At 39.2% G+C, this 57,483-nt stretch carries 60 protein-coding genes, 1 pseudogene and 1 other annotated feature (1 of these 62 cut by a window edge); of the genes and pseudogenes, 51 read left to right on the top strand and 10 right to left on the bottom strand.

The genetic code is table 11. From position 1 onward, the window contains the following. The 19 genes from hprK to ACVC7R_RS02300 all read left to right on the top strand — a co-directional run. Positions 1-544: the 3' portion of an HPr(Ser) kinase/phosphatase gene (gene hprK / locus ACVC7R_RS02390; RefSeq protein WP_447263373.1), read on the top strand. 392 nt of this gene lie to the left of the window's left edge; only the last 544 of its 936 coding nucleotides appear in the window; the start codon falls outside the window, past its left edge; it ends in the stop codon at positions 542-544. Next, the gene (lgt, locus tag ACVC7R_RS02385; protein ID WP_447263372.1) at positions 537-1,325 is read left to right on the top strand and encodes a prolipoprotein diacylglyceryl transferase; all 789 of its coding nucleotides are present in this window, start codon (positions 537-539) and stop codon (positions 1,323-1,325) included. The genes hprK and lgt overlap by 8 nt, the downstream gene beginning before the upstream one ends. Before the next feature lies 1 nt (position 1,326). Then, positions 1,327-1,710: a DUF948 domain-containing protein gene (locus tag ACVC7R_RS02380; protein WP_447263371.1), complete on the top strand. Its 384-nt coding sequence runs from the start codon at positions 1,327-1,329 to the stop codon at positions 1,708-1,710. A gap of 14 nt (positions 1,711-1,724) precedes the next feature. After that, positions 1,725-2,120, top strand: a complete 396-nt coding sequence (locus tag ACVC7R_RS02375) for a YtxH domain-containing protein (RefSeq protein WP_447263370.1) — start codon at positions 1,725-1,727, stop codon at positions 2,118-2,120. A gap of 85 nt (positions 2,121-2,205) precedes the next feature. Then, positions 2,206-3,336, top strand: a complete 1,131-nt coding sequence (gene hemW / locus ACVC7R_RS02370; RefSeq protein ID WP_447263369.1) for a radical SAM family heme chaperone HemW — start codon at positions 2,206-2,208, stop codon at positions 3,334-3,336. Between the two features lie 4 nt (positions 3,337-3,340). Next, on the top strand, positions 3,341-4,078 hold the full coding sequence (locus ACVC7R_RS02365) for an acyl-ACP thioesterase domain-containing protein (RefSeq protein WP_447263368.1): 738 nt from the start codon (positions 3,341-3,343) through the stop codon (positions 4,076-4,078). A gap of 10 nt (positions 4,079-4,088) precedes the next feature. Then, positions 4,089-4,862 carry a TIGR01457 family HAD-type hydrolase gene (locus ACVC7R_RS02360; protein ID WP_447263367.1) on the top strand — a complete coding sequence of 258 codons (774 nt, stop codon included), beginning with the start codon at positions 4,089-4,091 and terminating at the stop codon, positions 4,860-4,862. Continuing rightward, the gene (locus ACVC7R_RS02355) at positions 4,852-5,484 is read left to right on the top strand and encodes a TIGR01906 family membrane protein (protein ID WP_447263366.1); all 633 of its coding nucleotides are present in this window, start codon (positions 4,852-4,854) and stop codon (positions 5,482-5,484) included. Before ACVC7R_RS02360 ends, ACVC7R_RS02355 begins: the two co-directional genes overlap by 11 nt. A gap of 138 nt (positions 5,485-5,622) precedes the next feature. Beyond that, positions 5,623-6,024 (top strand): Spx/MgsR family RNA polymerase-binding regulatory protein, encoded by a 402-nt coding sequence (locus tag ACVC7R_RS02350; protein WP_447263365.1) that lies wholly within the window; start codon positions 5,623-5,625, stop codon positions 6,022-6,024. After that, a complete protein-coding gene (locus ACVC7R_RS02345) occupies positions 6,025-6,303 on the top strand; it encodes a UPF0223 family protein (RefSeq protein WP_447263364.1) in 279 nt (92 codons plus the stop codon). Then, positions 6,293-7,060, top strand: coding sequence for an inositol monophosphatase family protein (locus ACVC7R_RS02340; protein ID WP_447263363.1), 768 nt, complete (start codon positions 6,293-6,295; stop codon positions 7,058-7,060). Before ACVC7R_RS02345 ends, ACVC7R_RS02340 begins: the two co-directional genes overlap by 11 nt. Positions 7,061-7,066: 6 nt before the next feature. Beyond that, the gene (locus ACVC7R_RS02335; protein ID WP_447263362.1) at positions 7,067-8,380 is read left to right on the top strand and encodes an RsmF rRNA methyltransferase first C-terminal domain-containing protein; all 1,314 of its coding nucleotides are present in this window, start codon (positions 7,067-7,069) and stop codon (positions 8,378-8,380) included. Between the two features lie 109 nt (positions 8,381-8,489). Next, a complete protein-coding gene (locus tag ACVC7R_RS02330) occupies positions 8,490-9,368 on the top strand; it encodes a phosphate ABC transporter substrate-binding protein PstS family protein (protein WP_447263361.1) in 879 nt (292 codons plus the stop codon). Further along, positions 9,368-10,285 carry a phosphate ABC transporter permease subunit PstC gene (pstC, locus tag ACVC7R_RS02325; RefSeq protein WP_251937100.1) on the top strand — a complete coding sequence of 306 codons (918 nt, stop codon included), beginning with the start codon at positions 9,368-9,370 and terminating at the stop codon, positions 10,283-10,285. The genes ACVC7R_RS02330 and pstC overlap by 1 nt, the downstream gene beginning before the upstream one ends. Continuing rightward, a complete protein-coding gene (gene pstA / locus ACVC7R_RS02320; protein ID WP_447263360.1) occupies positions 10,275-11,159 on the top strand; it encodes a phosphate ABC transporter permease PstA in 885 nt (294 codons plus the stop codon). Before pstC ends, pstA begins: the two co-directional genes overlap by 11 nt. Positions 11,160-11,169: 10 nt before the next feature. Continuing rightward, entirely contained in the window at positions 11,170-11,973 is an 804-nt protein-coding gene (gene pstB, locus ACVC7R_RS02315; RefSeq protein ID WP_049495489.1) for a phosphate ABC transporter ATP-binding protein PstB, read from the top strand. A gap of 12 nt (positions 11,974-11,985) precedes the next feature. Then, positions 11,986-12,744, top strand: a complete 759-nt coding sequence (pstB, locus tag ACVC7R_RS02310) for a phosphate ABC transporter ATP-binding protein PstB (RefSeq protein WP_447263359.1) — start codon at positions 11,986-11,988, stop codon at positions 12,742-12,744. A gap of 11 nt (positions 12,745-12,755) precedes the next feature. Beyond that, complete coding sequence (gene phoU / locus ACVC7R_RS02305) at positions 12,756-13,409, top strand: phosphate signaling complex protein PhoU (RefSeq protein ID WP_447263358.1); 654 nt, start codon at positions 12,756-12,758, stop codon at positions 13,407-13,409. Positions 13,410-13,566: 157 nt separating this feature from the next. Continuing rightward, a complete protein-coding gene (locus ACVC7R_RS02300) occupies positions 13,567-14,382 on the top strand; it encodes an ABC transporter substrate-binding protein (RefSeq protein WP_447263357.1) in 816 nt (271 codons plus the stop codon). A gap of 223 nt (positions 14,383-14,605) precedes the next feature. Here the strand turns inward: ACVC7R_RS02300 and ACVC7R_RS02295 are convergent, their stop codons facing one another. Continuing rightward, positions 14,606-15,934, bottom strand: a complete 1,329-nt coding sequence (locus ACVC7R_RS02295; protein ID WP_447263356.1) for an aminotransferase-like domain-containing protein — start codon at positions 15,932-15,934, stop codon at positions 14,606-14,608. A gap of 284 nt (positions 15,935-16,218) precedes the next feature. Between ACVC7R_RS02295 and budA the strand changes: the two genes are divergently transcribed. From budA to ACVC7R_RS02225, 14 genes and pseudogenes are all read left to right on the top strand, one after another. Further along, positions 16,219-16,947, top strand: coding sequence for an acetolactate decarboxylase (gene budA, locus ACVC7R_RS02290; RefSeq protein ID WP_447263355.1), 729 nt, complete (start codon positions 16,219-16,221; stop codon positions 16,945-16,947). Positions 16,948-16,959: 12 nt separating this feature from the next. Further along, positions 16,960-17,709 carry a YhfC family intramembrane metalloprotease gene (locus ACVC7R_RS02285; protein WP_447263354.1) on the top strand — a complete coding sequence of 250 codons (750 nt, stop codon included), beginning with the start codon at positions 16,960-16,962 and terminating at the stop codon, positions 17,707-17,709. A gap of 118 nt (positions 17,710-17,827) precedes the next feature. Next, positions 17,828-18,733: a UDP-N-acetylmuramate dehydrogenase gene (gene murB / locus ACVC7R_RS02280; RefSeq protein WP_447263353.1), complete on the top strand. Its 906-nt coding sequence runs from the start codon at positions 17,828-17,830 to the stop codon at positions 18,731-18,733. A 135-nt stretch (positions 18,734-18,868) separates the two neighbouring features. Continuing rightward, positions 18,869-20,026: an ABC transporter ATP-binding protein gene (locus ACVC7R_RS02275; RefSeq protein ID WP_447263352.1), complete on the top strand. Its 1,158-nt coding sequence runs from the start codon at positions 18,869-18,871 to the stop codon at positions 20,024-20,026. After that, positions 20,007-20,813 (top strand): ABC transporter permease, encoded by an 807-nt coding sequence (locus ACVC7R_RS02270; RefSeq protein ID WP_142557681.1) that lies wholly within the window; start codon positions 20,007-20,009, stop codon positions 20,811-20,813. Before ACVC7R_RS02275 ends, ACVC7R_RS02270 begins: the two co-directional genes overlap by 20 nt. Then, the gene (locus ACVC7R_RS02265) at positions 20,810-21,583 is read left to right on the top strand and encodes an ABC transporter permease (protein ID WP_447263351.1); all 774 of its coding nucleotides are present in this window, start codon (positions 20,810-20,812) and stop codon (positions 21,581-21,583) included. The genes ACVC7R_RS02270 and ACVC7R_RS02265 overlap by 4 nt, the downstream gene beginning before the upstream one ends. Further along, the gene (locus ACVC7R_RS02260) at positions 21,580-22,650 is read left to right on the top strand and encodes an extracellular solute-binding protein (protein ID WP_441348346.1); all 1,071 of its coding nucleotides are present in this window, start codon (positions 21,580-21,582) and stop codon (positions 22,648-22,650) included. The genes ACVC7R_RS02265 and ACVC7R_RS02260 overlap by 4 nt, the downstream gene beginning before the upstream one ends. A 141-nt stretch (positions 22,651-22,791) precedes the next feature. After that, on the top strand, positions 22,792-23,043 hold the full coding sequence (locus ACVC7R_RS02255) for a hypothetical protein (RefSeq protein ID WP_447263350.1): 252 nt from the start codon (positions 22,792-22,794) through the stop codon (positions 23,041-23,043). Positions 23,044-23,332: 289 nt separating this feature from the next. Continuing rightward, positions 23,333-23,698, top strand: a complete 366-nt coding sequence (locus tag ACVC7R_RS02250; RefSeq protein WP_142557675.1) for a DUF3021 family protein — start codon at positions 23,333-23,335, stop codon at positions 23,696-23,698. Positions 23,699-23,940: 242 nt separating this feature from the next. Next, positions 23,941-24,450, top strand: coding sequence for an LURP-one-related/scramblase family protein (locus tag ACVC7R_RS02245; protein WP_447263349.1), 510 nt, complete (start codon positions 23,941-23,943; stop codon positions 24,448-24,450). Further along, positions 24,447-27,065, top strand: a complete 2,619-nt coding sequence (alaS, locus tag ACVC7R_RS02240; protein WP_447263348.1) for an alanine--tRNA ligase — start codon at positions 24,447-24,449, stop codon at positions 27,063-27,065. Before ACVC7R_RS02245 ends, alaS begins: the two co-directional genes overlap by 4 nt. A gap of 115 nt (positions 27,066-27,180) precedes the next feature. Further along, complete coding sequence (locus ACVC7R_RS02235; protein WP_447263347.1) at positions 27,181-28,566, top strand: hypothetical protein; 1,386 nt, start codon at positions 27,181-27,183, stop codon at positions 28,564-28,566. A gap of 5 nt (positions 28,567-28,571) precedes the next feature. After that, positions 28,572-29,252 (top strand): hypothetical protein, encoded by a 681-nt coding sequence (locus ACVC7R_RS02230; RefSeq protein WP_447263346.1) that lies wholly within the window; start codon positions 28,572-28,574, stop codon positions 29,250-29,252. After that, a pseudogene (locus ACVC7R_RS02225) lies at positions 29,228-29,410 on the top strand (DHHA1 domain-containing protein); the annotation flags it as partial. The gene ACVC7R_RS02230 and the pseudogene ACVC7R_RS02225, both read left to right, overlap by 25 nt. Positions 29,411-29,501: 91 nt before the next feature. On the opposite strand, the gene gdhA reads toward ACVC7R_RS02225, so the two are convergent. Further along, positions 29,502-30,848 carry an NADP-specific glutamate dehydrogenase gene (gene gdhA / locus ACVC7R_RS02220; RefSeq protein WP_447263345.1) on the bottom strand — a complete coding sequence of 449 codons (1,347 nt, stop codon included), beginning with the start codon at positions 30,846-30,848 and terminating at the stop codon, positions 29,502-29,504. A gap of 227 nt (positions 30,849-31,075) precedes the next feature. On the opposite strand from gdhA, the gene ACVC7R_RS02215 reads away from it, so the two are divergent. The 6 genes from ACVC7R_RS02215 (at position 31,076) to ACVC7R_RS02190 (ending at position 36,158) form a co-directional block, all read left to right on the top strand. Beyond that, a complete protein-coding gene (locus tag ACVC7R_RS02215) occupies positions 31,076-32,011 on the top strand; it encodes a dihydroorotate oxidase (RefSeq protein ID WP_447263344.1) in 936 nt (311 codons plus the stop codon). A gap of 32 nt (positions 32,012-32,043) precedes the next feature. Continuing rightward, positions 32,044-33,081 carry a DNA polymerase III subunit delta gene (gene holA, locus ACVC7R_RS02210; protein ID WP_447263343.1) on the top strand — a complete coding sequence of 346 codons (1,038 nt, stop codon included), beginning with the start codon at positions 32,044-32,046 and terminating at the stop codon, positions 33,079-33,081. Positions 33,082-33,150: 69 nt separating this feature from the next. Next, positions 33,151-33,756, top strand: coding sequence for a superoxide dismutase SodA (gene sodA / locus ACVC7R_RS02205; protein WP_447263342.1), 606 nt, complete (start codon positions 33,151-33,153; stop codon positions 33,754-33,756). A gap of 152 nt (positions 33,757-33,908) precedes the next feature. Beyond that, on the top strand, positions 33,909-34,817 hold the full coding sequence (locus ACVC7R_RS02200) for a LysR family transcriptional regulator (RefSeq protein WP_447263341.1): 909 nt from the start codon (positions 33,909-33,911) through the stop codon (positions 34,815-34,817). Beyond that, complete coding sequence (gene lspA, locus ACVC7R_RS02195) at positions 34,814-35,275, top strand: signal peptidase II (RefSeq protein ID WP_447263340.1); 462 nt, start codon at positions 34,814-34,816, stop codon at positions 35,273-35,275. The genes ACVC7R_RS02200 and lspA overlap by 4 nt, the downstream gene beginning before the upstream one ends. Continuing rightward, positions 35,265-36,158, top strand: a complete 894-nt coding sequence (locus ACVC7R_RS02190; RefSeq protein WP_447263339.1) for an RluA family pseudouridine synthase — start codon at positions 35,265-35,267, stop codon at positions 36,156-36,158. The genes lspA and ACVC7R_RS02190 overlap by 11 nt, the downstream gene beginning before the upstream one ends. 193 nt (positions 36,159-36,351) lie before the next feature. On the opposite strand, the gene ACVC7R_RS02185 is transcribed toward ACVC7R_RS02190, so the two are convergent. Genes ACVC7R_RS02185 through ACVC7R_RS02175 form a run of 3 tightly spaced genes read right to left on the bottom strand, consistent with a single transcriptional unit; the run spans position 36,352 to position 38,544 of the window. Continuing rightward, entirely contained in the window at positions 36,352-36,615 is a 264-nt protein-coding gene (locus ACVC7R_RS02185; RefSeq protein ID WP_414274780.1) for a SemiSWEET family transporter, read from the bottom strand. 19 nt (positions 36,616-36,634) lie between these two features. Next, positions 36,635-38,200, bottom strand: a complete 1,566-nt coding sequence (gene ffh / locus ACVC7R_RS02180; protein ID WP_447263338.1) for a signal recognition particle protein — start codon at positions 38,198-38,200, stop codon at positions 36,635-36,637. A gap of 11 nt (positions 38,201-38,211) precedes the next feature. Continuing rightward, positions 38,212-38,544 (bottom strand): putative DNA-binding protein, encoded by a 333-nt coding sequence (locus tag ACVC7R_RS02175; RefSeq protein WP_125374075.1) that lies wholly within the window; start codon positions 38,542-38,544, stop codon positions 38,212-38,214. A 153-nt stretch (positions 38,545-38,697) separates the two neighbouring features. On the opposite strand from ACVC7R_RS02175, the gene rnc reads away from it, so the two are divergent. The 7 genes from rnc to ftsY all read left to right on the top strand — a co-directional run bounded on the left by rnc (position 38,698) and on the right by ftsY (position 47,554). Then, positions 38,698-39,396: a ribonuclease III gene (gene rnc, locus ACVC7R_RS02170; RefSeq protein ID WP_447263337.1), complete on the top strand. Its 699-nt coding sequence runs from the start codon at positions 38,698-38,700 to the stop codon at positions 39,394-39,396. Next, on the top strand, positions 39,387-42,926 hold the full coding sequence (gene smc / locus ACVC7R_RS02165; RefSeq protein ID WP_447263336.1) for a chromosome segregation protein SMC: 3,540 nt from the start codon (positions 39,387-39,389) through the stop codon (positions 42,924-42,926). The genes rnc and smc overlap by 10 nt, the downstream gene beginning before the upstream one ends. Before the next feature lie 89 nt (positions 42,927-43,015). Further along, positions 43,016-43,675 (top strand): trimeric intracellular cation channel family protein, encoded by a 660-nt coding sequence (locus ACVC7R_RS02160; RefSeq protein WP_447263335.1) that lies wholly within the window; start codon positions 43,016-43,018, stop codon positions 43,673-43,675. A 171-nt stretch (positions 43,676-43,846) separates the two neighbouring features. Next, complete coding sequence (locus tag ACVC7R_RS02155) at positions 43,847-44,425, top strand: HD domain-containing protein (RefSeq protein WP_447263334.1); 579 nt, start codon at positions 43,847-43,849, stop codon at positions 44,423-44,425. A 121-nt stretch (positions 44,426-44,546) separates the two neighbouring features. Next, positions 44,547-45,338, top strand: coding sequence for a Cof-type HAD-IIB family hydrolase (locus tag ACVC7R_RS02150; protein WP_447263333.1), 792 nt, complete (start codon positions 44,547-44,549; stop codon positions 45,336-45,338). Next, positions 45,338-46,156, top strand: a complete 819-nt coding sequence (locus tag ACVC7R_RS02145) for a Cof-type HAD-IIB family hydrolase (RefSeq protein ID WP_447263332.1) — start codon at positions 45,338-45,340, stop codon at positions 46,154-46,156. Before ACVC7R_RS02150 ends, ACVC7R_RS02145 begins: the two co-directional genes overlap by 1 nt. Before the next feature lie 3 nt (positions 46,157-46,159). Continuing rightward, a complete protein-coding gene (gene ftsY, locus ACVC7R_RS02140) occupies positions 46,160-47,554 on the top strand; it encodes a signal recognition particle-docking protein FtsY (RefSeq protein WP_447263331.1) in 1,395 nt (464 codons plus the stop codon). Between the two features lie 34 nt (positions 47,555-47,588). On the opposite strand, the gene zwf is transcribed toward ftsY, so the two are convergent. The 3 genes from zwf to ACVC7R_RS02125 form a co-directional block, all read right to left on the bottom strand. Next, entirely contained in the window at positions 47,589-49,076 is a 1,488-nt protein-coding gene (gene zwf, locus ACVC7R_RS02135) for a glucose-6-phosphate dehydrogenase (protein WP_447263330.1), read from the bottom strand. A 150-nt stretch (positions 49,077-49,226) separates the two neighbouring features. Next, positions 49,227-49,967 carry an amino acid ABC transporter ATP-binding protein gene (locus ACVC7R_RS02130; RefSeq protein WP_447263329.1) on the bottom strand — a complete coding sequence of 247 codons (741 nt, stop codon included), beginning with the start codon at positions 49,965-49,967 and terminating at the stop codon, positions 49,227-49,229. Beyond that, positions 49,967-51,412, bottom strand: a complete 1,446-nt coding sequence (locus ACVC7R_RS02125; RefSeq protein ID WP_447263328.1) for an amino acid ABC transporter substrate-binding protein/permease — start codon at positions 51,410-51,412, stop codon at positions 49,967-49,969. The genes ACVC7R_RS02130 and ACVC7R_RS02125 overlap by 1 nt, the downstream gene beginning before the upstream one ends. A 179-nt stretch (positions 51,413-51,591) precedes the next feature. Between ACVC7R_RS02125 and uvrB the strand changes: the two genes are divergently transcribed. The 4 genes from uvrB to ACVC7R_RS02105 all read left to right on the top strand — a co-directional run bounded on the left by uvrB (position 51,592) and on the right by ACVC7R_RS02105 (position 55,078). Then, complete coding sequence (gene uvrB / locus ACVC7R_RS02120) at positions 51,592-53,580, top strand: excinuclease ABC subunit UvrB (RefSeq protein WP_447263327.1); 1,989 nt, start codon at positions 51,592-51,594, stop codon at positions 53,578-53,580. Positions 53,581-53,926: 346 nt separating this feature from the next. Then, positions 53,927-54,154 carry a hypothetical protein gene (locus ACVC7R_RS02115; RefSeq protein ID WP_447263326.1) on the top strand — a complete coding sequence of 76 codons (228 nt, stop codon included), beginning with the start codon at positions 53,927-53,929 and terminating at the stop codon, positions 54,152-54,154. Positions 54,155-54,156: 2 nt separating this feature from the next. Beyond that, a complete protein-coding gene (locus tag ACVC7R_RS02110) occupies positions 54,157-54,591 on the top strand; it encodes a hypothetical protein (RefSeq protein ID WP_447263325.1) in 435 nt (144 codons plus the stop codon). A gap of 19 nt (positions 54,592-54,610) precedes the next feature. Further along, on the top strand, positions 54,611-55,078 hold the full coding sequence (locus tag ACVC7R_RS02105; protein WP_447263324.1) for an NUDIX domain-containing protein: 468 nt from the start codon (positions 54,611-54,613) through the stop codon (positions 55,076-55,078). Here ACVC7R_RS02105 and ACVC7R_RS02100 read toward each other — a convergent pair. Both ACVC7R_RS02100 and ACVC7R_RS02095 read right to left on the bottom strand, forming a co-directional pair. After that, positions 55,075-55,590: a 3H domain-containing protein gene (locus tag ACVC7R_RS02100; RefSeq protein WP_447263323.1), complete on the bottom strand. Its 516-nt coding sequence runs from the start codon at positions 55,588-55,590 to the stop codon at positions 55,075-55,077. The genes ACVC7R_RS02105 and ACVC7R_RS02100 overlap by 4 nt on opposite strands. A gap of 10 nt (positions 55,591-55,600) precedes the next feature. Next, entirely contained in the window at positions 55,601-56,128 is a 528-nt protein-coding gene (locus ACVC7R_RS02095; protein ID WP_447263322.1) for an ECF transporter S component, read from the bottom strand. Between the two features lie 638 nt (positions 56,129-56,766). Further along, positions 56,767-56,902: a sequence feature (ribosomal protein L10 leader region), on the top strand. A 38-nt stretch (positions 56,903-56,940) separates the two neighbouring features. Here ACVC7R_RS02095 and rplJ point away from each other — a divergent pair. Further along, complete coding sequence (rplJ, locus tag ACVC7R_RS02090; protein WP_048691273.1) at positions 56,941-57,441, top strand: 50S ribosomal protein L10; 501 nt, start codon at positions 56,941-56,943, stop codon at positions 57,439-57,441. Positions 57,442-57,483: the final 42 nt, after the last annotated feature.

Raw genomic sequence — 57,483 nt, 5'->3', positions numbered from 1 at the left:
AGCTGAACGTACAAGTGTACATGGGGTCCTAATGGATATCTATGGTATGGGTGTTCTCATTCAAGGTGATAGTGGTATTGGTAAGAGTGAGACTGGTCTTGAGCTTGTAAAACGTGGACATCGTTTAGTCGCAGATGATCGGGTAGATATCTATTCTAAGGACGAGATGACACTTTGGGGAGAACCTGCTGAAATCTTGAAACATCTGATCGAAATTCGTGGAGTAGGGATCATCGATGTCATGAGTCTATACGGTGCCAGTGCAGTTAAGGATTCTTCACAAGTTCAGCTAGCTGTTTATTTGGAAAATTATGATACACATAAGACCTTTGATCGCTTAGGGAATAATGCTGAAGAACTAGAAGTTTCTGGAGTTACCATTCCACGTATCCGCATCCCAGTTAAAACAGGGCGCAATATTTCTGTTGTTATCGAGGCGGCAGCTATGAATTATCGTGCAAAAGACATGGGCTTTGATGCGACGCGTCTGTTTGAAGAAAGATTGACGAAATTAATTGAAAAGAACGAGGTGACTCATGATTGATCCAGTTGCTTTTCAAATTGGTCCGCTAGCTATTAGATGGTATGCACTCTGTATCGTTTCCGGCCTTATCTTAGCGGTATATCTAGCAAGTAAAGAAGCGCCTAAAAAGAATATCTTATCGGAAGATATTTTGGATTTTATTTTAATTGCCTTTCCTTTGTCAATCATCGGCGCGAGACTGTACTATGTCATTTTTAGATTTGACTATTATAGTCAACATCTAGGAGAGATATTTGCTGTCTGGAATGGTGGTCTCGCTATTTATGGTGGTTTAATTACAGGTGCTACTGTACTTTACATCTTTGCGGATCGAAAGCTGATTAATACATGGGATTTCTTGGATATTGCAGCACCAAGTGTCTTGATTGCCCAGAGTCTTGGACGTTGGGGAAATTTCTTTAACCAAGAAGCTTACGGAGCAGTTGTAGAAAACCTTGATTATTTACCTGGTTTTATTAAGAATCAGATGTATATTGATGGTTCTTATCGTCAACCAACCTTCCTGTACGAGTCCATTTGGAACCTGATTGGTTTTAGTTTAATTGTTATTTTTAGACGCCGATTAAAGGGAATTCGTCGTGGTCATATCACAGCTTTTTATCTAATTTGGTATGGATTTGGGCGTATGATTATCGAAGGCATGCGCACAGATAGTCTCATGTTCTTAGGAATTCGAGTATCTCAGTTGTTATCCGTCTTCTTAATTGGTCTTGGAATTTATATTATTGTTTATCAAAACCGGAAAAAAGCACCATTTTATAATGTAAAAAAGGAGAATTAAAATGTTAGAAGTTGCTTATATTCTTGTGGCTATCGCCTTGATTGTATTTATCGTTTATTTGATTATTACACTTCAAAAAGTTGGACGTGTAATCGATGAAACTGAAAACACTGTTAAAACCTTAACTTCAGATGTAAATGTTACTCTACATCACACAAACGAACTTCTTGCCAAGGTCAATGTTCTTGCTGATGATATCAATGTCAAAGTTGCAACCATTGATCCACTCTTTACTGCTGTTGCAGACCTTTCTGTTTCTGTTTCTGATTTAAATGAGCAGGCACGTGTGTTGGGTAAAAAAGCATCATCTGCAGGTTCAAAAACGTTAAAGACTAGTGCAGGTTTGTCTGCCATTCGTGTTGCGAGTAAATTTTTTAAAAAATAAAAAGGAGATAACTCATGGGTAAATTATCATCAATCCTTTTAGGGACTGTTTCAGGTGTGGCTGTTGCCTTGTTTCTAACAAGTGAAAAAGGGAAGCGAGTTACTAGTCAAGCACAAGACTTTATTGAAGATCTGAAAGAAGATCCTGAATATGCAAAAGAACAAGCTCTTGAAAAATTGACAGACGTCAAAGAGCAAACCAAAGAATTTGTTCTAAAGACAAAAGAACAAGTAGAATCAGGTGAAATTACCTTTGATTCAGTTCTTGAAAAATCTAAATCTTTAGCTCAACAAGCGACTGAAGCTTCAAAAGAGACCTTGAACAATCTCAAGGAGCAATTGGAAGAAAAAGTAGTTGTTGAAGACCAAGAAGACGGTCAAGAAATCGTTATCGAAATTGAAGAAGATTAAAATAGAAATCACTATTCTTGATTTTCAAAGAATCAGGAATGGTGATTTTTTTCTTGAGATAAGTCTTTGTGGTATAATAAATACTATGCAGAAGAAACCAACATCAGCTTATGTGCACATTCCCTTTTGTACACAAATCTGTTATTATTGTGACTTTTCAAAGGTCTTTATAAAAAATCAACCGGTAGATAGCTATCTAGAGCATTTACTGCAAGAGTTTAATTCTTACGATATTCAAAAGTTGCGTACTCTCTATATTGGAGGAGGGACACCGACAGCCTTATCAGCTTTACAATTAGAGACTTTGCTAGATGGTTTGACTAGAAATTTGGATTTGTCTGTTTTAGAAGAATTGACCATCGAAGCCAATCCTGGTGATTTAGATGAGGACAAGATTGCAGTTTTAAAGAATTCAGCTGTCAATCGTGTTTCACTAGGTGTTCAAACATTTGATGATAAAATGCTGAAAAAAATTGGTCGAAGCCACTTGGAAAAAGATATCTATGAAAATATAGATCGTCTCAAGTTAGCAGGGTTTGATAATATTTCCATTGATTTGATTTACGCTCTTCCTGGTCAAACTATGGAACAAGTCAAGGATAATGTTGCCAAGGCCATTGCTTTGGACATTCCCCATATGAGTCTCTATAGCTTGATTTTGGAAAATCATACGGTCTTTATGAATCGCATGAGACGTGGGAAATTACCGCTTCCTAAAGAAGAAGTAGAAGCTGAAATGTTCGAATATATCATTGCTGCATTAGAGCGTGCTGGTTTTGAGCATTACGAAATTTCAAATTTTTCAAAACCAGGTTTTGAAAGTCGTCATAACCTCATGTATTGGGATAATGCCGAGTATTATGGTATCGGTGCTGGTGCTTCTGGTTATGTCAATGGTGTTCGCTATAAAAATCATGGGCCTATCCGCCATTATTTGAAGGCAGTAGAAGAGGGAAATGCCCGAATTACAGAGGAACATTTAACTTTGCGAGAGCAGATGGAAGAAGAGATGTTTCTTGGCCTTCGTAAGAAGTCTGGTGTTTCCATGACACGATTTGAAGAAAAATTTGCTAGGTCTTTTGAAGATGTATATGGTCAAGTCGTAAGAGATTTGTGCCATCAGGGGCTTTTACAAGTAGAAGGTCAACAAATACGAATGACAAAGAAAGGTCTCTTTCTAGGAGATACAGTAGCAGAAAGATTTATATTGGAGTAGAATTATGGGCTTAACTTATCAAATGAAGATGAAAATTCCTTTTGATATGGCTGACATGAATGGTCATATCAAGCTACCAGATGTGATCTTGTTATCTTTGCAGGTATCAGGAATGCAGTCAATTGAATTGGGAGTAAGTGACAAGGATGTTTTAGAACAGTATAATCTAGTCTGGATTATCACGGACTATGATATTGATGTAGTCCGTTTGCCTCGTTTTGCTGAGGAGATTACAATCGAAACAGAAGCCTTGACTTATAACCGTCTTTTTTGCTACCGCCGTTTTACTATTTATGATGAAGCTGGTCAAGAAATTATTCACATGGTAGCTACCTTTGTCCTTATGGATCGTGAGAGTCGGAAGGTCCACCCTGTAGAACCAGAAATTGTCGCTCCTTATCAATCTGAGTTTTCTAAGAAACTCCTTCGTGGACCAAAATACGCTGAGCTGGAAGAAGCGATAAGAAAAGACTACCATGTTCGTTTTTACGACTTGGATATGAATGGCCATGTCAATAACAGCAAATACCTAGATTGGGTCTTTGAGGTCATGGGGGCAGATTTCCTAACCAATCATATCCCTAAAAAAATCAACCTCAAGTATGTCAAGGAAGTTCGACCAGGTGGTATGATTACTTCTAGTTACGAATTGAATGGGCTAGAAAGTAATCACCAAGTCACAAGTGATGGCGACATCAATGCTCAGGCAAAGATAATTTGGCAAGAAATTAACACAGATTAGAAAGTAATATATGACTTATAAAGGCTATTTAATTGATTTAGACGGTACAATTTATAAAGGAAAAGATAGAATCCCAGCGGGAGAAGCTTTTGTACATGAGTTGCAGAAAAGGGAAATTCCTTATCTTTTTGTAACAAACAACACTACTCGTACACCTGAAAGTGTTCAAGAAATGTTGGCAAATCAGTTTAATATTGACACGCCTGTATCGACAATCTATACTGCAACCTTAGCGACTATTGATTACATGAATGATTTAGGTCTTGAAAAGACTGTTTATGTAATTGGAGAAGCAGGGCTCAAGGAAGCGATCAAAGCAGCTGGTTATGTTGAAGATAAAGAAAATCCAGCCTATGTGGTTGTAGGTTTGGACTGGCAAGTTGACTATGAAAAATTTGCTACTGCAACCTTAGCTATTCATAAGGGTGCTCATTTTATTGGTACCAATCCTGATTTGAACATTCCAACCGAGCGCGGTCTTTTACCTGGTGCAGGTTCAATCATTACTTTGTTAGAAGTAGCAACAAGAGTCAAGCCTGTTTATATTGGGAAGCCAAATGCTATCATCATGGATAAGGCTGTTGAACATTTAGGACTTAAGCGTCAAGAAATTGTCATGGTCGGGGATAATTATCTGACTGATATTCGAGCTGGTATTGACAATGGGATTCCAAGCCTTTTGGTGACGACAGGATTTACAAAACCTGAAGAAGTGCCAAATCTACCAATCGCCCCAACCCATGTGCTTTCAAGTCTTGCGGAGTGGAATTTCGATGAAAACTAAGTTTACTTTTGTAGGAAGTCTGTTCTTTCTTCTTTCTCTTGCCATTTTGTTGACAATTTACCTGGCTTGGTTGGTTTACCCTCTGGAAATTTCTTGGCTAAATCTGACCAGTCGTGTTCCTTTCCAAACTCAGACTATCCAGCATAACTTCAATGTTTTGATGGATTATTTAACCAATCCATTGAGTCGAGTATTGGAAATGCCGGATTTTCCTTCGTCTGCCTCAGGGCTCCATCATTTTGTGGTTGTGAAGGGACTCTTCCATCTGACTCAAGGAGTAGCCATAGTTACTCTACCGATTTTTTATCTTTTTTGGAAGCAAGTCATTCAGAAAGGTTTTCTGTCTCTTTATCGCAGAGGTCTTTTGATTATGCTTTCTCTACCTTTGGTTCTTGGTTTAGTTGGTGTTTTCATTGGATTTGAACAGTTCTTTACTTTATTCCATCAGATACTTTTTGTAGGTGATGATAGCTGGCTGTTTGATCCTGCAAAAGATCCAGTTATTCTCATCCTACCAGAGAATTATTTCTTGCATGCCTTTCTCCTATTTTTCTGCTTGTATGAACTGCTTTTTGGCTTCATGTATCTCCTTAGTTGGAAAGAATTACCGAAAAAAGAATAAATGCATAAAATTGTTTTAAAAAATTGTAGGAAAAACCTATTTTTCTTTAAAAAGTAGGTTTTTTTATGGAAATAACTAGTCAAGCGCTTTATTTTTTTGTATAATAGAGTTAGAAAAGTATGCAAAGAAGAGAATAGCATGATTACACTATTTTTATCACCGAGTTGTACATCATGTCGTAAGGCAAAGGCCTGGCTTGATAATCATAAGGTGCCTTTCCAAGAGCACAACATTATGACCAGTCCTTTAACAAGAAAAGAATTACAACACATTCTTTCCTTGACCGAAAACGGTACCGATGACATTATTTCAACTCGTTCAAAAATTTTCCAAAAGTTAAATATCGATGTGGAAAGTATCTCGGTGACAGAGTTGCTTAATTTAATTGAGCAATATCCTAGTCTTTTGCGTCGTCCAATCATCATTGATGATAAACGTATGCAGATTGGCTTTAATGAAGATGAGATTCGTGCATTTCTTCCTCGTAGCTACCGTAAGCAAGAATTGAAAGAAGCTACCTTGAGAGCTGGTATTAATTAGATGAATAAACAGTATAGTTACCCACTAGATTTGTCGTGGAGCACTGAAGAACTTGCTTCAGTGCTTTCTTTTTTTAATGATGTTGAAGCTGCCTATGAGACACAGGTAGATGCTAAGAAACTATTAGATTCCTACAAGGTATTCAAGTCAGTCGTTCCAAGTAAGAGCGAAGAAAAGCGTTTGGGACGTGAATTTGAATCAGTTAGCGGATATTCTTTCTACCGTGCAGTCCAATTGGCTAAAGAAAAAGGAGAAGGGAAGATTGCACTTGGAAAATAAATTTACATTTGCCAAAGAAATTGTCAAGGAAGCAGGGCAATACATTCTCGAGAATATGAAGGAAGAACTCGAAGTTGAGAGAAAATCTTCGCCTACAGATTTGGTAACGAAGTTAGATAGAGAAGTTCAAGCCTTACTTATTGAGAAAATACGTTCTCGTTATCCGAATGATCTATTCTGTGCGGAAGAAGGCTGTCTGCGTGCAGCAGTAGGGAAAGGTTCTGTGTGGATTATTGATCCCATTGATGGAACGAACAACTTCGTAGCTCAAGGTGAAGACTTTGCTGTGATGCTGGCCTATTTTGAGGATGGGGTTGGTAAGTTTGCTATTATCTATGATGTTGTGAAGGGTGATTGCTACCATGGTGGAGGAGATTTCCCACCCTGTCGCAATGATGAACTTTTACCTCCATTTAAAAAGAAACCCTTGAGAGAATTTTTGGTGGCTGGTAATTCTGGAATGTTAGCGACTAACGAATGGGGCTTGGCTGACTTGGGAAATGCGGCCCTTGGTACACGAGTTTATGGCAGTGCCGCTATTAGTTTTGCAAAGGTTCTTTCCGGTCGACTTTTAACGTATATCACTTATTTACAACCTTGGGATTATGCAGCTGCAAGTATTTTAGGTGAAAGTTTGGGTTATAAGGTTCTTACAATTGCTGGTGAGAAAGTCGATTTCGAAACACGTCAAGCCGTTATGATGGTGCCAGTCGAGATGATAGATGAGATTCAATCCTATATCTATGAAAGGAAATAAAGGTAAATGCAATTTCCAGATGGATTTGTAAAAAAATACGAAAGAATCTTGGGAGATGAGGCAAGAGCTTTTCTTGCCTCTTTTGATGAAGAGCCTGTTTCTGCTTTTCGTATCAACCCTTTAAAAGAAAGCCAACTTTCTTTTTCGGATGCTATTCCAAATACACCTTGGGGCTACTATGGCAAGATTTCTGGGAAATCAGCAGAACATGTAACAGGCTTGGTTTATTCTCAAGAACCAGCTGCACAAATGGTCGCACAAGTAGCCCAGCCAAAACCAGGCATGAAGGTTTTAGATCTAGCAGCAGCACCAGGTGGGAAATCCACCCAGCTGGCAGCTTATCTAGCTGGTGAGGGTATTTTAGTTTCCAACGAAATTTCAAACAAACGAGCGAAAGTCTTGGTTGAAAATATGGAACGCTTTGGTGCGACGAATGTCGTTGTAACCAACGAATCTGCAGACCGTTTAGCAAAGGTCTTTAAGGGCTATTTTGACCTGATCGTTTTAGATGCGCCATGCTCAGGAGAAGGGATGTTTCGTAAGCAGCCAGATGCTATGGATTATTGGAGTGAGGATTATCCTAGTCAATGCGCTAGTCTACAACGTGAGATTTTAGAAGATGCTGTTACCATGTTGGCTGATGAAGGTCGACTTGTATATTCTACTTGTACTTGGGCCCCAGAAGAAAATGAGGAAATCATTCACTGGCTTTTAGATAGCTATGATTTTGAATTGATTCCAATCGAACACATCAATGGTATGGTTCCAGGTATCGATTTGCCTGAAACAGCTCGGATGTATCCACATCACTTTAAGGGTGAAGGTCAGTTTGTTGCCCATCTTCAGTTTAAGGGACAAAACAAGCCTGGGAAGTTCAAGCCTTCTAAGACGAATCTCAGTCGTGAACAGTTGAGTTTGTGGCAGGATTTTGAGAAGAAGCATTTAAAAGAAAAACTGCTGGGAGTCCTACAAGTTTTTGGGGACCAACTTTATCTCTTACCAGAAGTCCTACCAGACATTGGTAAACTTAAGATAGCTCGTAATGGTCTTCATCTTGGGACTTTTAAGAAAAAACGCTTTGAGCCAAGTTTTGCTCTAGGATTAGCTTTGAAACCGAGTCAAGTCAAGCAAACGATTGAAATTCCTCAAGAAGACTTCGTTAAATACGTAGCAGGTGAAACGGTTCAATTAAAGCAAGCTTTTAGTAATGGTTGGTACCAAGTTTTGGTTGGTGGAAATGGTCTAGGATTTGCAAAAGTAACCGGAAATACCTTGAAGAACTACTTTCCTAAAGGCTTGAGATTTCAGGTGAAAAACTAGTCAAAATCGGTATTCTATGTTATAGTGGAAGTATGGATTTATTGTGAAAATATTAGAAATTAAGGACGTAAATCCAAGCTATTCATCATTATTTTCAAGGAGACAAATAGTGAAAAAATTAAAAAAACTCACCCTCTCTCTTGCAACCCTTTTACTTGCTGGTTTGCTAGCCGGGTGTGCAAGTTGGATTGATCGCGGGGAGTCTATGACTGCCGTTGGGTCAACTGCCCTCCAACCTTTAGTCGAGGCGGCAGCAGATGAGTTTGCATCTGCCAACATTGGAAAAACAGTTAATGTCCAAGGTGGAGGCTCTGGTACAGGTCTGTCTCAAGTCCAGTCAGGAGCAGTAGACGTTGGCAACTCTGATGTTTTTGCGGAAGAGAAAGATGGTATTGATGCAACAGCCTTAGTTGACCACAAGGTAGCTGTTGCGGGGATAGCTGTTATCATCAACAAAGAAGTAGATGTTGATAATCTTACGACAGAACAACTTCGCAAAATTTTTACAGGTGAAATTACCAACTGGAAAGAAGTTGGTGGTAAGGATTTAGCAATTTCTATTATCAACCGAGCTGCTAGCTCAGGTTCTCGTGCTACCTTTGACAGTGTGATTATGAATGGTCAGTCAGCGATTCAAAGTCAGGAACAAGATTCTAACGGAATGGTTAAATCTATTGTTTCTCAAACACCTGGTGCCATTTCCTACCTAGCCTTTGCCTATGTTGATGACTCAGTAGCGACGATTAAACTTAATGGTTATGAGCCAATATCGGAGAATGTTACCACTAATAATTGGCCATTGTGGTCTTATGAACACATGTATACTCTTGGTGAGCCAAATGAATTAGTTGCAGAATTCTTAAACTTTGTCCTTTCAGATGAAGCTCAGAATGGAATCGTAAAAGGAATGGGCTATATTTCTGTCAAGGAAATGAAAGTTGAAAAAGATGCTGCAGGTACTGTGACAGCAATAGAAGGGAGACAATAATGAATCAAGAAGAATTATCTAAAAAATTGCTCTCTCCGTCAAAGAACTCTCGTCTTGAGAAATTAGGAAAAGGGTTAACTTTTGCCTGCCTTTCTTTGATTGTCATCATCGTTGCTATGATTTTGATCTTTGTAGCTCAGAAAGGCTTATCGACCTTCTTTGTCAATGGAGTCAACATTTTTGATTTTCTATTTGGACAGACTTGGAATCCTTCTGGGAAACAATTTGGTGCCCTACCAATGATTTTGGGCTCCTTTATCGTTACCATCTTATCAGCTCTGATCGCGACACCATTTGCCATTGGTGCAGCAGTCTTTATGACAGAGGTGTCTCCAAAAGGAGCTAAGATTTTGCAACCTGCTATTGAACTCTTAGTTGGGATTCCTTCAGTAGTATATGGATTTATAGGTTTGCAGGTCGTGGTACCATTTGTACGTACTGTCTTTGGTGGAACAGGTTTCGGTATTTTATCAGGAATTTTCGTTCTCTTTGTTATGATTTTGCCGACTGTAACCTTCATGACCACAGATAGCTTACGTGCGGTGCCTCGTCACTACCGTGAAGCCAGTTTAGCTATGGGTGCAACACGCTGGCAAACCATCTGGCGCGTAACCTTGAAGGCGGCCCGCTCAGGTATTTTTACGGCAGTAGTTTTCGGGATGGCGCGTGCTTTTGGTGAGGCCCTTGCGATTCAGATGGTGGTTGGTAACTCAGCAGTTATCCCAACTTCATTGACGACACCAGCAGCGACTTTGACTTCTGTATTGACCATGGGAATCGGAAATACTGTCATGGGAACTGTTGATAATAACGTTCTTTGGTCACTGGCCTTGGTATTGCTCTTGATGAGTTTGGCCTTTAACAGTGTCATTAAATTGATTACAAAAGAGAGAGGAAAGAAAAACTATGCACGCTAAGAAATTAGATAAACTTGCTACAGCTGTCCTCTACACCATCGCAGGAATCATTGTGACCATTCTAGCTTCCTTGATTCTTTATATCTTGGTTCGAGGCTTGCCACATGTTTCTTGGTCATTCTTGACAGGAAAATCATCTTCTTATAAAGCAGGTGGTGGTATTGGGATTCAGCTTTATAATTCCTTTTTCCTTTTAGTGATTACCTTATTTATCTCTGTGCCTCTATCAATGGGTGCTGGAATTTTCCTAGCAGAGTATGCTAAAAAAGGCCGTATTACAAATTTTGTCCGTACCTGTATTGAAATCTTGTCTTCTCTACCATCCGTAGTTGTGGGACTCTTTGGTTACCTCATCTTTGTAGTCCAGTTTGAGTATGGATTTTCTATTATTTCTGGTGCCTTGGCTCTAACAGTCTTCAATCTTCCACAGATGACTCGTAACGTTGAAGACAGTTTGAAACACGTTCACCATACGCAACGTGAAGCTGGTTTGGCACTTGGACTCTCTCGTTGGGAAACAGTTCTTCATGTCGTGATTCCTGAAGCTCTTCCCGGCATTGTGACTGGAATTGTGCTTGCATCAGGTCGTATCTTTGGTGAAGCTGCTGCTCTTATCTATACAGCAGGTCAATCTGCACCAGCTCTTGATTGGTCTAACTGGAATGTTCTCAGCGTAACCAGTCCAATCTCAATCTTCCGTCAAGCAGAAACCTTGGCTGTCCATATCTGGAAAGTCAACAGTGAAGGAACCATTCCTGATGGAACTCTAGTTTCAGCGGGTTCTGCAGCAGTGCTCCTCATCTTTATTTTGATCTTTAACTTTGGAGCACGAAAACTTGGAAGCTACCTACATAAGAAATTAACTGCAGCCTAAAGGAGAAGCCATGTCAAAATATAATTGGGATGAAAGGCATATCATTACTTTTCCAGAAGAAAAAGTGGCCCTCTCTACGAAGGATTTACATGTTTACTATGGTAAGAATGAATCCATCAAGGGCGTGGATATGCAATTCGAAAAAAATAAAATTACGGCCTTGATCGGACCGTCAGGTTCTGGGAAATCAACTTACCTACGCAGTCTCAATCGTATGAATGATACTATTGATATTGCAAAGGTTACTGGACAAATTCTCTATCAAGGAATTGACGTTAACCGTCCTGAAATCAATGTTTATGAAATGCGTAAACACATCGGAATGGTTTTCCAACGTCCAAATCCATTTGCTAAATCAATCTACCGCAACATCACCTTTGCACATGAACGTGCAGGAGTTAAGGACAAGAAAGTTCTTGATGAAATTGTAGAAACCTCTCTTCGTCAGGCTGCCCTCTGGGATCAGGTGAAAGATGACCTTCACAAGTCAGCCTTGACGCTTTCAGGTGGTCAACAGCAACGTCTCTGTATCGCTCGTGCTATTTCTGTAAAACCAGACATCCTCTTAATGGATGAGCCAGCATCAGCCTTGGATCCGATTGCGACAGCTCAGCTTGAGGAAACCATGCTGGAGTTGAAGAAGGACTTCACCATCATCATCGTGACCCATAGTATGCAACAGGCTGCGCGTGCGAGTGACTACACTGGATTTTTCTACTTGGGTGATTTAATTGAGTACGATAAAACGTCAAATATTTTCCAAAATGCTAAGCTACAGTCAACCAATGATTATGTAACTGGACACTTTGGTTAGAAAGGAATCAGTATGACAGAACCGATTTTGCAGGTCAAAGACCTGTCTGTTTATTACAACAAAAAGAAGGCCCTGAATAGTGTTTCCTTATCATTCCAACCCAAGGAAATTACAGCTCTTATAGGGCCATCAGGATCAGGAAAATCAACCCTGCTCAAGGCTATCAATCGTATGGGAGATTTAAATCCAGAGGTGACCACTACTGGTTCAGTGGTCTATAATGGTCACAATATTTATAGCCCTCGTACCGATACGGTTGAATTACGTAAGGAAATCGGGATGGTTTTCCAACAACCCAATCCATTCCCAATGTCTATCTACGAAAATGTTGTTTATGGTCTTCGAATTAATGGAGAGAAAGACAAGCAAGTCTTGGATGAAGCTGTTGAAAAAGCCCTAACCCGTGCTTCAATCTGGGATGAGGTCAAGGACCGTTTGCATGATTCTGCAATTGGTCTTTCAGGAGGACAGCAGCAACGTGTTTGTGTAGCCCGTGTTTTGGCAACCAGTCCAAAGATTATTCTCTTGGATGAACCAACCTCAGCCTTGGACCCTATCTCAGCTGGAAAAATTGAAGAAACCTTATATAGTCTCAAGGACAAGTACACCATGCTATTGGTTACTCGTTCCATGCAACAAGCATCTCGAATCTCTGATAAGACAGGCTTTTTCCTCAATGGAGATTTGATTGAATTTAACGATACCAAAGAAATGTTCCTCTACCCACAACATAAGGAAACAGAAGATTACATTTCAGGTAAATTTGGATAAGGAGAGAATAGATGTTACGATCTCAATTTGAAGAAGATTTAGAGAAATTGCACAACCAATTCTACGCTATGGGACAAGAGGTCCTCTCGCAAATCAATCGTACAGTACGTGCTTTTGTCACCCATGACCGTGACCTAGCTAAAGAAGTTATCGAGCAGGACGCAGAAGTCAATGAATACGAATTGAAACTGGAAAAGAAATCATTTGAAATCATTGCCCTTCAACAGCCAGTTTCACAAGACTTGCGCACAGTTCTAACAGTTCTAAAGGCTGTTTCTGACTTGGAACGTATGGGAGACCATGCTGTATCCATCGCTGAGGCAACCATTCGTATGAAGGGAGAAGAGCGCATCCCAGCTGTTGAAGAAGAAATTAAAAAGATGGGACGCGATGTGAAAGATTTCGTAGAAACAACTCTCGAACTTTACCTGAACGGATCCGTTGATAAGGCTTACGAAGTTGCAACCATGGATGAAAGAATTAACCATTACTTTGAAAATATTCGTGATCTTGCAACTGATGAAATCAGAAAGAACCCAGAAGCTATCGTCACAGGTCGTGATTACTTCCAAGTGATTTCATACTTGGAACGTATCGGAGACTATGCTAAGAATATTTGTGAATGGGTTGTTTACTTTGAAACAGGTAAGATTGTAGAATTGTAAAATTGATTAAATATACACAAAAAGGAGCTAAATGATGAATAAAAGCTCCTTTTTCGATACAAAAATTGAAAAAAACAAATAAATATAAAGTTTTCTATTGACAAATACGGTTCTCCGAGTTATAATTATACAAAATCAACAGAGAGGTTGTTTATTTATGAAATTTAAAAAATGGATATTTGTCTTATGTAGTTTTCTTGCAAGTTTCTTTTTAGTTGCTTGTCAATCGTCTAACTCAGGCTCACAGTCTGCAGTAGAGGCTATCAAACAAAAAGGGAAATTAGTGGTCGCAACCAGTCCTGACTATGCACCATTTGAGTTTCAAGCACTTGTAGATGGGAAAAATCAAGTTGTAGGTGCTGATATTGACATGGCACAAGCAATCGCTGATGAACTTGGAGTGAAATTAGAAGTTTCAAGCATGAGTTTCGATAATGTCTTGACCAGTCTTCAAACAGGAAAAGCTGATTTAGCCATTGCGGGAATCAGTGCAACCGAAGAAAGAAAAGAAGTTTTTGATTTTTCAATTCCTTACTATGAAAACAAAATTAGCTTTCTTATTAGAAAGTCTGATCTTGAAAAATACAAGGATTTGGATTCTCTAGCGAGCGCAAATATCGCAGCTCAAAAAGGAACTGTTCCAGAATCAATGGTTAAAGAGCAACTTCCAAAAGCACAGTTGACTTCATTGACCAACATGGGAGAAGCAGTTAATGAGCTTCAATCAGGTAAAGTTGATGCTGTTCATATGGACGAGCCAGTAGCCCTAAGTTATGCAACTAAAAACTCTGATTTGGCTGTTGCGACAGTCAGCTTGACTATGAAAGAAGGCGAAGAGAATGCAGTAGCTATCAAGAAAGGAAATTCTGACTTGAAGGAAGTGGTTGATAAGGTCATCCAAAAACTCAAAGATGACGGAACTTATCAAACTTATCTTGAAAAGGCTGCTAAGCTAACAGAAGTTGAACAATAAAAAATAACAGAGGCTGGGACAAAAGTCCTAGCCTCTCAATTGTCTTTGGATTATCGAGCAAGACGCAGTGGTTGAGTGGGCTTTACTACGCTGATTTCATCAGCTTTTACAGCCTTATACTCTTCAAAAATCTCTTCAAACCACGTCAGCGTCGCCTTACCGTACTCAAGTACAGCTTGCTGCTAGCTTCCTAGTTTGCTCTTTGATTTTCATTGAGTATTACTCAACTGTGCGGAGGTGGGACGACGAAATCGAATTCTAACGAATGACCGATTTCTGTCCCACTCTCTGTTTTTAAGTAGCTTAATGTTTCTTCTAGATTTTCAAAAGGAATTTTCGCAAAGTGATAGGGACAAGTTTCTATGTAGGATGATGCAAAAAAGTCGAGTTTTAAAGGACTGTGTTTGAGGCCAGCAATTTTAGGATAGTTCCTAAGGTCGAGCAAGACTCCATCATGAAGTGGATAGCTTGGTAGGGAAAGGGGATAAGATTTTAAAAGTTTCTGAATCTGATCCTGACTTTTCTCTTGTAGTGTCAATCTTGCTAGTCTATTTTTCTCAAAGAGTTGACTATCAATATAGAGTGATAAAGCCTTCTGCATAATGAGGTTATTATCATAGTCCAGAATGTTTTTATAGGCGACAAAAGCTTCTTTAATAACATTTGGAAGGATGAGAGCAGTGATTCGAAGTGCAGGGAATATACTTGTTGAAAAAGACTTAATGTAGATAACCAAATCATCTTGGTCCAAATAGTGAAAGGTTTGTCCCATTTTAGGATCTAGATCCCCCAGATAATCATCTTCAACAATATAAATTTGATATTTTGCCGCTAAATCAAGGATAGCACGTTTCTCATCTTCAGAATAAGAATGTCCCAGAGGATAGTGGAAACGTGGAATGGTGTAGAAAAATTTAATGTTACCACTTCTAAAGTGTTCTTCAAGTTCTTTCAGATCAATGCCATCCACCCGACGTTCAATGGTTTGATAGGGAAGATTTTGAGCCAGCAGAAGCTGATTCATTCTATGATAGGTTGGTTGTTCGACCAGTATTTCTTGAGCCTTACCTGGAAAATCAATCTGAGAAAGAATAAAAAGTGCTTGCTGGGTTCCAGTTGTCAGGACTAATTGGTCGGGTTTACTATAGATAGCTTGCTCAAAAAGGAGTTTCTGAACAGACTTTCGTAATTCTTCTAAGCCCTCTTGGTGTTCATAATAGTTGTAGAGATAGTTTTCTCGACCAATCAAGCTTTCGTTTACACAAAGGCGAAAGTCATCATAGGCAGCAGCATGTTCGTCATTGACCGAGATAACGAGGTCTTCGTGGCTAGCTTGTTGTTCTAGAACATAATAGCCACTTTGAGGTTTGGAGTATATGTATTTCTCGTATCGGAGTTCCAAAAGTGCACGTTGCACCGTATCTTTACTGCAGTGGAAGTCTTGACTGAGTTTACGGATAGAAGGTAGACGACTTCCTGTTTGAAGTTTTCCTGATTCTATCTCTGCTTTTAGATAGTGAACAACCTGTTCGTACTTGCTTTCTTGCTTCATTCCAGACCTCTCTTGATTTTGTTACATTGTACCCTTTTTTTAAACGTTTGGCAATGTTATACTCTTTGAAAATCTCTTCAAACCACGTCAGTTTCACCTTGCCGTATATATGTTACTGACTTCGTCAGTTCTATCCACAACCTCAAAACAGTGTTTTGAGCAACCTGCGACTAGCTTCCTAGTTTGCTCTTTGATTTTCATTGAGTATTAAAAGGCTTTTCAACGTTCAATTCTAAGAAGAAATGTGATATACTTAGTAAGTAAAATTTTCAAAGAAGAGTGAGATGATAAAGGTGCAAGAACCAGTTAAATTATTTCAATACAATACCTTGGGAGCTTTGATGGCAGGACTATACGGTGGGACCATGACCGTTGGTGAGTTGCTTGAACATGGGGATTTAGGACTAGGAACCTTGGATTCTATTGATGGAGAATTGATTGTCTTAGATGGTAAAGCCTATCAAGCTAAAGGTTCAGGGGAGAAGCCTGAAATTGTAGAAGTTTCACCAGACGCACTGATTCCTTATGCGGCAGTTGTCCCCCACCAGGCAGAAGTTATTTTCCGTCAGCGTTTTGAAATGACTGATAAGGAACTAGAAAAACGAATTGAATCCTACTATGATGGGGAAAATCTTTTCCGTTCGATTAAAATTCATGGTGATTATAAACACATGCATGTTCGCATGATTCCCAAATCAACATCCGAAACAAAGTTCGCTGAGGTCGCGACTCATCAGCCTGAATATAGAGCTGAAAATGTGACAGGGACTATCGTTGGTTTCTGGACACCAGAGATTTTTCATGGGGTTAGTGTTGCCGGTTATCATTTACACTTTATCTCAGATGACCTAACCTTTGGTGGCCACGTCATGGACTTTGTCATCAAGGAAGGAATCATAGAGGTTGGAGCGGTTGATCAACTGGATCAACGTTTTCCTGTCCAGGATCGTCAGTACCTCTTTGCAAAGTTTAACGTTGAAGAGATGAAAAAAGATATCAATCAGGCAGAATAAAAGGAGACAAGTATGAAAATTCATGTCATAATCACAATGATCGCTTTAGTTGTATTTCTCATAGCAGCCATTTGGTATGCAAAAAAGAAGTACAAGATTAATCTTTCAGTTTTAGGCCTTGGGGCAGTCGCATTCTTTGTTTCCTCTCAAGTCTTAGAGAAGATTGTTCACCTTATCGTTCTTCATCCACAAAAAGATGGTACCATTTCGCTTATGCAGGAGCATCCTTTTCTATATGTCCTTTATGGAATCGCAATGGCAGCTTTCTTTGAAGAAACAGCGCGCCTTGTCTTCTTTAAATGGTTAGAGAAGAAGAGAGCATTGGAAGATGCGGATGCCCTCGCCTATGGACTTGGTCATGGTGGCTTGGAATTGCTCTACCTTGGAATGGGAAGCTTGATTAGTCTATTAGTCCTCTTTTCATTATTAGAGTCTTCAAATCCAGATTTGGCAAATATCCTTCCCCAAAATACTCTTGAAACAGTTCAATCTCTATCTGGGTGGCAGGTATATTTACTAGGTGTTGAACGTGTGCTTGCTCTAATTATGCAAATCTGTCTCACTTTCTGGGTTTATCAAGCAGTTCGTCAAAAGAATTGGATTTATCTAGCAACGGCTTATGCTTTACATGCCTTCTTTGATTTGGCTCCGAGTCTATCACAGGTTGGTTGGATTTCAAATCCGCTTCTAGTCGAAGGGTTGTTAGCAGTGGAAGTTGTCCTATTTATCTACTTTACAAAAACGATCTTATATAAAAAATAATCATGCAAAAGAGGTCTAACCTCTTTTTTATTTGTATGGATAAAAAAGCTCAGCAAATCATCGAAAAATGCTCCTAAAAATGGTATAATAGAATGTATTTTATAAAAGGATAAGAAAGATGACTGTATTAGAAAAATTAAAAGAAAACTTAGATGGAATTGATATTCGATTCGATGAGCCATTGAAAACTTATACCTATACCAAAGTCGGAGGGAAGGCAGATTACTTAGCTTTTCCTCGCAATCGTTATGAGATGGCCCATGTGGTTAAGTTTGCCAATCAAGAAAATATCCCATGGATGGTTCTCGGAAATGCCAGTAATATTATCGTCCGAGAAGGCGGAGTCCGTGGATTTGTCATTATGTGTGACAAGCTCAACAATGTTTCAGTTGATGGTTATACCATTGAAGCAGAAGCAGGAGTTAACTTGATCGAAACAACTCGCATTGCTCTTCGCCATAGTTTGACTGGTTTTGAGTTTGCCTGCGGCATTCCAGGAAGTGTCGGTGGCGCTGTTTTTATGAACGCTGGTGCCTACGGTGGTGAGATTGCACATATCATTCAATCCTGTCAGATCTTAACAAAGGAAGGCGAAATCGAGACTTTATCAGTCAAAGATTTAGCCTTTGGTTACCGTCATTCAGCTATTCAAGATTCTGGAGCAGTTGTCTTATCAGCTAAGTTCGCACTTTCTCCTGGGAATTATGAAACAATCAAACAAGAAATGGATCGCTTGACCCACCTTCGGGAACTCAAACAACCTTTGGAATATCCATCATGTGGTTCAGTCTTTAAACGTCCAGTCGGGCATTTTGCAGGACAATTGATTTCAGAAGCTGGTTTGAAGGGCTACCGTATCGGTGGTGTCGAAGTCTCAGAAAAACATGCAGGCTTTATGATTAATGTAGCTGATGGAACTGCTAGAGATTATGAAGACTTAATTGAGTCTGTCATTGAAAAAGTTAGAGAACATTCTGGTGTTACCCTTGAGAGAGAAGTTCGTATCTTGGGTGAACACGAATAACATTATTATTAAACATTATACAAAGATTGGGATTTTATCGCTAGATATTGTTTGGGTCAATTCATTACAGTTATTGCTAGCATTTAACAAGGTCCCAATTTGTTAATTTATAAAAGAAGAAGGAATTTAGAGGAATTGAAAAAACCAATTATCGAATTCAGAAACGTTTCTAAAGTTTTTGAAGATAGTGACACTACGGTTCTCAAGGATATTAACTTTGAGTTGGAAGAAGGAAAATTTTATACACTGCTAGGAGCATCTGGTTCAGGGAAATCAACCATTCTTAATATCATAGCAGGTTTGCTGGATGCAACGACGGGTGATATTTTACTGGATGGCGTGCGAATCAATGATATCCCTACCAATAAGCGCGATGTTCACACGGTCTTCCAATCTTATGCCTTATTCCCGCACATGAATGTCTTTGAGAATGTTGCTTTTCCATTGCGATTGCGAAAGGTTGATAAAAAAGAAATCGAAAAACGTGTCTTAGAAGTTCTCAAGATGGTACAGCTTGAAGGATATGAAAAGCGTTCAATCCGTAGGCTATCTGGAGGGCAACGCCAGCGTGTGGCTATTGCGCGTGCCATCATCAACCAACCTCGAGTGGTACTCTTGGATGAGCCCTTGTCAGCACTGGACTTGAAGTTGCGGACAGACATGCAGTACGAACTACGAGAACTGCAACAACGCTTGGGCATCACTTTTGTCTTTGTTACTCACGATCAGGAAGAAGCTCTGGCCATGAGTGACTGGATTTTTGTCATGAATGACGGTGAGATTGTTCAGTCTGGAACACCAGTTGATATCTATGATGAACCTATCAACCACTTTGTTGCAACCTTCATCGGTGAATCAAATATCTTGCCAGGAACCATGATTGAGGACTACTTGGTCGAGTTCAATGGTAAACGATTTGAAGCGGTCGACGGTGGGATGAAGCCAAATGAACCGGTCGAAGTCGTCATTCGTCCAGAGGACTTGCGCATTACTCTTCCTGAAGAAGGGAAGCTTCAAGTTAAGGTCGACACGCAGCTTTTTCGTGGCGTGCACTATGAGATTATCGCCTATGATGAACTCGGCAATGAATGGATGATTCACTCGACTCGTAAGGCCATCGTGGGTGAGGAAATCGGCCTGGACTTTGAACCAGAAGATATCCACATCATGCGTCTCAATGAAACAGAAGAAGAGTTCGATGCTCGTATCGAAGAATACGTAGAAATCGAAGAGCAAGAAGCAGGGCTGATTAACGCTATCGAGGAGGAAAGAGATGAAGAAAACAACCTCTAAACTCTTTGTAGTGCCCTACATGCTTTGGATTGCACTCTTTGTATTGGCACCCTTGGTCTTGATTTTTGGACAATCCTTTTTCAACATCGAAGGTCAGTTCAGTTTAGAAAACTATAAATCCTATTTTGCGTCACAAAACTTGACCTACCTTAAAATGAGCTTTAACTCGGTTCTTTATGCAGGGATTGTGACTCTAGTGACACTCTTGATTAGCTATCCAACAGCCCTCTTTTTGACACGTCTCAAACACCGTCAACTCTGGCTCATGCTAATTATCTTGCCAACCTGGATCAATCTTCTCCTTAAGGCCTATGCTTTTATCGGGATTTTTGGTCAAAATGGCTCTATTAATCAATTTCTAGAATTTATCGGAATCGGTTCGCAGCAGTTACTCTTTACCGACTTCTCATTTATCTTTGTCGCAAGCTATATCGAGCTTCCATTTATGATTTTGCCCATCTTCAATGTTTTAGATGATATGGATCACAATCTCATCAATGCTAGCTATGACCTCGGTGCAACTAAGTGGGAAACCTTCCGCCATGTCATCTTCCCCCTTTCTATGAATGGAGTGCGAAGCGGAGTCCAATCTGTCTTTATTCCGAGTTTGAGTCTTTTTATGCTGACCCGTTTGATTGGTGGGAACCGAGTGATTACCTTGGGGACTGCCATCGAGCAGAACTTCTTGACCAATGACAACTATGGTATGGGGTCAACTATCGGTGTGGTTCTTATCCTAACCATGTTCATCACCATGTGGGTGACTAAGGAAAGGAGAGAACGATGAAAAAATTATCAAATCTTTACCTAGCCTTTGTCTTTATCGTCCTCTATTTGCCAATCTTTTACTTGATTGCTTATGCCTTCAATGCTGGGGATGATATGAATAGCTTTACAGGCTTTAGTTTGACTCACTTCGAGACTATGTTTGGTGATGGAAGGCTCATGCTGATTTTGGTGCAGACCTTTTTACTAGCCTTTCTATCAGCCTTGATTGCGACTGTTATTGGGACTTTCGGTGCCATTTACATTTACCAATCACGCAAAAAATACCAAGAAGCCTTTCTATCACTTAATAATATTTTGATGGTTGCGCCAGACGTTATGATTGGTGCCAGCTTCTTGATTCTCTTTACCCAACTCAAGTTCTCTCTTGGCTTTCTGACTGTTCTATCCAGTCACGTGGCCTTCTCAATTCCAATCGTAGTGCTCATGGTCTTGCCTCGATTGAAAGAGATGAATGGAGATATGATCCATGCAGCCTATGACCTTGGAGCTAGTCAGTTCCAAATGTTCAAGGAAATTATGCTTCCTTACTTAACGCCGTCTATTATTGCAGGCTACTTTATGGCTTTCACCTATTCCCTAGATGACTTTGCTGTGACCTTCTTTGTAACGGGGAATGGATTTTCAACCCTCTCAGTCGAGATTTACTCTCGGGCTCGTAAAGGGATTTCGCTTGAAATCAATGCTCTTTCAGCCTTGGTCTTTCTCTTTAGTATTATCCTGGTTGTAGGGTATTACTTCATTTCACGTGAGAAGGAGGAGCAAGCATGAAACGACTCTATTCATTTTTAGCAGGAATTTTAGCGATTATCCTTGTCTTGTGGGGAATTTCCTATCATCTTGACAGTAAAATCAATAGTCGCGATAGTCAAAAACTGGTTATCTACAACTGGGGAGACTATATTGCTCCTGAACTTCTGGAGAAATTTACAGAAGAAACGGGAATCCAAGTCCAGTACGAAACCTTTGACTCTAACGAAGCTATGTACACCAAAATCAAGCAGGGTGGAACAACCTATGATATTGCTATCCCGAGTGAGTACATGATCAACAAGATGAAGGATGAAGACCTCTTGGTTCCATTAGATTATAGTAAGATTGAGGGAATTGAGAATATTGGTCCAGAATTTCTCAACCAGTCTTTTGATCCAAATAACCAGTACTCTATCCCATATTTCTGGGGGACCTTGGGAATTGTCTACAACGAAACTATGGTAGAAGAAGCACCTGAACATTGGGACGACCTCTGGAAGCCAGAATACAAGGATTCGATCATGCTCTTTGATGGAGCGCGTGAAGTGCTTGGTTTAGGTCTTAATTCACTAGGCTATAGCCTTAACTCAAAAGATCCTCAACAACTATCACAAACGGTTGATAAACTGTATGAGCTGACTCCTAACATCAAGGCAATTGTAGCCGATGAGATGAAAGGATACATGATTCAGAACAATGCTGCCATCGGTGTGACCTTCTCAGGGGAAGCCAGCCAGATGTTGGAAAAGAATCCAAACCTCAAATACGTTGTACCGACAGAAGCAAGTAACCTCTGGTTTGACAATATGGTTATTCCTAAAACGGTCAAGAACCAGGATGCAGCCTATGCCTTCATCAACTTCATGTTGAAGCCTGAAAATGCTTTGAAGAATGCTGAGTACGTTGGCTACTCAACACCAAACAATGCTGCTAAGGAAATGCTCCCAGAGGAGACAAAAGAAGACAAGTCATTCTATCCAGATGCAGATACCATGAAACACCTAGAAGTTTATGAGAAGTTTGACCATAAATGGACAGGAATCTACAGCGACCTCTTCCTACAATTTAAGATGTATCGGAAGTAGGACTATATAAAAGAAAACGAATCAGTCAAACTGGTTCGTTTTTTGAATAGTTGTATAGCTGTATATTTTTACTATCCTATTTGCTTATTTTATAGCCTAGTAGTATACTAAGTTTATACGAATAGAAAGCGGTAATAAATCATGAAATTGTCTACTTTTTTCAAAAAAAGTTTCTGGCCAACCTTTTTGATTGTTCAACAAACAATTATACTATTGCATTTAAAGGATGGCTTGGATCGACAGTACGTAACAACTGAGTCTATATATTGGGTGATAGGCACCTTTATATTTGAAAATATTTTCGTAGCTATCTTTAGCAATTCGAAAAGTTGGAATAAAAGTTGGGATAAAAAGAGTGATAGCAGTAAGGAAAAATATATTCTGAAAAAGTAATCAGAGATCTAGGGAATAGTTTGTTCAAATGGAGATAATTGTTTGTTCACTTTAGATGAAAACTCTTACAAAATATGGTATACTATTATTAGTTTCCAATAGGTTTTATCATGATTTTATATTATTTACTTATATAAGATGCGGGATATAGAATCCTATTCACCTCGAAAGGGGACGGAAACATTATACCTTCTTTCGCTATTTTATTTTTTTTTATTTAAATTATTATTTGCCTCGAGAGGGGACGATAGAGTTAAAGGCATTTTAATTTATGATTGAGGTAATAGCTATGATTAAAAAAGCTATTTTTAGAGGAATGATTCCTTTTGTCATTATGACCAGTTTGGCAATTTTTATGAGACTTCAAGGAACTGATATTTTTCAGGTTAAAAGTACATTTTTGGTTGGCATTATTGCTACCTCGATAGCATCAGCCTCGGTAATTTATGAAATTGAAAAATGGTCGCTATTTAAACAATCTATTATACATTTTATCATTATGCTTTTTACTGTTCTTCCCTGTCTTCTATTTAGTGGATGGTATAAGTTGGTCTCAATTTTGGATTATCTCATTGTTTTAGGTCAATTCTTATTGGTTGGATGTTTCTTGTGGTCTATCGCCTATATAATATTTGGGAAACTTCTAAAGAAATGAGTTGGCCATCAACCTTGACGAACCTTTCCAAAAACGGTATAATAAGAAAGTTGAGAATTGATTTTCTCCCCATCTTAGTTCAGAGAATTGGCGGTGCTGCGAGCCATCTAAGATAGAAAATCATGCTACTCGATTGTAACAATTGCATAAGAATCAAGAATGACAAGTTCATTGAATGAAGGTGGTACCGCGGTTTTTCGCCCTTCGTGATATGGATTTGTCTTTTATTTTTGGAGGTACTTATGAGAACATTTCATGTCAAACAAAAATTTCGCCTAGGTGGTGAACGTTTTGATATCAAGGATGATAGGGGAGAAATCGCCTATCAGGTAGAAGGTTCTTTTTTTCAGATTCCAAAGACCTTTACTATCTATGATGCAGATAACCAAAAGGTCAGTGAGATTCGAAAAGAAGTCATGACCTTCTTGCCCCGTTTTGAAATTCAACTGAGTAACGGAGATAGCTTTTACATCCGCAAGAAATTTACTTTCTTTAGAGATAAGTATGAATTTGACAACCTGGGTCTTCGCATTGAAGGAGATATTTGGGATTGGGATTTCAAACTTTTGGATGACCGAGATCAAGTGATTGCAGAAATCTCGAAAGAATTCATTCGTCTGACCTCTACATACAATCTTACCGTTTATGAAGATTCTTATGCTGATCTAGTTGTTTCTCTCTGTGTCGCTATCGACTATGTAGAGATGCTAGAAAGTCAATCAAACAATGATACAATAAGGAGATATCTATGAAACAATTATCTAGTGCACAAGTCCGCCAAATGTGGCTTGATTTCTGGGCCAGCAAAGGCCACTCTGTAGAACCATCTGTTAGCTTGGTTCCTGTCAACGATCCAACGCTTTTGTGGATCAACTCAGGGGTAGCTACCCTCAAGAAATACTTTGACGGAACTATTATTCCTGAGAACCCACGTATTACCAATGCGCAAAAAGCTATCCGTACCAACGATATTGAAAACGTAGGTAAGACTGCCCGTCACCATACTATGTTTGAAATGTTGGGGAACTTCTCTATCGGTGATTACTTCCGTGACGAAGCCATTACTTGGGCTTATGAACTTTTGACAAGTCCTGAATGGTTTGACTTCCCAGCTGAAAAACTTTACATGACTTATTATCCAGCCGATACAGATTCTTACAATCGTTGGATTGAAGTGGGCGTGGATCCAAGTCACTTGATTCCAATCGAGGACAACTTCTGGGAAATTGGTGCTGGACCTTCTGGACCAGATACAGAAATCTTCTTTGACCGTGGGGAAGCTTTTGACCCAGAAAATATCGGTATTCGACTTCTCGCAGAAGATATCGAAAACGACCGTTATATCGAAATCTGGAACATTGTATTGTCACAATTTAACGCAGACCCAGCAGTCCCTCGTAGCGAATACAAGGAATTGCCACACAAGAACATTGATACGGGCGCTGGTTTGGAACGTTTGGTAGCCGTTATCCAAGGGGCCAAGACTAACTTTGAAACAGACCTCTTCATGCCAATCATCCGTGAAGTAGAAAAATTATCAGGTAAGGTTTATGACCAAGATGGCGATAACATGAGCTTCAAGGTCATTGCGGACCATATCCGTTCACTTTCATTTGCTATCGGTGATGGTGCTCTCCCTGGAAATGAAGGTCGTGGTTATGTCCTTCGTCGTTTGCTCCGTCGTGCCTCTATGCATGGTCAAAAATTGGGTATCAATGAGCCTTTCCTTTACAAACTCGTTCCAACTGTTGGAAAAATCATGGAAAGCTACTACCCAGAAGTGCTCGAAAAACGTGACTTTATCGAAAAAATTGTCAAGAGCGAGGAAGAGTCATTTGCCCGCACTCTTCACTCAGGTCAACACTTTGCAGAAACTATCGTAGCAGACTTGAAAGAAAAAGGCCAAACGGTTATCGCTGGTCAAGATGTCTTCAAACTCTACGATACTTATGGGTTCCCAGTAGAACTGACTGAAGAAATCGCTGAAGAAGCAGGTATGACGGTAGACCGTGAAGGCTTTGAAGCGGCTATGAAGGAACAACAAGAACGTGCGCGTGCATCAGCTGTCAAAGGCGGCTCCATGGGGATGCAAAACGAAACTCTTCAAAACATCACTGTTGAGAGTGTCTTCAACTACAATGCTAGCCAATTGCCTTCAAAATTAGTAGCTATCGTAGCTGATAATGCAGAAGTAGAAGCTGTTTCAGAAGGAACTGCATCTCTGATCTTTGCGGAAACTCCATTCTACGCTGAAATGGGTGGACAGGTTGCTGACCATGGTCAAATCTTGGATGCTGCAGGAAATGTCGTAGCGACTGTAACAGACGTTCAAAAAGCACCAAATGGACAAGCCCTCCATACCGTTGAAGTTCATGCTCCACTTGCTTTGAACCAAGAATATACCTTGGCGATCGATACAAACCGTCGTCACCGTGTCATGAAAAACCACACAGCGACTCACTTGCTCCATGCGGCTCTTCACAATATCCTTGGCCACCATGCCACTCAAGCAGGATCTCTTAACGAAGTCGAATTCCTTCGCTTTGACTTCACTCATTTCCAAGCGGTAACTCCTGAAGAATTGCGTGCCATTGAACAACAAGTCAATGAGAAGATTTGGGAAGCCATCGCAGTGGAAACAGTTGAGACAGATATTGACACAGCCAAAGAAATGGGAGCTATGGCCCTCTTTGGTGAGAAATACGGTAAGGAAGTCCGTGTTGTCACTATTGGTGATTACTCAGTTGAACTTTGTGGTGGTACTCACGTAGGTAACACTTCTGAAATCGGTCTCTTCAAGATTGTCAAAGAAGAAGGGATCGGCTCAGGAACTCGTCGTATCTTGGCAGTGACTGGTAAGGAAGCCTTTGAAGCTTATCGTGAACAAGAAGATGCACTGAAAGCAGTCGCAGCAACCTTGAAAGCACCTCAACTCAAAGAAGTACCTCACAAGGTTGAAGGACTTCAAGAACAACTCCGTCAATTGCAAAAAGAAAATGCAGAATTGAAGGAAAAAGCAGCTGCAGCGGCAGCAGGTGATGTCTTCAAGAATGTTCAGGAAGCAAAGGGCCACAGCTTTATCGCAAGCCAAGTTTCTGTTTCAGATGCAGGTGCCCTTCGTACCTTTGCGGATAACTGGAAGCAAAAAGACTACTCTGATGTGCTTGTTCTTGTCGCAGCAATCGGTGACAAGGTCAATCTTCTCGTAGCAAGCAAGAACAAAGACATCCACGCAGGTAACTTGGTCAAAGAATTGGCTCCAATCGTCGATGGACGTGGTGGTGGAAAACCAGACATGGCCATGGCAGGAGGAAGCAACCAAGCCAAGATCCAAGAATTGTTGGATGCCGTAGCAGGTAAATTGTAAGAATGAAACTGGAAATCGAAGTAAATTAACCATTATTTTTGAACAAAACTTTAAAGTGAGTTAATTGCTATACTTTAAAGATTTCTATATAACCTTCTAAAGAAAGGGGTTTACAATGAGAATTAAAATTGATAAATTTGCGAATATCAATAATGTCGATTTAGAATTTAGTAATCAAATGAATATTTTGATTGGAGATAATGGAACTGGGAAGACTTTATTGCTAGAAGCATATAGTAAGATTAACGATACAGTTATTTCACATTTAGATTCAAAATATAATTTTATTTCGAGTATAATTGATCAGGCCGACCTAGATATAAATAAAATTTCTAAGGAAGGTAATAATAGTTATAAATATGAACTATCTTTCACAGATGTTTTAGAAGTGGAAAATCTATTTAATGTTGGAATACGAAAATTAAAAGACGAAATTGAGGAGAGGTTGAAATCTGATGTATTGAACGAAAACTTATCAATGGAAGGTTTATTAATAGAATTTGGCAATATTGAAGAATTAGTTAACTTTTCTGAAGAGATTACAGTTAGTATTGGGTCTTTTTCTAGTGATTCTGCTAATGATTTTATTAACATTAAAGATTCAGAAGACTATTACATAGAGTTAAAAAACAAAGATATTGGTCATGTTAGATTACTTGATAAAAGTAGTTTAAAGAAAATCATTAAAACATTGAATACTAACCCACTTGAGGATTTATTGGAGTCCTTTAAATTCATGATTTCTAAAATTATTGAAGAAAAGTTCTTATTCAATAATAATATTTTTAATATTACTTATATTCCGTCTGAACGTGTATATTCAATGAGTAAGAATCTTGAAAAAATCTTTTCAGAAACTCCATTTTTACGTTACAGTGAACAGAAATTTATGAAAGACTATGAGGAAGCTAAAGAATCCAAACGATTTATGGCTAAATTCTTGGAAGAAAATGATTATACTTCAGATGAGTTTAAGGAATTAATAGGGGGGACTCTAAATTTTGATGATGGTGAGGTAATTTCATTAACAGATAATTTAGGTGTAGAAATCCCACGTGAGTTATTTTCTACTAAACAAAATAAATTACAGAGTTTAAATATTTTAGAACAATATCAAAGGTTTCCTAGAAGGTCAATGCAATATGATAGTCGTCGATTGTTAATCATTGAGGAGCCAGAGGCTCACCTCTCGATAAAGAGTATTTTAGGAATGTTTAAATATTTAAAACATCTTTCAGAGCGTTATAGAATTGTTATTGCAACCCATAGTGATATTATGTTGACACTTGTTAATAATTGGTATTTGGCTAGTCCTAGTAATAATACAGTAGGCGGATGGGAGCTTCTTGATTTAAAATCTGAGAATAATTCTAAGTATATATTTACTAAATTGGAGCTGGGTGATTATGGTTTAATTTCAGAATTTATGAATGAACAGTTATTGTTATTACAGAGGATGACTCTAGAAAGTCAACAAAAGTTAAATTATCTGGAAGAGTGATTATATTGAGAAATAGTCAATTAATAAAAAATGATTTTCTTGAAGAAGTAGATACTTTTCAGATTATTGTTTCTGAGAAACGAAATGATTTTGAAATGAATTTGCATTTATCTTTTCAAAAAAAAGGAAAGTTATATAAATTGGGAAAGCATAGTACGCATAATGATAATAATGGGATGAATACACTATTTTCTCAAAAGTTTTGTGATGGAGTCATTTTATGGTTTGTTGATAACATTGTGTCAGTATATATAATAGAATTGAAAAAAACAGCAACATCGTATTTAGACAGAATTCCTGTTCAATTTCATGCATCAGTTTTAAGAGCATTATCTGATATTGCAATCATTGGATCTCCACTGAATTATAAAAAAGAACCAAACAGAAACTTTAAAATACAATATAATTTTATTATTGGAACAGTTGAAGAGGCACCTTTATCTAGCAAAATGGAAGGGATATTTAAATATAAGGATTTGCCTGGTTCTCCGAGTGGTTATTCTCCTATGCTTGAAAATTATTATAAAAATATTGTTTTGTATAATTATCGTGCAATTGGAAATCAAATTATTTTTGGATTTGAAAAATTTGTATTTAATAAAGTTTCTCAACAACAAAATTGTACAGTTTATGAGTGTAGTCAAGAAATTCCATGGATTGTGGAGACAAAGTCTATGTTTTATTAGCCAGCAAGACAAAAGACATTCACGCAGGTAACTTGGTTAAAGAATTGGCTCCAATCGTCGATGGACGTGGTGGTGGTAAACCAGACATGGCCATGGCAGGAGGAAGCAACCAAGCCAAGATCCAAGAATTGTTGGATGCCGTAGCAAGTAAATTGTAATCAATTAATACCTATCCATTTGGATAGGTATTTTTCTGTGAATAAGAAAAACTCCTCACATGGGATGTGAGGAGTTATATGCTTTTTAAGATTAAACAATACCTTGGGCAATCATAGCGTTTGCTACGTTTTCAAAGGCTGCAATATTTGCACCTGCAAGGTAGTCAGTACCAAGACCGTATGTTTCTGCAGTTGTTTTAGCTGTGTTGAAGATGTTAGTCATAATATCTTTCAAGCGACCGTCAACTTCTTCACGTGTCCATGAAAGGCGAAGGCTGTTTTGGCTCATTTCAAGCGCAGATACAGCTACACCACCAGCATTGGCAGCTTTGGCAGGTCCGTAAAGGATTCCATTTTCTTTGTAGACTTTAATCGCATCAAGGTCACTAGGCATGTTAGCCCCTTCAGAGACACAGATAACTCCTTGAGCAACCAAACGTTTTGCAGCTTCACCGTTGATCTCATTTTGAGTCGCACATGGGAGAGCAATATCGTAGTTGCCAGTGTAAGTCCATACTGAACCTTCGTAGTAAGTAGCAGTTGGTTTTTCTGCTGCGTATTCTGTCAAACGAGCACGACGGTTATTTTTAACATCGGCTAAAAGGTCAAAGTCGATACCATTTTCGTCGATGACATAACCATTTGAGTCAGATACAGAGATAACAGTTGCACCAAGTTCAGTCGCTTTTTGAAGTGCATATTGGGCTACGTTACCAGAACCTGAGATAACCACCTTTTTACCAGCAAAGCTGTTGCCATTTGCTTTAAGCATTTCTTCAGTATAGTAAACCAAACCGTAACCAGTTGCTTCTGGACGAATCAAGCTACCACCGAAACCAAGAGGTTTACCAGTCAAGACACCGGCATCAAATTGGTTGAGGCGTTTGTATTGTCCGTAGAGGTAACCAATTTCACGTCCACCGACACCGATATCACCGGCAGGCACGTCAAGAGATGGTCCGATGTATTTTTGCAATTCAGTCATGAAGCTTTGGCAGAAGCGCATCACTTCAGCATCAGTCTTGCCTTTAGGATCGAAGTCTGAACCACCTTTACCTCCACCAATAGGAAGTCCAGTCAAGACGTTTTTAAAGATTTGTTCGAAACCGAGGAATTTCAAAATCCCTTGGTTTACAGTTGGGTGGAAACGAAGTCCGCCTTTATATGGTCCAACAGCTGAGTTAAATTGAACACGATAACCACGGTTGACTTGTACTTTACCATCACGATCAACCCAAGGAACACGGAAAGAAATGACGCGCTCAGGCTCAGTGATACGTGCCAAGATATTTTCTTCGATATACTCAGGGTGTTTTTCGAAGACAGGCTCCAAAGTGCTGAAGAATTCTTCAACCGCCTGGAGAAATTCAGCCTCGTGCCCATTACGAGCTTTTACAGTTTCAAACACGCTTTGGATATATTCTTTAGCAGATGTCATATCGTTCTCCTTTTTTGTTGTCATATTTTATTACATGAGACATTATAGCAGAAAAAATTTTCAGTGTAAAGGAAAAAACATAAATTTTCTAAAAATTCTTTCAATTTGAATAAGCTCGTCTTTTAGACGAATCAGCAAAGCTTTTTATAGCATCACTTTTATGAAAGGGGTCCTGCCAAAGTATGGTATAATAGTAGCAATATAAAGGAATCTGGAGGAACAGAATCATGGTATCAACTAAAACACAGATTGCTGGTTTTGAATTTGATAATTGCTTGATGAATGCGGCAGGAGTTGCTTGTATGACCATTGAGGAATTGGAAGGTGTTAAAAACTCAGCAGCAGGAACCTTTGTCACTAAAACAGCAACCTTGGAATTTCGTCAGGGAAATCCTGAACCACGCTATCAAGATGTTCCACTTGGTTCTATTAACTCTATGGGGCTCCCAAATAATGGTTTAGATTATTATTTGAACTATCTATTAGAGTTACAAGAAGAAGAACCAAATCGTACCTTCTTTCTGTCTTTAGTTGGAATGTCTCCAGAGGAAACTCATACTATTTTGAAGAAGGTGCAAGAAAGTGATTTTCGTGGTCTAACTGAACTCAATCTCTCATGCCCAAATGTTCCTGGTAAACCACAGATTGCCTATGACTTTGAAACTACAGATCGTATCTTATCAGAAGTTTTTGAGTATTTTACAAAACCACTAGGAATCAAGCTTCCACCTTATTTTGATATTGTACATTTTGATCAAGCGGCAGCTATTTTTAACAAATATCCGCTCAAATTTGTCAATTGTGTCAACTCTATTGGAAATGGTCTTTATATCCAAGATGAGTCGGTCGTGATTCGTCCAAAGAATGGATTTGGTGGAATTGGTGGAGAATACATTAAACCAACTGCCCTTGCCAATGTCCATGCCTTTTATCAACGCTTAAATCCTCAAATTCAAATCATTGGAACTGGTGGAGTATTAACAGGACGTGATGCTTTTGAACATATTTTATGTGGTGCTAGCATAGTACAAGTAGGAACTACTCTTCATAAAGAAGGAGTAGGTGCTTTTGAGCGTATTACCAAGGAACTCAAAGAAATCATGGTGGAAAAAGGGTATGAAAACCTAGATGATTTCCGTGGTAAATTACATTATATTGATTAAACTGAACCAATACTATAAAGAAAGGAGAATAGATGCTAGCCATAGAAGAAAGCCGAAAGCTATCCCTATCAAATTTACCTAGTTTGACCCTGTTTACAGGGGCTGATCAAGGACAGTACGACATCATGAAAACTCAGGTTCTAAAGCAAATCGGCTACGATCCTGCAGATTTGAATTTTGCTTATTTTGATATGAAAGAAGTAGACTACAAAAGCTTGGAGCTAGAGTTGGTCAGTCTTCCTTTCTTTGCGGATGAAAAAATTGTTATTTTAGATCATTTTCTCGACATAACGACTGCTAAAAAACGCTATCTAAGTGATGATGAACTTAAGTCTTTTGAAGACTATCTAGAAAATCCTTTACCTTCTAGTAAACTAGTCATTTTTGCTGAAGGGAAGTTGGATAGCAAGAGACGTTTGGTCAAATTGCTCAAGCGCGATGCGAAGGTTTTTGAAGCCATCGAGCCAAAAGAGCAAGAAATACGAGCTTATTTTCAAAAGTGGGCTCAAGAATTAGGACTGACTTTTGCTGGAAAGTCCTTTGAACAGTTGCTTATCAAGTCTGGTTTTCAGTTCAGTGAAATTCAGAAAAATCTGCTCTTTTTAAAGTCCTATAAAGATTCTGGTATCATTACAGAAGAAGACATTGTTGAAGCTATTCCAAAGACACTACAGGATAATATCTTTGATTTGACCCAGTTAATATTGACTAAGAAGATTGATCAGGCACGGGATTTAGTTAAAGATTTGACCTTGCAGGGAGAAGATGAGATTAAACTGATTGCCATTATGCTGGGGCAGTTCAGACTCTATACTCAAGTAAAAATATTGCAAGAGTCTGGTCAGACAGAATCTCAGATGGTCAGCAGTTTGGGTCACTATCTTGGTCGCAATCCGAATCCCTATCAAATCAAATTTGCTCTTCGTGACACACGAGGTTTGTCCCTGAATTTCCTACAAGATTCTATTCGTTATCTAATCCAAGCAGATTATCAAATTAAGACTGGTGTTTATGAGAAAAGCTACCTGTTTGAGAAAGCTTTATTGCAAATTGCGAGCCAGTCAAATTGAGCAAATAACTTGAAAAAACAGGTTGTTTGCGTTATCATTTTTATATAAAAAGAAAAAGAGGTATTACAGATGGCTATTATCTTACCAAATCTTCCATACGCATACGATGCATTGGAACCATACATCGATGCTGAAACAATGCACTTGCACCATGACAAGCACCACCAAGCTTATGTCAACAATGCAAATGCAGCTCTTGAAAAACACCCTGAAATTGGTGAAGACCTTGAAGCTTTACTTGCTGATGTAGAATCTATCCCAGCTGATATCCGTCAAGCGCTTATCAACAACGGTGGTGGACACTTGAATCATGCTCTTTTCTGGGAATTGATGACTCCTGAAAAAACAGCTCCTTCAGCAGAACTTGCAGCAGCAATTGATGCAACATTTGGTTCATTCGAAGAATTCCAAGCAGCCTTCACTGCAGCGGCTACAACTCGTTTCGGTTCTGGATGGGCATGGTTGGTTGTTAACAAAGAAGGTAAGCTTGAAGTGACTTCAACAGCAAACCAAGACACACCAATCTCAGAAGGCAAAAAACCAATCTTGGGCTTGGACGTTTGGGAACATGCCTACTACGTGAAATACCGCAACGTTCGTCCTGACTACATCAAAGCTTTCTTCTCAGTGATCAACTGGAACAAAGTTGACGAGCTCTACGCAGCAGCTAAATAAACTTATTAACAACACCTTTTGGTTAGAATTTTATCCACCTTAAAAGGTGTTTTTTTGTTTGCCTTTTTTAGAAGTAACTGACTCATGATTTTCCTTTGTTGGATAGGCTTTATTTATGGTATAATGATAAGATAGAAAACGAAGGAGAAATCATGAATATTCAACAATTACGCTACGTTGTTGCTATTGCAAATAGTGGTACTTTTCGTGAAGCGGCTGAGAAAATGTACGTTAGCCAACCCAGTCTATCTATTTCTGTAAGAGACCTGGAGAAAGAGCTAGGATTCAAGATTTTCCGCAGAACTAGTTCGGGTACCTTTCTTACTCGTCGTGGAATGGAATTTTATGAAAAGGCACAAGAACTGGTCAAAGGATTTGATATTTTCCAGAACCAGTATGCCAATTCTGAAGAGGAAAAGGATGAGTTTTCAATAGCCAGCCAGCACTATGATTTCTTGCCTCCAACCATTACAGCTTTTTCTCAACAATACCCAGATTATAAGAATTTCCGAATTTTTGAATCTACAACGGTTCAGATTTTGGATGAAGTAGCCCAAGGGCACAGTGAAATTGGGATTATCTATCTCAACAATCAAAACCAAAAGGGTATCATGCAGCGGGTTGAAAAATTAGGCCTAGAAGTGATTGAGTTGATTCCTTTCCAAACGCATATCTATCTGCGTGAAGGACATCCTTTAGCTAAGAAAAAAGAGTTGGTCATGGAAGATTTAGTTGATTTGCCAACCGTTCGTTTCACACAAGAGAAGGATGAATATCTCTATTACTCAGAAAACTTTGTGGATACAAGTGCCAGCTCTCAAATGTTCAACGTCACAGACCGCGCTACCTTAAATGGGATTCTCGAAAGAACAAATGCTTATGCGACTGGTTCAGGATTCTTGGATAGCGATAGTGTTAATGGCATTACTGTTATTCCACTTAAAGATAATCTCAATAATCGCATGGTTTATGTCAAACGTGAGGAAGTAGACTTGAGCCAAGCGGGGACTTTATTCGTAGAGGTTATGCAAGAGTATTTTGATCAGAAGAGGAAAGCATGAAAAAAAGAGGAATAGTAGCTGGAATTATAGCAGTCTTAATCGTACTAGACCAATTGGTAAAAGCTTATGTCGTTCAGAATATAGCTCTTGGTGAAGTGAAATCATGGATTCCAAATCTAGTTAGTTTAACCTATCTGCAAAATAGAGGAGCAGCTTTTTCTATGCTTCAAGATCAACAGTGGTTTTTTGCGGTGATTACTCTAGTAGTTATGGCAGGGGCTATCTGGTATTTGCAAAAGCATATAGAAGATTCCGTCTGGACAGTCTTTGGATTGGTTCTGATTATTGCAGGTGGTCTGGGAAACTTCATTGATCGCATTAGTCAAGGATTTGTTGTGGATATGTTTCACTTAGACTTTATCAATTTTGCGATTTTCAATGTGGCTGATAGTTATCTGACAGTAGGGGTCGTTGTGTTATTGCTTGCAATGCTAAAAGAGGAAATGAATGGAAATTAAAATTGAAACAGGCGGGGTACGCTTAGATAAGGCCTTGTCAGATTTGACAGAATTGTCACGTACTCTCGCCAACGAACAAATCAAGTCAGGTCAAGTCTTGGTTAACGGCCAGCTAAAGAAAGCTAAGTATACGGTCCAAGAGGGCGATATCGTTACTTATCAGGTGCCAGAACCAGAGGTTTTGGAGTATGTAGCTGAAGATATTCCCTTAGAAATTATTTACCAAGATGAGGATGTAGCAGTGGTCAATAAACCTCAAGGCATGGTTGTTCATCCAAGCGCTGGTCATACCAGTGGTACCTTGGTGAATGCCCTTATGTATCATATCAAAGACTTATCAGGAATCAATGGTGTGCTTCGACCAGGGATTGTTCATCGTATCGATAAGGACACATCTGGGCTTCTCATGGTTGCTAAAAATGATGAAGCTCACATGGCGCTCGCTCAAGAATTGAAAGACAAGAAATCACTTCGGAAATATTGGGCTATCGTTCATGGAAATCTTCCCAATGACCGTGGTGTAATTGAGGCGCCAATCGGACGAAGTGAAAAAGACCGTAAGAAACAAGCTGTGACTGCCAAAGGGAAACCAGCAGTGACACGTTTTCAAGTTTTAGAACGTTTCGGTGACTATTCTTTACTAGAGTTGCAACTGGAAACAGGACGAACTCATCAAATCCGTGTCCACATGGCTTATATCGGCCATCCAGTCGCTGGGGATGAGGTCTACGGACCTCGTAAAACCCTAAAGGGACATGGGCAATTTCTCCATGCCAAGACGCTTGGATTTACCCATCCAAGAACAGGTGAAACGATGGAATTTATTTCTGATATTCCAGCAATCTTCAAAGAGACTTTGGAAAAACTTAGAAATAACAACTAAAAAAAGAGGCTGGGACAAAATCCTAGCCTCTCAACTGTGCGGAGGTGGGACGATGAAATCGAATTCTAGTGAATTACCGATTTCTGTCCCACTCTCTTTTATGCAAAATCCGATCGCAATTATCTTTTGGTTGTTTAAAGTGATACACAAAAAAAGACCGAACCAGTAGAGTTCAGTCGTTGTTCGATTTCTATTAAAGTGATGTTAGGAAAGTCAATCCACCTAGGATGACACCTGCCGAATTCGGAATAATCAAAATCCAGTCTTTTTTAGGTTCCTTTGTCCAACCATATATGACCCAAATCAAGCAAGATATAGCTGCTGACAAGGGTTGGAAAGGTTGGGCCTTGGTTCCCTGTAAATTAGCAATAATTTGTGGAATGTAAGCAATGAAAACGATAATACCAATAAAGGCACCGATCGAACCAACGATTTTGTTTATTTTTTGTTTATTCATCTATTTCTACCTCTCCTTTTTATTTGCGTTTTTTCTTAGCTTTTTTCATTTTGTTGGCCATGCGTTTCATAGATTGCTTCATGGCAAATTCACCAATTTTACCCTTGAGTCCTCCGCCGAGCATCTGGCTCATATCAGGCATTCCAGCTCCTCCAAACGCTGACATATCCGGCATACCACCTTGTCCCATCATTCCTTCAAGGGCTGACATATCCATGCCACCAGGCATATTCTTAGGAAGATTATTAGGGTTGATGCCCATTTGTTTCATCATCTTGTTCATGTCACCAGACATGACACCTTGCATGAGTTGTTTAGCTTGGTTAAAGTCTTTGATGAACTTGTTGACTTCGATAAAGGTATTACCAGAACCAGCTGCGATACGACGACGACGGCTTGGAGTGAGCAAGTCTGGATTTTCACGTTCTTCAGGAGTCATAGATGAGACGATGGCACGCTTGCGAGCGATTTGTTTTTCATCCACCTTCACATTTTGAAGAGCAGGATTGTTGGCCATACCAGGAATCATCTTGAGCAAATCTTCCATTGGACCCATATTTTGCACCTGATCCAACTGATCGATGAAATCGTTGAAATCAAAGGTGTTTTCTCGCATCTTTTCAGCCATTTCAAGGGCTTTTTGCTCATCGTATTCTTGGGAAGCTTTCTCAATCAGAGTTAGCATATCTCCCATACCGAGAATACGGCTGGCCATACGGTCAGGGTGGAAGGTTTCAATGTCGGTAATCTTTTCACCAGTACCAGTGAACTTGATTGGTTTTCCTGTGATGTGACGAACAGAAAGGGCAGCACCACCACGAGTATCCCCGTCAATCTTAGTAAGGATGACCCCAGTAACTTCTAATTGAGCGTTAAATTCACGCGCAACGTTAGCAGCTTCTTGACCAATCATGGCATCGATGACGAGAAGGATTTCATTTGGTTGAGCAAGAGCTTTAACATCACGGAGCTCGTTCATGAGAAGTTCATCAATTTGTAAACGACCGGCCGTATCAATCAAAACATAGTCGTTATGGTTAGCTTTAGCTTGCTCCAAACCTTGGCGAACAATCTCAACTGCAGGAACTTCAGTCCCAAGAGCAAAGACAGGAACATCAATTTGTTGTCCCAGTGTTTTCAATTGGTCAATAGCTGCAGGTCGATAGATGTCGGCTGCAATCATCAAAGGACGAGCATCCTCTTCCTTTTTAAGTTTGTTAGCCAATTTTCCTGCAAAGGTTGTTTTACCAGCCCCCTGCAAACCGACCATCATGATAATGGTTGGGATTTTAGGAGATTTGATAATCTCAGCTGTATCAGAACCAAGTACTGCAGTCAATTCTTCATTGACAATCTTGATGATTTGTTGAGCTGGATTGAGGGTGTCGATGACCTCATGGCCAATCGCACGTTCACGAATTTTTTTGATAAAGTCCTTAACCACTGGCAAAGCAACGTCGGCTTCTAAAAGAGCCAGACGAATTTCCTTGGTTGCTTCTTGGATATCGCTCTCGGTAATTTTTCCTTTTTTACGTAGATTTTTAAAGACGTTCTGCAAACGTTCTGTTAAATTTTCAAATGCCATATTTATTCCTCTTATTCTCTATTGTCAATACTTGTTAAAATTTCAACTTGCTCTTGTAGAAAAGCATCTTCTGGGTAGCGCTCTAGGATCTGATCAAAAATCTGACTGCGGACAATGTAATCAGAGTACATATGAAGCTTCATCTCATAGTCTTCCAGAATCTTTTCAGTTCGTTTGATATTATCATAGACAGCCTGACGACTGACGCCAAATTCTTCCGCAATTTCAGCTAAACTATAGTCATCTGCGTAGTATAGTTCGATATAGTTCATTTGTTTATCAGTCAAGAGGGCTGCATAAAATTCAAACAGAGCATTCATTCGATTGGTTTTTTCAATTTCCATAAGATTTATTATACCAAAAAATAGCCTGAACTGCTAGTAAGGGATTGATTTTAAACATAAGTGAGAAAAAGGGATTTTAACTGTTATTTTCTGACTAAGAACCCTTTTTTTGGTATAATGGAATGGATTATAATGTTTTAGAAAGAGGTTCTTATGAGAGAATTAGAAAACTTGTTAGAGCAACGTTTTGAGCTTGTTTTTTCAGATAAACAATTACTTGAAACAGCTTTTACCCACACTAGTTATGCCAATGAGCACCGCCTCTTAAAAATTTCACACAATGAACGCTTGGAATTTTTAGGAGACGCTGTTCTGCAATTATTGATTTCAGAATATCTGTACCAAAAATATCCTAAAAAACCAGAAGGTGATCTATCTAAACTCCGTGCTATGATTGTTCGTGAAGAGAGTTTGGCTGGATTTGCTCGTGATTGCCAGTTCGATCAGTTTATCAAGCTAGGTAAGGGAGAGGAAAAATCTGGAGGTCGTAATCGAGATACCATCTTGGGGGATGCCTTCGAAGCCTTTTTGGGTGCCCTTCTTTTAGACAAGGGACTGAATAAAGTAAAGGATTTTATCTATCAGGTCATGATTCCGAAGGTTGAGGCCGGTGACTTTGAAATGATTAAGGACTACAAGACCCACCTTCAAGAATTACTCCAAGTCAATGGTGATGTCGATATTCGTTATCAGGTGATTTCGGAAAATGGTCCTGCCCATGATAAGATGTTTGAGGTTGAAGTCCTTGTCGAGGGTCAAAGTTTAGGTAGGGGTCAAGGACGATCAAAAAAATTGGCCGAACAAGAAGCCGCTAAAAATGCAGTTGAGGAAGGACTGGATTCATGTATTTAAAGGAAATTGAGATTCAGGGATTTAAGTCCTTTGCTGATAAGACCAAGGTTGTTTTTGACCAGGGAGTTACAGCGGTTGTAGGACCAAATGGTTCTGGAAAATCAAACATCACAGAAAGTTTACGCTGGGCTCTTGGGGAATCCAGTGTCAAAAGTCTTCGTGGTGGGAAGATGCCTGATGTTATCTTTGCAGGAACAGAAAGTAGAAAACCATTAAACTATGCTTCTGTAGTTGTTACTCTAGATAATCAAGACGGTTTCATCAAGGATGCAGGACAGGAAATCAAGGTGGAGCGTCATATCTATCGTACCGGGGATAGTGAATACAAGATTGATGGGAAAAAAGTCCGTCTTCGTGATATTCATGATCTTTTCTTAGATACCGGACTTGGACGTGATTCCTTCTCCATTATTTCCCAAGGGAAGGTCGAAGAAATCTTTAACTCCAAACCTGAGGAACGTCGCGCGATCTTTGAAGAAGCCGCCGGAGTTTTAAAATATAAAACTCGCCGTAAAGAGACAGAAAGTAAACTCCAACAAACTCAAGACAACTTAGACCGCTTGGAAGACATTATCTATGAGTTGGATAATCAAATCAAACCATTAGAAAAGCAAGCAGCAACAGCCCGTAAATTTATAGAATTAGATGGTCAACGTAAAGCCATCTACTTAGATGTTTTAGTTGCACAAATTCAAGCCAATAAGGCTGAATTGGATCTAACAGAAGAAGAATTAAACCAAGTCCAAGAACTGTTGACTAGTTATTATCAAAAACGCGAGTCGCTAGAACTTGAGAATCAATCTCTCAAGAAACAGAGACAAGATTTACAAGCAGAGATGGCTAAAGATCAAACTAGTTTGATGGATTTGACTGCTTTGATTAGTGATTTGGAGCGTAAATTGGCCTTGTCTAAACTGGAGACTGAGCAGTTTGCCCTCAATCAACAAGAGGCTCAAGCTCGCTTAGCTGGTTTGGATGAAAAAAGAACTACTCTCATTCAAGAGAAGGAAGAAAAAGAAGCAAATCTCAGTCAGTTAGAAGCCAATCTAGCTGCCAATACCAAGGAACTCAATCGTTTAGAAGCTGAGTTATTAGCTTTTTCCGATGATCCTGATCAGATGATTGAGCAGTTGCGTGAGCGTTTTGTTGCTTTCTTGCAAGAAGAAGCAGATGTCTCTAACCAGTTGACACGTATTGAAAATGACCTTGAAAATAGTCGCCAACAGACTCAAAAGCAAGAAGAACAATTGGAGTCTTTGAAGGAACAATTAGCTTCTGCTAAATCTAAGGCTAGTGAGCAAGATCTTGCCCTAAAATCAGCAAAAGAAAAAGTACAGACCTTGCTTGCTGACTATCAGGCACATGCTAAACAGGAAGAAGAACAAAAGCAGGTTTATCAAAGCCAGCAAAATCAACTCTTCGATCGCTTGGATAGTCTGAAAAGCAAGCAGGCCAAGGCGCAAAGTCTGGAAAACATCCTTAAAAACCATAGTAATTTCTATGCGGGTGTTAAGAGTGTTCTACAAGAAAAAAATCGCCTGGGTGGTATTGTCGGAGCGGTCAGTGAACATTTAACCTTTGATGTTCGCTATCAGACAGCCCTCGAAATTGCCCTCGGTGCAAGTAGCCAACATATCATCGTTGAAGATGAACAGGCAGCGACTAAGGCTATCGACTTCCTTAAACGAAATCGAGCTGGTCGTGCGACTTTCCTGCCTTTAACAACCATCAAGGCTCGTAGCATTTCTAGTCAGAACCAAGATGTGATTGCCTCAAGTCCAGGTTTTCTTGGAATGGCAGATGAATTGGTTACTTTTGATGCCAAGCATGAAGCAATATTTAAAAACTTGCTTGCTACAACAGCTATCTTTGATACAGTTGAGCATGCGCGTGATGCAGCTCGCAAGGTGCGTTATCAAGTTCGGATGGTAACCCTCGATGGTACAGAATTACGAACAGGTGGTTCTTATGCTGGTGGTGCCAATCGTCAAAATAACAGTATTTTCATCAAGCCTGAATTGGAGCAGTTACAAAAAGAAATTGCTCAAGAAGAAAAGCTCCTTGGTCAGGAAGAAGAAAATCTGAAATCACTTCAAGAAAATCTAGCTAACCTCGCTCAAACTTTGGAGGCCATTAAATCTCAAGGAGAGCAAGCTCGTATAGAGGAGCAAGGCTTGTATCTGGCGTATCAACAAACTTGCCAACAAGTCGAAGAACTCGAAACACTTTTAGAACTTCAAGAAAAAGAATTAAACAATCTAAGAGGTGGAGATTGGCAAGCTGAAAAAGAAAAATGCCAAGAGCGTTTGTCAATCATCGCAACTGAAAAGCAAAAGCTAGAATCAGAAATCGAAGAAATCAAGTCCAATAAAAATGCTATTCAGGAACGTTATCAAAGCTTGCAGGATAAACTTTCTCAAGCACGTCTCCATAAGACAGAAATGTTAGGACAAAAACGTTATGAAGTTGCGGATATTGAGCGGATTAACAAAGAGCTTGAATACCTTGATATGGAGCAAGAAGAAATTGAACGTCTTTTGCAAGAAAAGGTAGACAATCTTGAAAAAGTCGACACGGAACTGTTGACCAAGCATGAAACAGAAGCCAAGAGTCAGAAGGAAAACATTCAACAAGGGCTCATTCGTAAGCAGTTTGAACTGGACGATATTGAAGGTCAATTGGATGATATTGCTAGTCATTTAGAACAAGCTCGTCAACAAAATGAAGAATGGATTCGGAAGCAAACACGAGCGGAAGCGACCAAAGAGAAAATTGCAGATCGCCTTCGTTATCTTCAAGGCCAACTGACTGAAGAATATCAGATGAGCTATACGGAAGCTTTAGAACAAGCCAATCAGTTAGACGATTTAGCAATGGCTGAACAAAAGGTCAAGGATTTGGAAAAATCGATCCGTTCACTTGGTCCAGTCAATATGGATGCCATTGAACAGTTTGACGAAGTTCATGAACGCTTGGAATTTTTGAATAGTCAACGTGATGATATTCTTTCAGCTAAAAATCTTCTTCTTGAAACCATTACAGAGATGAATGATGAAGTGAAGGAGCGCTTTAAATCAACCTTCGAAGCCATCCGTGAGTCCTTTAAAGTGACCTTCAAGCAGATGTTTGGTGGTGGTCGAGCGGACTTAATCCTGACTGAGGGAGATCTATTGACAGCGGGTGTTGAAATCTCTGTTCAACCTCCAGGTAAGAAAATCCAATCTCTCAACCTCATGAGTGGTGGAGAAAAAGCCCTATCAGCTTTGGCCCTTCTTTTCTCCATCATTCGTGTCAAGACCATTCCATTTGTTATTTTGGATGAGGTAGAGGCCGCACTTGATGAGGCTAACGTTAAACGTTTTGGAGATTATCTCAACCGATTTGACAAGGATAGCCAGTTTATTGTCGTTACACACCGTAAGGGTACCATGGCAGCAGCAGACTCTATCTACGGGGTGACCATGCAAGAATCTGGTGTCTCTAAGATTGTTTCTGTTAAACTAAAAGATTTAGAGAATATAGATGCTTAGTTAGTTCTTGTTACAAAGGTTCAAGCTAAAGCACGTAGATAAACCTTCGATGAGTCAGAAGGATAAGGTAAATAATTTGAGGAGTTTATATGGATTTCGATCTATTCCTAATGATTTGTAATTATATTGGGACAATAGCCTTCGCTGCATCAGGAGCCATCAAAGGTTTTGGTAAACGATTAGATATTTTTGGCATTAGTTTATTGGCCATTGTAACAGCAGTAGGCGGAGGGATTTTGAGAGATTCTATTATCAGTCGTTTCCCCTCCTCTCTTGCTGATCCTAGCCCGATTTATGTCTCTATCCTTGTAGCGGTTATCATGTATGTCTTTGTGACTTCAAAACAAGCCAATGCAAGTCAAGAAAAAAAATTCTACAAGTGGCTGAGAGAAGCCTATCTCATCTTTGATTCGATTGGGTTAATCATCTTTTCTTTGATTGGAGCGACAGCCTTAGCTGATAGTAAATTGAACTTGATGTCTGCAGGGATTTTGGCCTGTTTAACGGGTGCTGGCGGGGGTATCATCCGAGATCTTTTGATCAATGAAGTCCCAAGTGTTCTAAAAGAGGACATCTATGCCCTTCTATCTTTCGCAATTGGCGTTATTTATTATTGGCTGGCCTTTGTTCTTCATTTTCCTAGAATTACTGCCTTTATCCTACTCTCGATAGTTGGCTTTGTGATTCGACTTTGTATTATTAAGTTCAAGCTCTCTTTGCCAAATATGGATAAGAGAACCTTGAATTGATGAATGACTGAAAGTTTGTTTCCAAACCCGTAAATAAGTTTAAAATAGTTATTTTATAAGCGTCTAATCTCATATGGATTAGGCGCTATTTTTTGCAAATACGGGAAATATTTGATGAAATTACTATTTTTTGGTATTATATCTAAAATTTAGAATAAGAGTGGAGCAACAATGAGTCATTTAAAGAATTCAGTCGATTTTATTAAAGAAATAGAGAAATTAAAGGCAGTAACAAGATTTAACAGAACTCTTGATGGAAGATTTGAAAATAGTGCCGAGCATTCTTGGCAGGGTGCCATAGCTGCGATTGTTCTTCAAGATTATTATCCTGAAAAATTGGATATGGAAAAGGTCATTTCTATGTTACTGATTCATGATCTAGGTGAGATTTATGCCGGGGATACTTGGGTGTTTGATGATAAAAATAAAGTTCATTCTCATGATAGAGAGCTACTATCTATAGAAAGAACAATGAGCATCCTTCCAGAAGAGAAATATTTGAATATGAAAAATTTATGGTTGGAATTTGAAAAAGGGCAGAGTGCTGAAGCAAGATATGCAAGAGTGATCGATGCATTGGTACCACTGATAAATCACTTAGAAGTGTCAGAATTAAATTATAACCCTGATAATATCAGTGCAGACATGGTATTAGAAAAGAAAAAGTTCATAAAAAGTGAATCAGAAGAATTATGGAAACTGACGGAAGATTTGATTCAGGAAAGTGTGGAAAGGGGGTTATATTTATAATAACAATTGGCCCTACAGATAGATTTATAGAATAGAAAGACGTGTCAATTCAGCAAGTCTTTTTTTGCTTTTTCTATGGTATAATAGAAGGTAGATTTATAATTGGAGAATAGAAGTATTTATGATTAAACTAGTCGCAACTGATATGGACGGGACTTTTTTGGATGAAGCTGGCCAATTTGATATGGAGCGTTTAAAAAAAATTCTCCATTCTTATAAAGAAAAAGGGATTTACTTTGCTGTAGCATCAGGACGTGGTCTTTTGTCCTTAGAGAAACATTTTGCGGATGTCAAAGATGAGATTATTTTCATTGCTGAAAATGGTAGTCTGGTTCGTTTTCATGGACAAGACCTCTATGAAGCGACCATGCCTAGAGATTTTTACCTACCCACTTTTGAAAGATTAAAAACCTCACCTTATTTTGATGAGAAGAAGATGCTCTTGACTGGTAAGAAAGCTTGCTATGTCTTAGATTCGGTGGACGAAACCTATCTCATGTTTAGCCACCATTACAATGAGAATATCCAAAAAGTAGCCAGTCTAGAAGATATCACCGATGAGATTTTCAAATTCACAACCAACTTTACAGAAGAGACAGTTGATTTAGGTGAAGCTTGGGTTAATGAATATGTTCCTGGTGTTAAGGCAATGACTACTGGTTTTGAATCCATTGATATTGTTCTAGACTATGTTGACAAGGGAGTTGCGATTGTTGAATTAGCTAAGAAGTTAAATCTGGATATGGACCAAGTGATGGCCTTCGGTGACAATCTCAACGACCTTCACATGATGCAGGTTGTAGGGCATCCAGTTGCGCCTGAGAATGCTCGCCCTGAGATTTTGGAACTAGCTGAAACAGTTATCGGTCACCATAAGGACCAATCCGTTATCGCTTATATGGAGGGATTGTAATGGCAGATATAAAATTAATTGCCCTAGACTTAGATGGAACCTTGCTGACGACAGACAAGAAATTGACGGATCGTACCAAGGCGACTCTGAAGGCTGCGCGTGAACAGGGTGTCAAAGTAGTGTTAACAACTGGACGTCCCCTCAAGGCCATGGATTTCTTCCTGAAAGAGCTTGGTACAGATGGTCGTGAGGATGAGTATACCATTACCTTTAATGGTGGCTTGGTTCAGAAAAATACGGGTGAGATTCTTGATAAGACAGTTTTTTCAATTGATGATGTGACACGCATTTATGAAGAAACTGAAAAGCTAGGAATCCCCTTAGATGCCATTTCAGAAGGAACAGTTTATCAGATTCAGTCTGACCAAGAAAGTTTATATGCCCAGTTTAACCCGGCTCTTACTTTTGTTCCAACTGCTTTTGAAGATTTGTCTAGTCAGGTGACATACAATAAGTGTGTGACTGCTTTTCCTCAGGAGCCTTTGGATGAAGCTATTCAAAAGATTTCACCAGAATTATATAACCAATATGAAATTTTTAAATCACGTGAACTCTTGCTAGAATGGTCACCAAAGAATGTCCATAAGGCGACTGGTTTAGCCAAATTGATTGAGCACCTAGGAATCGATCAAAGCCAGGTGATGGCCTGTGGAGATGAGGCTAATGACCTTTCTATGATTGAGTGGGCCGGTCTCGGTGTAGCCATGCAAAATGCAGTTCCAGCAGTTAAGGCTGTGGCAAATGTGGTAACACCAATGACCAATGACGAGGAAGCTGTTGCCTGGGCCATTGAAAAATACGTACTGAAGGAGAACTAAAAAATGGGATTATTTGACCGTTTATTTGGAAAAATAGAAGAACCAAAGATTGAGGATGTTGTCAAAGAGGCTTTAGAAAACATTGATTTATCGGATGATAGCGAGCAAACTGAAGCACCAGTAACTGAAGATATCCAAGCTAAAGGGCCTGTAGAAGACAACTTATCAGAAGAACATCAGGAAGAAATTGATAATAGCTCAACTGAAACAGAAGTTTTAGAAGAACCTATTATTGAGTCAGTTGACGAAGTTGAGGTTTCTCGAGAAGAGTTAAATCAAGCCCAAGAAGCAGATAGTCCTCAAGAGGAATCGATTCATGTTGAAGAAATCCCTTCAAGTGATCGTAATGTTGAAGAAGCTGATCAAGTTCAAGCAAACGAAACAGAAGTTGAAATCATTGAGGAACTTGAACCAGAGACTACCGAGGAAGTGGAAGAAGATCTAGCGATCGAGGATAGCCCTCAGGTCCAAGAAACTGTACAGGAAAAGTATGACCGCAGTCTAAAGAAAACTCGTACAGGATTCGGTGCCCGTTTGAATGCCTTCTTTGCTAATTTCCGCTCAGTTGATGAAGAGTTTTTCGAAGAACTTGAAGAGCTACTGATCATGAGTGATGTTGGTGTTCAGGTAGCATCTAATTTAACAGAAGAATTGCGTTATGAGGCCAAGCTTGAGAATGCTAAGAAACCAGATGCTCTTCGTCGTGTCATTATTGAGAAATTAGTTGAGCTCTACGAAAAAGATGGCAACTACAATGAAAGCATCAACTTCCAAGATGGTTTGACAGTCATGCTCTTTGTAGGTGTCAATGGTGTTGGGAAAACAACTTCTATCGGAAAATTGGCACACCGTTACAAACAAGCTGGCAAGAAAGTCATGCTGGTTGCTGCTGATACCTTCCGTGCTGGTGCGGTTGCTCAGTTAGCAGAATGGGGTCGTCGTGTGGATGTTCCTGTTGTAACTGGTCCTGAGAAAGCCGATCCAGCCAGCGTTGTCTTTGATGGGATGGAGCGAGCAGTGGCAGAAGGTATTGATATTTTGATGATTGATACAGCTGGTCGTTTGCAAAACAAAGAAAACTTGATGGCTGAGTTGGAAAAAATTGGTCGCATCATCAAACGTGTCGTACCAGAAGCCCCTCATGAAACCTTCCTAGCTTTGGATGCTTCAACAGGACAAAATGCTTTAGTACAAGCTAAAGAGTTTTCAAAAATTACTCCTGTCACAGGGATTGTATTAACTAAGATTGACGGAACTGCCCGAGGTGGTGTTGTTCTTGCTATTCGTGAAGAACTCAATATTCCTGTTAAGCTGATTGGTTTTGGTGAAAAAATCGATGATATCGGGGAATTCAACTCTGAGAACTTTATGAAGGGTCTTTTAGAAGGTCTGCTATAAAAGAAAATCCTGCAAGTATTCTTGCAGGAATTTTTTATTCTAGACGACCATCTTTACGATAGGCAATATCTGGTTGCCAAGTCCATTGAGCTCCATATTTTTCAAGCAAATCAAAGCTAGCTTGGGGTCCCATGCTACCAGCCTTGTAGTCATGAAGGGGAGCACCGTTTTCAGCCCAAAGTTTTTCAATGCGGTCAATCAACTCCCAAGAAGCGCTAACCTCTTCCCAGTGGCTAAAGTTAGTTGAGTTGTTATTTAAAACGTCGTAGATGAGCTTTTCATATGGATCTGGTGAAGCACCTGTAGCAGTTGCATCTGTTCTGTAATCAAGTGAATTAGGTGCAAGTTTAAACTCTTCTCCAACCTCTTTCCCATTAAGGCTAAGTGAGAATCCTTCTGTTGGTTGGATGTAGATTGTCAAAATATTAGGTGCTAGAGGTTCTCCAAAAATGGAATCCATTTGTTTGAAGACAATATTCACGTGAGTTCCTTTTTCAGTGAGGCGTTTACCTGTACGAAAGAAGAAAGGTACGTCACGGAAACGATCGGTATCAACAAAGAAGGCACCTGAAGCAAAGGTTTCTGTCATGGATTCAGGGTTAACATTTGGTTCGCTGCGGTAAGAAATGTATTTCATGCCATCGACTTTACCTGAACGGTATTGACCTCGGATAAAGTGTTCTTTTAGTTCTTCATCTGAAGGATGGTAAAGGTTCTTAAAGACCTTGATTTTCTCTGCACGAATGTCATCCTTCGTAAAGCTTGCAGGCATATCCATAGCTAGAAGTGACAGAAGTTGGAGGGTATGGTTTTGCACCATATCACGAAGGGCACCTGATTCATCATAGTAGCCGCCACGTTCTTCAACGCCCAGACGTTCTGCAAAGGTGATCTGAACATTATCGATGTGCTCACGATTCCAAACATTTTCAAAAATCATATTGGCAAAGCGAACTGCAAAGATACTCTGAATCATCTCTTTACCAAGATAGTGGTCAATGCGGTAAATTTGCTCCTCGTCAAAGGTAGCAAGAAGTTCTTCGTTGAGTTGTTTAGCAGTAGCGTAGTCTGTACCAAAAGGTTTCTCGACAATCAAACGTTCAAAGCCTTTTCCGTCCACGATTTGCTCTGACTTGAGGTGTTTGGCAATAGTACCAAAGAATTGTGGAGCCATAGAGAGGAAGAAGAGCTTGTTGTGCTCAGTTTGGTATTTTTCGTTTAACTCAGCTTGAAGTTTGCGTAATTCGATATAGTGCTCTGTGTCATTGACATCGTGACTTTGATAGTAAAAATGACTAGCAAATGCTTGAGCCTCTTCAACGCTATCTGCCAAATCCAGAATGGATTCGACTACAACAGACTCAAAATATTCCTTACTCCAAGGTCTACGAGCAGTTCCAATAACAGCAAAATGATCAGACAAATTACCTGATTTGTAAAGTCTAAAAAGTGAAGGGTAGAGCTTGCGTTTAGCCAAATCTCCACTAGCACCGAAAATTGTAACAATAACTTTAGATGACATCCAGCTACCTAATTTCTATTTACTTCCCTAGATATCCTAGGTATGAGGAATCCCTCGATTTTATACCCTCTATTTTATCATAATTTTCTAAAAAATCCAAAATTCCAATACAAGTAACAAAAAAACTGCAAGGGAAACCTTGCAGTTTTTTTAGGCATTGAGGACCTTGTCTAAAAATTCTTTTAGACGAGGGTGTTGTGGATTATCAAAGATTTGATCAGGTGTACCATCTTCTAAGAATTCACCGTCTGCCGTAAAGATAACTCGATTGGCAACCTTACGAGCAAATCCCATTTCGTGGGTTACGATGATCATGGTCATGCCTTGTTCAGCTAACTCTTTCATAACGTTGAGAACATCGCCGACCATCTCAGGGTCAAGGGCAGAAGTGGGCTCGTCAAAGAGCATAATATCAGGGTTCATTGCTAAACCGCGAGCGATAGCCACACGTTGTTTTTGACCACCGGATAGACTTTGAGGATTGGCATCGGCCTTGTCAGCAAGCCCAACTTTTTCAAGGAGTTCCATACCCAATTTTTCAGCTTCAGCCTTGGTCATTAACTTGTGCTCTACAGGAGCGAAAGTGATATTTTCCAAAACGGTCATGTGAGGGAAAAGATTGAAGTGTTGGAATACCATTCCGATATTTTCACGAACGTGGTCCACGTTGGTAGCCTTATCCGTCAAATCATAGCCGTTAACGGTGATAGTCCCTTTTGTGCCTTCTTCGAGAAGATTTAAGCTACGCAAGAAAGTTGATTTACCTGAACCAGAAGGTCCAATGATACAAACAACATCTCCTTCATAGAATTTTGCTGAAATTCCTTTAAGGACTTTGTTTTTACCATATTGTTTATGTAGATTATGGACATCGATTTTTAATTTTGCCATTATTGAATCCTCTTTTCTAAGCGTTTTGCAAGTCTAGTAAGAAGAGTGATAATCACAAGGTAGAAGACTGCGAGAATTGCATACATTTTGAAACTTTGGTAGTTACGGGCGATGATGATCTTACCAGTTTGGAAGAGTTCGACCAAACCGATTGCAGATACGATCGTTGTGTCTTTTAAGGCGATTACAAATTGGTTGACGAAGTTAGGAAGCATGAGTTTGGTTGCTTGTGGCAAGACAATCTTACGCATGGTCTTTCCATATGGAATCCCAAGACTTCGGCTAGCTTCCATTTGTCCAACAGGAACGGCCTTAATACCACCACGAACAATTTCAGCGATGTAGGCTGCCGAGTTTAGTGAAAGTGCAATGGTACCAGCGACAAAGTCGTTAATGGGACTTTGTTGTCCTGTAAGGGATTCGATAAAGTTAGGAATTCCCCAGAAAATGAAAGCAGCTAGAATCATCAATGGAATACCACGGATAACGTCAACGAAAATCTCTGAAATCAAACGGAGTGATTTATATGGGCTGACGCTAAACATACCAAAGATAATACCAATGAAAATCGCAATTACAAATGAAACAAGAGCTAATGAGAGAGTGATTCCAAGTCCGCTGAGGAGTTGTTTGTAGTTGTTTTTCAACAAGCCCCAAATAGTTGTTTCATCAGCAGTTGAGGTTGTGGTAGTCGAGTTGCTTGCTAGATATTTATCTAGAATCTTTTGGAATTCTCCATTTGCCTTAAGGTTTGCAAGTCCCTTGTTAAACTTCTCTAGCAATTCTGGATTACTTCCTTTTTTTACTGCAAAAGCAGTTTCACCAATTGGAGTACCTGCGATGGGTGTTTTTAATTTTTGTCCTTGACTGATAGAATATTTAATCACAGGTTCATCGTCCATGACAGCATCAATTGAACCAGTATTTAAACTATCATACATAGAGGCGGCATCTGAAAAAGTTTTGATTTTGTACCCGTATTTGTTTTGATTCTCTGTAAGGAAGCTTTGTGAAGCTGTACCATTCTTGACACCTACAGTCTTACCGTTCAAATCTTCATAAGAAGAAATGGAGCTTGATTCTTTAACACCGAGGATAGTATTTGCTGTATAGTAAGAATCTGAAAAATCGAAAGTTTCTTTACGGGCATCAGTTACAGACATTCCTGCAATGACACCGTCTGCTTGTCCAGATTGAACAGCGTTAATAGCTGCGTCAAAACCAGGGTTGGTAATTTCAATCTCAAAACCTTGGTCTTTGGCAATAGCCTTGATGAGATCCATATCAATACCAGTGTACTGATTGCTTGAATCCTGGAAAACAAAAGGTGCAAAAGATGAGTCACTGGCGATAACATACTTTGTTTTTTCTGTGTCAGCTTTTGCTATTCCCAGTGAAAATATAGGGAATAAAATTAGCAAACAAGCTAGGATTTTTTTCTTCATGTGATGTCTCCTTTCAAGATATTTTCAAATTATATCAAAAAAGTTGAAGAAGGGCAAATATTTTATATTTATATGTAAGAAAATGTAACATAGAACAAAATGAGGGTGTCTGTTGAGAAACAGAAACTTTTTCCTTTTTATGGTAAAATAGAAGGATAGAAAATGTTTATGAGGCCATTATGATAAATCGAATTACTGATAACAAATTTAAACTGGTATCCAAATACCAGCCCTCTGGGGACCAACCTCAAGCCATCGAGCAGTTGGTGGATAATATCGAGGGTGGAGAAAAGGCACAAATCCTGATGGGAGCGACTGGTACAGGAAAGACCTACACCATGAGTCAAGTGATTGCTCAGGTTAATAAACCAACCCTGGTCATCGCCCACAATAAGACTCTAGCCGGTCAGCTCTATGGGGAGTTCAAGGAATTTTTCCCGGAAAATGCCGTCGAGTACTTCGTATCTTACTATGATTACTACCAGCCTGAAGCTTATGTGCCTTCAAGCGATACTTATATAGAAAAAGATAGTTCTGTTAATGATGAAATTGATAAGCTGCGTCACTCAGCAACATCAGCTTTGTTGGAGCGCAATGATGTTATCATCGTTGCATCTGTTTCTTGTATCTATGGTTTGGGTTCGCCCAAAGAATACGCTGATAGCGTGGTAAGTTTGCGTCCGGGTCTTGAGATTTCTCGAGATAAACTGCTGAACGACTTGGTAGATATTCAGTTTGAACGCAATGATATTGATTTCCAACGCGGAAGATTTCGTGTGCGTGGGGATGTGGTGGAGATTTTCCCAGCATCTCGTGACGAGCATGCCTTTCGTGTCGAGTTTTTTGGCGATGAGATTGATCGTATCCGTGAAGTCGAAGCTCTAACTGGTCAAGTTCTCGGCGAAGTGGACCATTTGGCAATTTTCCCAGCGACTCACTTTGTGACCAATGATGACCATATGGAAGTAGCTATTGCTAAGATTGAGGCTGAGTTGGAGGAGCAGTTAGCTATTTTTGAGAAGGAAGGTAAACTGCTGGAAGCTCAACGTTTGAAACAGCGTACAGAGTACGATATCGAGATGCTTCGTGAAATGGGCTATACAAACGGTGTTGAAAACTACTCACGCCACATGGATGGTCGAAGTGAAGGAGAGCCTCCGTACACACTTCTTGATTTCTTCCCTGATGATTTCTTGATTATGATTGATGAGAGCCACATGACCATGGGGCAAATCAAGGGCATGTATAATGGTGACCGTTCTCGGAAGGAAATGTTGGTGAATTATGGTTTCCGTCTGCCGTCTGCCCTAGACAATCGTCCCCTTCGTCGTGAAGAGTTTGAAAGTCATGTCCACCAGATTGTCTACGTTTCAGCGACACCTGGTGATTATGAGATGGAACAAACCGACACTGTGATTGAGCAAATCATCCGTCCAACAGGTCTTTTGGACCCAGAAGTTGAAGTCCGTCCAACTATGGGACAAATTGACGACCTCTTAGGTGAAATCAATGCCCGTGTTGAAAAGAACCAACGTACCTTTATTACAACCTTGACCAAGAAAATGGCTGAAGACTTAACCGACTATTTCAAAGAAATGGGAATCAAGGTCAAATACATGCACTCGGATATCAAGACCTTGGAACGTACGGAGATTATTCGTGACCTGCGCTTGGGAGTCTTTGATGTCTTGGTTGGAATTAACCTCCTTCGTGAGGGGATTGACGTGCCAGAAGTTAGTCTAGTTGCTATTCTCGATGCCGATAAAGAAGGTTTCCTTCGTAACGAGCGTGGACTCATTCAGACCATTGGTCGTGCTGCTCGAAATAGCGAGGGGCATGTCATCATGTATGCAGACACTATGACTCAGTCTATGCAACGTGCCATCGATGAAACGGCTCGCCGTCGTAAAATCCAGATGGCCTATAATGAAGAACATGGTATTGTACCTCAGACAATCAAGAAAGAAATCCGTGACCTAATCTCTGTAACCAAGGCTGTTGCCAAAGAAGAGGACAAGGAAGTGGATATCAATAGCCTTAACAAACAAGAACGCAAGGAACTTGTTAAGAAACTGGAAAAACAAATGCAAGAAGCCGTCGAAGTGCTTGACTTTGAATTGGCTGCCCAAATCCGCGATATGATGTTGGAAGTGAAGGCCTTGGATTAAGTAAAACAGTAAGTGAGATTCAGTTTCTTCAAAATGTGTAGTTGAGTCCTTGTTTATAATAATGAAAAAACGATAAAAAATGAATCAAAAAAAATCAAATACAAAAAAGAATCTATCAAGGAAAGAAAGTTTCCATCTTTGGCTAGATTCTCATAAATTTTTAGGCTTCTTCTTAGTACTTGGTCTAATCTTAGGAATAGGCATAGGTATGACTCTAATTTTCGAAAGCCTTCCAATTCCTTCACCATACAGAGATATCAACTATAGTTTTCCAATATATATAAATCTTTTTTGTCTGGTGTATCAATTATTTGACTATTGGTTCCTAGACTTGTCTAGGAGAAGGATGACAATAAAAAGGTATGCGGATTTATTTATCTATCTTAATAGTATCGGTTTACTAGTTCATCTATTTTTAGGAGTTGGTGGGAAAAATAGTAAGGGCGTCCTGCCTTCTCTCTTATCCCTAGATCATCGCTATATTTGGTTCCCTATTCTTACTTATGTGATCTTCTTCCTAGTGGCTACTTTGATTATTTTAATTTCCAAATATGTTAAAAAGAAAAGGAGTTAATCATGCTAAAACATCTAACTATATTTAGGATTCTTTACCTTATGTTTCTTGTATTTGTCCTGATTCATTTTATCTTAGGCTTGTTCGGTTTTGCTTTTACACCTATAGTGTGGAACATCTGGTTATTTAGTCTTTGCCTTACTTTATTTATTCATCCATGGACCATCTTCTATAAAACGAGAATCTTTCAATGGCATCATTTAATTTTTCAGACTCTCAGTGGATTTTTTGCTCTCATAATCTGGTTAGTGATATTCTTTTTCCTATCTTTTATTCCAGACTCAGCCATGCCTATCAGTATAGACTATCAAGTTAATACTAAAGACAAAGAGATAAGGATTAATAGAGGATTTTTTCTTGATGATATTCGAGAGTATCACGACTGGATTAATCCTTTGATTATGAAATCTAAAGTTAAGTATAAGATAGAAAATTAAAGATTAGAAAGTGAGTCCTATGTCTCGAGCACAATTAACAATTCTTACCAATATTTGTATGATTGAAGATCTAGAAAAGCAGCGCGTGGTTATGCAGTATCGATCACCCGAAAGCAACCATTGGTCTGGCTATGCCTTTCCAGGAGGACATGTCGAAGACAGAGAGGCTTTTGCAGAGTCAGTTATTCGCGAAATATACGAGGAAACAGGTCTGACGATTCAAAATCCTCAACTTGTCGGCATTAAAAATTGGCCCTTAGATACAGGTGAGCGTTATATTGTTTTTTGTTACAAGGCGACTGAGTTTACTGGGAAGCTTCGTTCTTCAGACGAAGGAGAAGTATCCTGGGTACAAAAAGACCAGATTCCAAATTTGGATCTGGCTTATGATATGTTACCTTTGATGGAGATGATGGAAGCTCCAGACAAGTCTGAATTTTTCTACCGTCACCGTACAGAGGACGGGTGGGAAAAGAAAACTTTTTAATCTTTTACCAAATATCCTAACTTGTCTAAGGCCTTCTCAATATAGAGGAGGTCTTGTTTATTTTCTGCTTCAATTAAGTGATAATGGATACCATCTGTCAATTCAGATAGGGGGCGAAAATCAGACGTCTTAACCTGGTTTAAAAAGTGCTCGACATCGCGTCTACAACTTAGTTTGAGGAGGGTTTCGATTTCTCCGTAAACAGGATGATCGATCTGGATATTTTGAACTCGTCCACCATTATCAACAATAGCAAGGAGTTCTTGTTCCATATCTTCTTCTCCGTGTTTCACTTTAAAAAGTTTATGTACATAAGGATTTGATTTATTTTCCTTATAGATATAGCCACGATTGGTTGATAAGATAGGAGCGCCATCTGCACGAAGAATAGCGATGTCCTGAACAATAATCTGGCGAGTGACATGAAAATGTTCTGCTAAACTTTGTCCGTTTAGAGGTTTTTGTGATTCTTTTAAAAGTTGTAAAAGAGTTTCTTTCCTATTGTTTGTCATAGTCTCTTTCTTAATGGCGTTTTTTTAGTGCTTTATAAACAGCTAACGCTAGGTAATAGTCTATCATACTATGAATAATTGTACCAAAGCCAACTAATACAAACAAGACATAGAACATATTTTTTAGGTCTGTTCCTGTACTAGCGTAAAAGATAATACAAGCCAACACTTCAGCAACAGCGTGAACCAAACCGAGTACAAAGTTAAAAATCAAAGAAGATTTAGGATTATCCAAGGTTTGAGGATGTTTTTGAAGATAGAAAGCTCCAAGAGTTCCAAAGAAGATATGGGAGAAAGCTCGAAGTACAATAACGATCGGATAACCAGCCATGAGGAATCCTAGGCTAGAAGCTATAATGACAAAGATTGCCATCCATGGCGAAAGAAACATAGCGATAAAAATGGCTACGTGGCTTCCTAGAGTGTAAGAAGCGGGCGGAATAACAATCTTGAAGGGCATGATTATGGGAATGAGGATAGCGATAGCTGTCAGTAATGCTGTTACGGTCATGAATTGTGTTTTCTTTTGTGTATTCATAATAACTCCTTTTTATCTGTATATACAGTTGTATAGTACACTAAAATTTTAAACTAGTCAAGGAGTAAATTGCATTTCTGGAGAAAAATAGTTAAACTATAGTAAAGTATCTTAGTAAATGGGGAGTTAAGATGATTGATATTGTATATCCAATTTTTGTTATTCATTATTTAGCCAAACAGAAAAAAACAGGAATAATAGTATCGAAATTCACTACATTTACAGCCTATAGCTTTTTGATGATCTCGTTCATTAGAATTGCATTTGGATCACTGTCACTATTTGTTTTTAGTATACCCATTTTTGGTTTTCTCTATTTTAGTGTTATTGAGGAAATATTTCTTCATATTAGTATTATTTATAGTATCATCTTGCTTTTTTTGTCATTCTCTATTTTTATAGACGGTCAAAAAATAGCCAGGCTATTCAGAACACACAACCCACACCATTTTTATTTTATTTACTAATGTTAGCCTTTCATGCACTCTTAATCTATACTGACTTAGCCCCAATTCTTTCTATTCAGTGAAAAATCTACGTATTTTCTTTAAAAAAAGCAGTAGAAGAAGGACAAATAAATAATAAAAATTTTTTCAGAAAAAGACTTGCTTTGAAATGACAGATATGGTATACTTATAAACGGTTTGAAAAAACTGCCTAAGACAGTAGGGGAGCTAGACTCATAATTATCCTACCGAGGACAAAACGTATCATGTAAAAAGAAGCGTATTGTACTTTCGTGTCTAGGTTTGGGCGCGTTTTTCTTTTGGAAAAATTCCCCAAGCAAAATAATTACGGAGGTGAACACACTAATGAGTGAAGCAATTATTGCTAAAAAAGCGGAACTAGTTGACGTAGTAGCTGAGAAAATGAAAGCTGCTGCATCAATCGTCGTTGTAGACGCTCGTGGTTTGACAGTTGAACAAGATACAGTTCTTCGTCGTGAGCTTCGTGGAAGCGAAGTTGAGTATAAAGTTATTAAAAACTCAATCTTACGTCGTGCAGCTGAAAAAGCTGGTCTTGAAGACCTTGCATCTGTTTTTGTTGGACCATCTGCAGTAGCATTTTCTAACGAAGATGTTATCGCACCAGCGAAAATCTTGAACGACTTTTCTAAAAACGCTGACGCACTTGAAATCAAAGGTGGTGCAATCGAAGGCGCTGTCGCATCTAAAGAAGAGATCCTTGCTCTTGCAACTCTTCCAAACCGCGAAGGACTTCTTTCTATGCTCCTTTCTGTACTTCAAGCGCCAGTGCGCAACGTTGCTCTTGCAGTCAAAGCGGTTGCAGACAACAAAGAAGACGCAGCTTAATCTTAAGCTACGCAGCGTAGCCTAGCTACAAAAATATAAAAA

The sequence above is a fragment of the Streptococcus sp. Z554 genome, from assembly GCF_053010305.1.
This window is presented reverse-complemented; position numbering and strand designations above follow the sequence as displayed.

Bases quoted from the DNA above. Each gene is read 5' to 3' on its own strand.
- lgt (WP_447263372.1), top strand. From the start codon at position 537: ATGATTGATCCAGTTGCTTTTCAAATTGGTCCGCTAGCTATTAGATGG.
- ACVC7R_RS02380 (WP_447263371.1), top strand. From the start codon at position 1,327: ATGTTAGAAGTTGCTTATATTCTTGTGGCTATCGCCTTGATTGTATTT.
- ACVC7R_RS02375 (WP_447263370.1), top strand. From the start codon at position 1,725: ATGGGTAAATTATCATCAATCCTTTTAGGGACTGTTTCAGGTGTGGCT.
- hemW (WP_447263369.1), top strand. From the start codon at position 2,206: ATGCAGAAGAAACCAACATCAGCTTATGTGCACATTCCCTTTTGTACA.
- ACVC7R_RS02365 (WP_447263368.1), top strand. From the start codon at position 3,341: ATGGGCTTAACTTATCAAATGAAGATGAAAATTCCTTTTGATATGGCT.
- ACVC7R_RS02360 (WP_447263367.1), top strand. From the start codon at position 4,089: ATGACTTATAAAGGCTATTTAATTGATTTAGACGGTACAATTTATAAA.
- ACVC7R_RS02355 (WP_447263366.1), top strand. From the start codon at position 4,852: ATGAAAACTAAGTTTACTTTTGTAGGAAGTCTGTTCTTTCTTCTTTCT.
- ACVC7R_RS02350 (WP_447263365.1), top strand. From the start codon at position 5,623: ATGATTACACTATTTTTATCACCGAGTTGTACATCATGTCGTAAGGCA.
- ACVC7R_RS02345 (WP_447263364.1), top strand. From the start codon at position 6,025: ATGAATAAACAGTATAGTTACCCACTAGATTTGTCGTGGAGCACTGAA.
- ACVC7R_RS02335 (WP_447263362.1), top strand. From the start codon at position 7,067: ATGCAATTTCCAGATGGATTTGTAAAAAAATACGAAAGAATCTTGGGA.
- pstC (WP_251937100.1), top strand. From the start codon at position 9,368: ATGAATCAAGAAGAATTATCTAAAAAATTGCTCTCTCCGTCAAAGAAC.
- pstA (WP_447263360.1), top strand. From the start codon at position 10,275: ATGCACGCTAAGAAATTAGATAAACTTGCTACAGCTGTCCTCTACACC.
- pstB (WP_049495489.1), top strand. From the start codon at position 11,170: ATGTCAAAATATAATTGGGATGAAAGGCATATCATTACTTTTCCAGAA.
- pstB (WP_447263359.1), top strand. From the start codon at position 11,986: ATGACAGAACCGATTTTGCAGGTCAAAGACCTGTCTGTTTATTACAAC.
- phoU (WP_447263358.1), top strand. From the start codon at position 12,756: ATGTTACGATCTCAATTTGAAGAAGATTTAGAGAAATTGCACAACCAA.
- ACVC7R_RS02300 (WP_447263357.1), top strand. From the start codon at position 13,567: ATGAAATTTAAAAAATGGATATTTGTCTTATGTAGTTTTCTTGCAAGT.
- ACVC7R_RS02295 (WP_447263356.1), bottom strand. From the start codon at position 15,934: ATGAAGCAAGAAAGCAAGTACGAACAGGTTGTTCACTATCTAAAAGCA.
- budA (WP_447263355.1), top strand. From the start codon at position 16,219: ATGATAAAGGTGCAAGAACCAGTTAAATTATTTCAATACAATACCTTG.
- ACVC7R_RS02285 (WP_447263354.1), top strand. From the start codon at position 16,960: ATGAAAATTCATGTCATAATCACAATGATCGCTTTAGTTGTATTTCTC.
- murB (WP_447263353.1), top strand. From the start codon at position 17,828: ATGACTGTATTAGAAAAATTAAAAGAAAACTTAGATGGAATTGATATT.
- ACVC7R_RS02270 (WP_142557681.1), top strand. From the start codon at position 20,007: ATGAAGAAAACAACCTCTAAACTCTTTGTAGTGCCCTACATGCTTTGG.
- ACVC7R_RS02265 (WP_447263351.1), top strand. From the start codon at position 20,810: ATGAAAAAATTATCAAATCTTTACCTAGCCTTTGTCTTTATCGTCCTC.
- ACVC7R_RS02260 (WP_441348346.1), top strand. From the start codon at position 21,580: ATGAAACGACTCTATTCATTTTTAGCAGGAATTTTAGCGATTATCCTT.
- ACVC7R_RS02255 (WP_447263350.1), top strand. From the start codon at position 22,792: ATGAAATTGTCTACTTTTTTCAAAAAAAGTTTCTGGCCAACCTTTTTG.
- ACVC7R_RS02250 (WP_142557675.1), top strand. From the start codon at position 23,333: ATGATTAAAAAAGCTATTTTTAGAGGAATGATTCCTTTTGTCATTATG.
- ACVC7R_RS02245 (WP_447263349.1), top strand. From the start codon at position 23,941: ATGAGAACATTTCATGTCAAACAAAAATTTCGCCTAGGTGGTGAACGT.
- alaS (WP_447263348.1), top strand. From the start codon at position 24,447: ATGAAACAATTATCTAGTGCACAAGTCCGCCAAATGTGGCTTGATTTC.
- ACVC7R_RS02235 (WP_447263347.1), top strand. From the start codon at position 27,181: ATGAGAATTAAAATTGATAAATTTGCGAATATCAATAATGTCGATTTA.
- gdhA (WP_447263345.1), bottom strand. From the start codon at position 30,848: ATGACATCTGCTAAAGAATATATCCAAAGCGTGTTTGAAACTGTAAAA.
- ACVC7R_RS02215 (WP_447263344.1), top strand. From the start codon at position 31,076: ATGGTATCAACTAAAACACAGATTGCTGGTTTTGAATTTGATAATTGC.
- holA (WP_447263343.1), top strand. From the start codon at position 32,044: ATGCTAGCCATAGAAGAAAGCCGAAAGCTATCCCTATCAAATTTACCT.
- sodA (WP_447263342.1), top strand. From the start codon at position 33,151: ATGGCTATTATCTTACCAAATCTTCCATACGCATACGATGCATTGGAA.
- ACVC7R_RS02200 (WP_447263341.1), top strand. From the start codon at position 33,909: ATGAATATTCAACAATTACGCTACGTTGTTGCTATTGCAAATAGTGGT.
- lspA (WP_447263340.1), top strand. From the start codon at position 34,814: ATGAAAAAAAGAGGAATAGTAGCTGGAATTATAGCAGTCTTAATCGTA.
- ACVC7R_RS02190 (WP_447263339.1), top strand. From the start codon at position 35,265: ATGGAAATTAAAATTGAAACAGGCGGGGTACGCTTAGATAAGGCCTTG.
- ACVC7R_RS02185 (WP_414274780.1), bottom strand. From the start codon at position 36,615: ATGAATAAACAAAAAATAAACAAAATCGTTGGTTCGATCGGTGCCTTT.
- ffh (WP_447263338.1), bottom strand. From the start codon at position 38,200: ATGGCATTTGAAAATTTAACAGAACGTTTGCAGAACGTCTTTAAAAAT.
- ACVC7R_RS02175 (WP_125374075.1), bottom strand. From the start codon at position 38,544: ATGGAAATTGAAAAAACCAATCGAATGAATGCTCTGTTTGAATTTTAT.
- rnc (WP_447263337.1), top strand. From the start codon at position 38,698: ATGAGAGAATTAGAAAACTTGTTAGAGCAACGTTTTGAGCTTGTTTTT.
- smc (WP_447263336.1), top strand. From the start codon at position 39,387: ATGTATTTAAAGGAAATTGAGATTCAGGGATTTAAGTCCTTTGCTGAT.
- ACVC7R_RS02160 (WP_447263335.1), top strand. From the start codon at position 43,016: ATGGATTTCGATCTATTCCTAATGATTTGTAATTATATTGGGACAATA.
- ACVC7R_RS02155 (WP_447263334.1), top strand. From the start codon at position 43,847: ATGAGTCATTTAAAGAATTCAGTCGATTTTATTAAAGAAATAGAGAAA.
- ACVC7R_RS02150 (WP_447263333.1), top strand. From the start codon at position 44,547: ATGATTAAACTAGTCGCAACTGATATGGACGGGACTTTTTTGGATGAA.
- ACVC7R_RS02145 (WP_447263332.1), top strand. From the start codon at position 45,338: ATGGCAGATATAAAATTAATTGCCCTAGACTTAGATGGAACCTTGCTG.
- ftsY (WP_447263331.1), top strand. From the start codon at position 46,160: ATGGGATTATTTGACCGTTTATTTGGAAAAATAGAAGAACCAAAGATT.
- zwf (WP_447263330.1), bottom strand. From the start codon at position 49,076: ATGTCATCTAAAGTTATTGTTACAATTTTCGGTGCTAGTGGAGATTTG.
- ACVC7R_RS02130 (WP_447263329.1), bottom strand. From the start codon at position 49,967: ATGGCAAAATTAAAAATCGATGTCCATAATCTACATAAACAATATGGT.
- ACVC7R_RS02125 (WP_447263328.1), bottom strand. From the start codon at position 51,412: ATGAAGAAAAAAATCCTAGCTTGTTTGCTAATTTTATTCCCTATATTT.
- uvrB (WP_447263327.1), top strand. From the start codon at position 51,592: ATGATAAATCGAATTACTGATAACAAATTTAAACTGGTATCCAAATAC.
- ACVC7R_RS02115 (WP_447263326.1), top strand. From the start codon at position 53,927: ATGACAATAAAAAGGTATGCGGATTTATTTATCTATCTTAATAGTATC.
- ACVC7R_RS02110 (WP_447263325.1), top strand. From the start codon at position 54,157: ATGCTAAAACATCTAACTATATTTAGGATTCTTTACCTTATGTTTCTT.
- ACVC7R_RS02105 (WP_447263324.1), top strand. From the start codon at position 54,611: ATGTCTCGAGCACAATTAACAATTCTTACCAATATTTGTATGATTGAA.
- ACVC7R_RS02100 (WP_447263323.1), bottom strand. From the start codon at position 55,590: ATGACAAACAATAGGAAAGAAACTCTTTTACAACTTTTAAAAGAATCA.
- ACVC7R_RS02095 (WP_447263322.1), bottom strand. From the start codon at position 56,128: ATGAATACACAAAAGAAAACACAATTCATGACCGTAACAGCATTACTG.
- rplJ (WP_048691273.1), top strand. From the start codon at position 56,941: ATGAGTGAAGCAATTATTGCTAAAAAAGCGGAACTAGTTGACGTAGTA.